Annotated in this window: 53 protein-coding genes (2 of these 53 cut by a window edge); 37 read left to right on the top strand and 16 right to left on the bottom strand. The window is 68.1% G+C overall.

The window, feature by feature from the left end; translation table 11 throughout:
* On the top strand, positions 1 to 1,103 hold the 3' portion of the coding sequence (wecB, locus tag HXX10_RS14595; RefSeq protein ID WP_296523278.1) for a non-hydrolyzing UDP-N-acetylglucosamine 2-epimerase. It extends 25 nt beyond the left edge of the window; only the last 1,103 of its 1,128 coding nucleotides appear in the window; its start codon lies off the left edge, out of view; its stop codon occupies positions 1,101 to 1,103.
* On the top strand, positions 1,100 to 2,293 hold the full coding sequence (locus HXX10_RS14590) for a glycosyltransferase (protein ID WP_296523276.1): 1,194 nt from the start codon (positions 1,100 to 1,102) through the stop codon (positions 2,291 to 2,293). Before wecB ends, HXX10_RS14590 begins: the two co-directional genes overlap by 4 nt.
* Here the strand turns inward: HXX10_RS14590 and HXX10_RS14585 are convergent.
* From HXX10_RS14585 to HXX10_RS14575, 3 genes are all read right to left on the bottom strand, one after another.
* Entirely contained in the window at positions 2,272 to 2,970 is a 699-nt protein-coding gene (locus HXX10_RS14585; RefSeq protein WP_296523274.1) for an ABC transporter ATP-binding protein, read from the bottom strand. The genes HXX10_RS14590 and HXX10_RS14585 overlap by 22 nt on opposite strands.
* Before the next feature lie 51 nt (positions 2,971 to 3,021).
* Entirely contained in the window at positions 3,022 to 3,876 is an 855-nt protein-coding gene (locus HXX10_RS14580) for an ABC transporter permease (RefSeq protein WP_296523272.1), read from the bottom strand.
* A gap of 111 nt (positions 3,877 to 3,987) precedes the next feature.
* Positions 3,988 to 5,061 (bottom strand): glycosyltransferase, encoded by a 1,074-nt coding sequence (locus HXX10_RS14575; RefSeq protein WP_296523270.1) that lies wholly within the window; start codon positions 5,059 to 5,061, stop codon positions 3,988 to 3,990.
* Between the two features lie 652 nt (positions 5,062 to 5,713).
* Between HXX10_RS14575 and HXX10_RS14570 the strand changes: the two genes are divergently transcribed.
* The 8 genes from HXX10_RS14570 (at position 5,714) to HXX10_RS14535 (ending at position 13,931) form a co-directional block, all read left to right on the top strand.
* Positions 5,714 to 6,739 carry a glycosyltransferase gene (locus HXX10_RS14570; protein ID WP_296523268.1) on the top strand — a complete coding sequence of 342 codons (1,026 nt, stop codon included), beginning with the start codon at positions 5,714 to 5,716 and terminating at the stop codon, positions 6,737 to 6,739.
* A 293-nt stretch (positions 6,740 to 7,032) separates the two neighbouring features.
* Complete coding sequence (rfbC, locus tag HXX10_RS14565; protein ID WP_296523266.1) at positions 7,033 to 7,689, top strand: dTDP-4-dehydrorhamnose 3,5-epimerase; 657 nt, start codon at positions 7,033 to 7,035, stop codon at positions 7,687 to 7,689.
* A 21-nt stretch (positions 7,690 to 7,710) separates the two neighbouring features.
* Positions 7,711 to 8,784: a dTDP-glucose 4,6-dehydratase gene (rfbB, locus tag HXX10_RS14560; RefSeq protein WP_296523264.1), complete on the top strand. Its 1,074-nt coding sequence runs from the start codon at positions 7,711 to 7,713 to the stop codon at positions 8,782 to 8,784.
* A 1-nt stretch (position 8,785) separates the two neighbouring features.
* Positions 8,786 to 9,670, top strand: a complete 885-nt coding sequence (gene rfbD, locus HXX10_RS14555; protein ID WP_296523262.1) for a dTDP-4-dehydrorhamnose reductase — start codon at positions 8,786 to 8,788, stop codon at positions 9,668 to 9,670.
* A complete protein-coding gene (rfbA, locus tag HXX10_RS14550) occupies positions 9,667 to 10,539 on the top strand; it encodes a glucose-1-phosphate thymidylyltransferase RfbA (RefSeq protein WP_296523260.1) in 873 nt (290 codons plus the stop codon). Before rfbD ends, rfbA begins: the two co-directional genes overlap by 4 nt.
* Before the next feature lie 88 nt (positions 10,540 to 10,627).
* Entirely contained in the window at positions 10,628 to 11,872 is a 1,245-nt protein-coding gene (locus HXX10_RS14545) for a hypothetical protein (RefSeq protein ID WP_296523258.1), read from the top strand.
* Between the two features lie 93 nt (positions 11,873 to 11,965).
* On the top strand, positions 11,966 to 12,949 hold the full coding sequence (gene gmd / locus HXX10_RS14540) for a GDP-mannose 4,6-dehydratase (protein ID WP_296523256.1): 984 nt from the start codon (positions 11,966 to 11,968) through the stop codon (positions 12,947 to 12,949).
* 22 nt (positions 12,950 to 12,971) lie between these two features.
* On the top strand, positions 12,972 to 13,931 hold the full coding sequence (locus HXX10_RS14535; RefSeq protein WP_296523254.1) for an NAD-dependent epimerase/dehydratase family protein: 960 nt from the start codon (positions 12,972 to 12,974) through the stop codon (positions 13,929 to 13,931).
* Between the two features lie 275 nt (positions 13,932 to 14,206).
* Here the strand turns inward: HXX10_RS14535 and HXX10_RS14530 are convergent, their stop codons facing one another.
* Positions 14,207 to 15,622, bottom strand: a complete 1,416-nt coding sequence (locus HXX10_RS14530; RefSeq protein ID WP_296523252.1) for a mannose-1-phosphate guanylyltransferase/mannose-6-phosphate isomerase — start codon at positions 15,620 to 15,622, stop codon at positions 14,207 to 14,209.
* 307 nt (positions 15,623 to 15,929) lie between these two features.
* Here HXX10_RS14530 and HXX10_RS14525 point away from each other — a divergent pair, with 307 nt between their 5' ends.
* The 3 genes from HXX10_RS14525 (at position 15,930) to HXX10_RS14515 (ending at position 17,252) form a co-directional block, all read left to right on the top strand.
* A complete protein-coding gene (locus HXX10_RS14525) occupies positions 15,930 to 16,067 on the top strand; it encodes a hypothetical protein (protein ID WP_296523251.1) in 138 nt (45 codons plus the stop codon).
* Between the two features lie 88 nt (positions 16,068 to 16,155).
* Complete coding sequence (fdxA, locus tag HXX10_RS14520) at positions 16,156 to 16,488, top strand: ferredoxin FdxA (protein WP_296523249.1); 333 nt, start codon at positions 16,156 to 16,158, stop codon at positions 16,486 to 16,488.
* Positions 16,485 to 17,252 carry a fumarylacetoacetate hydrolase family protein gene (locus tag HXX10_RS14515; protein WP_296523247.1) on the top strand — a complete coding sequence of 256 codons (768 nt, stop codon included), beginning with the start codon at positions 16,485 to 16,487 and terminating at the stop codon, positions 17,250 to 17,252. Before fdxA ends, HXX10_RS14515 begins: the two co-directional genes overlap by 4 nt.
* A 14-nt stretch (positions 17,253 to 17,266) precedes the next feature.
* On the opposite strand, the gene HXX10_RS14510 is transcribed toward HXX10_RS14515, so the two are convergent.
* From HXX10_RS14510 to HXX10_RS14490, 5 genes are all read right to left on the bottom strand, one after another.
* Positions 17,267 to 18,031 carry an enoyl-CoA hydratase/isomerase family protein gene (locus HXX10_RS14510; protein ID WP_296523245.1) on the bottom strand — a complete coding sequence of 255 codons (765 nt, stop codon included), beginning with the start codon at positions 18,029 to 18,031 and terminating at the stop codon, positions 17,267 to 17,269.
* Positions 18,032 to 18,042: 11 nt separating this feature from the next.
* Positions 18,043 to 18,921, bottom strand: a complete 879-nt coding sequence (locus tag HXX10_RS14505) for an NAD(P)-dependent oxidoreductase (RefSeq protein WP_296523243.1) — start codon at positions 18,919 to 18,921, stop codon at positions 18,043 to 18,045.
* An 87-nt stretch (positions 18,922 to 19,008) separates the two neighbouring features.
* Positions 19,009 to 20,505, bottom strand: coding sequence for a hypothetical protein (locus HXX10_RS14500; protein ID WP_296523242.1), 1,497 nt, complete (start codon positions 20,503 to 20,505; stop codon positions 19,009 to 19,011).
* 55 nt (positions 20,506 to 20,560) lie between these two features.
* Entirely contained in the window at positions 20,561 to 21,256 is a 696-nt protein-coding gene (locus HXX10_RS14495) for a TetR/AcrR family transcriptional regulator (RefSeq protein ID WP_296523240.1), read from the bottom strand.
* Entirely contained in the window at positions 21,253 to 22,866 is a 1,614-nt protein-coding gene (locus HXX10_RS14490) for an acyl CoA:acetate/3-ketoacid CoA transferase (RefSeq protein WP_296523238.1), read from the bottom strand. Before HXX10_RS14490 ends, HXX10_RS14495 begins: the two co-directional genes overlap by 4 nt.
* A gap of 408 nt (positions 22,867 to 23,274) precedes the next feature.
* On the opposite strand from HXX10_RS14490, the gene HXX10_RS14485 reads away from it, so the two are divergent.
* The 17 genes from HXX10_RS14485 (at position 23,275) to HXX10_RS14405 (ending at position 41,031) form a co-directional block, all read left to right on the top strand.
* Complete coding sequence (locus HXX10_RS14485; RefSeq protein WP_296523237.1) at positions 23,275 to 24,258, top strand: tripartite tricarboxylate transporter substrate binding protein; 984 nt, start codon at positions 23,275 to 23,277, stop codon at positions 24,256 to 24,258.
* Between the two features lie 43 nt (positions 24,259 to 24,301).
* Positions 24,302 to 24,859: a tripartite tricarboxylate transporter TctB family protein gene (locus HXX10_RS14480; RefSeq protein WP_296523235.1), complete on the top strand. Its 558-nt coding sequence runs from the start codon at positions 24,302 to 24,304 to the stop codon at positions 24,857 to 24,859.
* 31 nt (positions 24,860 to 24,890) lie between these two features.
* Complete coding sequence (locus HXX10_RS14475; RefSeq protein WP_296523233.1) at positions 24,891 to 26,429, top strand: tripartite tricarboxylate transporter permease; 1,539 nt, start codon at positions 24,891 to 24,893, stop codon at positions 26,427 to 26,429.
* 128 nt (positions 26,430 to 26,557) lie between these two features.
* On the top strand, positions 26,558 to 27,487 hold the full coding sequence (locus HXX10_RS14470) for a LysR family transcriptional regulator (protein WP_296523231.1): 930 nt from the start codon (positions 26,558 to 26,560) through the stop codon (positions 27,485 to 27,487).
* A gap of 477 nt (positions 27,488 to 27,964) precedes the next feature.
* Positions 27,965 to 28,825, top strand: a complete 861-nt coding sequence (gene purU, locus HXX10_RS14465; RefSeq protein ID WP_296523229.1) for a formyltetrahydrofolate deformylase — start codon at positions 27,965 to 27,967, stop codon at positions 28,823 to 28,825.
* Between the two features lie 97 nt (positions 28,826 to 28,922).
* A complete protein-coding gene (locus HXX10_RS14460; RefSeq protein WP_296523227.1) occupies positions 28,923 to 29,222 on the top strand; it encodes a hypothetical protein in 300 nt (99 codons plus the stop codon).
* A gap of 152 nt (positions 29,223 to 29,374) precedes the next feature.
* Positions 29,375 to 30,544 carry an acyl-CoA dehydrogenase family protein gene (locus tag HXX10_RS14455; protein WP_296523225.1) on the top strand — a complete coding sequence of 390 codons (1,170 nt, stop codon included), beginning with the start codon at positions 29,375 to 29,377 and terminating at the stop codon, positions 30,542 to 30,544.
* A 7-nt stretch (positions 30,545 to 30,551) separates the two neighbouring features.
* Complete coding sequence (locus HXX10_RS14450; RefSeq protein WP_296523223.1) at positions 30,552 to 31,889, top strand: amidase; 1,338 nt, start codon at positions 30,552 to 30,554, stop codon at positions 31,887 to 31,889.
* Positions 31,886 to 33,076, top strand: a complete 1,191-nt coding sequence (locus tag HXX10_RS14445; RefSeq protein WP_296523221.1) for a CoA transferase — start codon at positions 31,886 to 31,888, stop codon at positions 33,074 to 33,076. Before HXX10_RS14450 ends, HXX10_RS14445 begins: the two co-directional genes overlap by 4 nt.
* 243 nt (positions 33,077 to 33,319) lie before the next feature.
* Positions 33,320 to 34,315, top strand: a complete 996-nt coding sequence (locus tag HXX10_RS14440; RefSeq protein WP_296523218.1) for an ABC transporter substrate-binding protein — start codon at positions 33,320 to 33,322, stop codon at positions 34,313 to 34,315.
* A 33-nt stretch (positions 34,316 to 34,348) separates the two neighbouring features.
* Positions 34,349 to 35,239 (top strand): ABC transporter permease, encoded by an 891-nt coding sequence (locus HXX10_RS14435; protein ID WP_296523216.1) that lies wholly within the window; start codon positions 34,349 to 34,351, stop codon positions 35,237 to 35,239.
* 8 nt (positions 35,240 to 35,247) lie between these two features.
* Positions 35,248 to 36,006: an ABC transporter ATP-binding protein gene (locus HXX10_RS14430; protein ID WP_296523214.1), complete on the top strand. Its 759-nt coding sequence runs from the start codon at positions 35,248 to 35,250 to the stop codon at positions 36,004 to 36,006.
* A 33-nt stretch (positions 36,007 to 36,039) separates the two neighbouring features.
* Positions 36,040 to 36,918: a polysaccharide deacetylase family protein gene (locus HXX10_RS14425; RefSeq protein WP_296523212.1), complete on the top strand. Its 879-nt coding sequence runs from the start codon at positions 36,040 to 36,042 to the stop codon at positions 36,916 to 36,918.
* Positions 36,915 to 37,688, top strand: a complete 774-nt coding sequence (locus tag HXX10_RS14420) for a short-chain dehydrogenase/reductase (RefSeq protein ID WP_296523210.1) — start codon at positions 36,915 to 36,917, stop codon at positions 37,686 to 37,688. The genes HXX10_RS14425 and HXX10_RS14420 overlap by 4 nt, the downstream gene beginning before the upstream one ends.
* Before the next feature lie 313 nt (positions 37,689 to 38,001).
* The gene (locus HXX10_RS14415) at positions 38,002 to 38,745 is read left to right on the top strand and encodes an Asp/Glu racemase (protein ID WP_296523208.1); all 744 of its coding nucleotides are present in this window, start codon (positions 38,002 to 38,004) and stop codon (positions 38,743 to 38,745) included.
* 8 nt (positions 38,746 to 38,753) lie between these two features.
* Positions 38,754 to 39,947: an NAD(P)/FAD-dependent oxidoreductase gene (locus HXX10_RS14410; protein ID WP_296523206.1), complete on the top strand. Its 1,194-nt coding sequence runs from the start codon at positions 38,754 to 38,756 to the stop codon at positions 39,945 to 39,947.
* 112 nt (positions 39,948 to 40,059) lie between these two features.
* The gene (locus tag HXX10_RS14405) at positions 40,060 to 41,031 is read left to right on the top strand and encodes a tripartite tricarboxylate transporter substrate binding protein (RefSeq protein ID WP_296523204.1); all 972 of its coding nucleotides are present in this window, start codon (positions 40,060 to 40,062) and stop codon (positions 41,029 to 41,031) included.
* Positions 41,032 to 41,161: 130 nt separating this feature from the next.
* Here HXX10_RS14405 and HXX10_RS14400 read toward each other — a convergent pair whose 3' ends face one another.
* Positions 41,162 to 41,503, bottom strand: coding sequence for a hypothetical protein (locus HXX10_RS14400; RefSeq protein WP_296523202.1), 342 nt, complete (start codon positions 41,501 to 41,503; stop codon positions 41,162 to 41,164).
* A gap of 144 nt (positions 41,504 to 41,647) precedes the next feature.
* Between HXX10_RS14400 and HXX10_RS14395 the strand changes: the two genes are divergently transcribed.
* The 4 genes from HXX10_RS14395 to HXX10_RS14380 all read left to right on the top strand — a co-directional run bounded on the left by HXX10_RS14395 (position 41,648) and on the right by HXX10_RS14380 (position 44,371).
* A complete protein-coding gene (locus HXX10_RS14395) occupies positions 41,648 to 42,838 on the top strand; it encodes a DSD1 family PLP-dependent enzyme (protein WP_296523201.1) in 1,191 nt (396 codons plus the stop codon).
* Between the two features lie 162 nt (positions 42,839 to 43,000).
* Positions 43,001 to 43,228, top strand: a complete 228-nt coding sequence (locus HXX10_RS14390; RefSeq protein WP_296523199.1) for a hypothetical protein — start codon at positions 43,001 to 43,003, stop codon at positions 43,226 to 43,228.
* A gap of 241 nt (positions 43,229 to 43,469) precedes the next feature.
* Positions 43,470 to 43,595, top strand: coding sequence for a type B 50S ribosomal protein L36 (ykgO, locus tag HXX10_RS14385; protein WP_111421746.1), 126 nt, complete (start codon positions 43,470 to 43,472; stop codon positions 43,593 to 43,595).
* Between the two features lie 164 nt (positions 43,596 to 43,759).
* Positions 43,760 to 44,371, top strand: coding sequence for a tetratricopeptide repeat protein (locus HXX10_RS14380; RefSeq protein WP_296523196.1), 612 nt, complete (start codon positions 43,760 to 43,762; stop codon positions 44,369 to 44,371).
* A 198-nt stretch (positions 44,372 to 44,569) separates the two neighbouring features.
* On the opposite strand, the gene pyk is transcribed toward HXX10_RS14380, so the two are convergent.
* The 3 genes from pyk to HXX10_RS14365 all read right to left on the bottom strand — a co-directional run bounded on the left by pyk (position 44,570) and on the right by HXX10_RS14365 (position 47,889).
* Positions 44,570 to 46,000 carry a pyruvate kinase gene (pyk, locus tag HXX10_RS14375; protein ID WP_296523194.1) on the bottom strand — a complete coding sequence of 477 codons (1,431 nt, stop codon included), beginning with the start codon at positions 45,998 to 46,000 and terminating at the stop codon, positions 44,570 to 44,572.
* Positions 45,997 to 46,512: a DUF1036 domain-containing protein gene (locus HXX10_RS14370; RefSeq protein ID WP_296523192.1), complete on the bottom strand. Its 516-nt coding sequence runs from the start codon at positions 46,510 to 46,512 to the stop codon at positions 45,997 to 45,999. Before HXX10_RS14370 ends, pyk begins: the two co-directional genes overlap by 4 nt.
* Before the next feature lie 90 nt (positions 46,513 to 46,602).
* The gene (locus tag HXX10_RS14365) at positions 46,603 to 47,889 is read right to left on the bottom strand and encodes a glycerate kinase (RefSeq protein ID WP_296523190.1); all 1,287 of its coding nucleotides are present in this window, start codon (positions 47,887 to 47,889) and stop codon (positions 46,603 to 46,605) included.
* A 184-nt stretch (positions 47,890 to 48,073) separates the two neighbouring features.
* Between HXX10_RS14365 and HXX10_RS14360 the strand changes: the two genes are divergently transcribed.
* Positions 48,074 to 48,391, top strand: a complete 318-nt coding sequence (locus HXX10_RS14360; RefSeq protein ID WP_296523188.1) for a DUF1244 domain-containing protein — start codon at positions 48,074 to 48,076, stop codon at positions 48,389 to 48,391.
* A gap of 210 nt (positions 48,392 to 48,601) precedes the next feature.
* Positions 48,602 to 48,886, top strand: coding sequence for a DUF2312 domain-containing protein (locus tag HXX10_RS14355; protein WP_296523185.1), 285 nt, complete (start codon positions 48,602 to 48,604; stop codon positions 48,884 to 48,886).
* A 225-nt stretch (positions 48,887 to 49,111) separates the two neighbouring features.
* Here the strand turns inward: HXX10_RS14355 and HXX10_RS14350 are convergent, their stop codons facing one another.
* From HXX10_RS14350 to HXX10_RS14340, 3 genes are all read right to left on the bottom strand, one after another.
* Positions 49,112 to 50,956 carry a DUF882 domain-containing protein gene (locus HXX10_RS14350; RefSeq protein WP_296523184.1) on the bottom strand — a complete coding sequence of 615 codons (1,845 nt, stop codon included), beginning with the start codon at positions 50,954 to 50,956 and terminating at the stop codon, positions 49,112 to 49,114.
* Positions 50,957 to 51,412: 456 nt separating this feature from the next.
* Positions 51,413 to 53,446 (bottom strand): L,D-transpeptidase family protein, encoded by a 2,034-nt coding sequence (locus HXX10_RS14345; protein WP_296523182.1) that lies wholly within the window; start codon positions 53,444 to 53,446, stop codon positions 51,413 to 51,415.
* Positions 53,447 to 53,715: 269 nt separating this feature from the next.
* The gene (locus HXX10_RS14340) at positions 53,716 to 55,224 is read right to left on the bottom strand and encodes a sigma-54 dependent transcriptional regulator (RefSeq protein ID WP_296523180.1); all 1,509 of its coding nucleotides are present in this window, start codon (positions 55,222 to 55,224) and stop codon (positions 53,716 to 53,718) included.
* Positions 55,225 to 55,432: 208 nt separating this feature from the next.
* Here HXX10_RS14340 and HXX10_RS14335 point away from each other — a divergent pair, with 208 nt between their 5' ends.
* Positions 55,433 to 56,381 carry the 5' portion of a M3 family oligoendopeptidase gene (locus HXX10_RS14335; RefSeq protein ID WP_296523178.1) on the top strand. Its footprint extends 899 nt past the window's final position, so the window shows 949 of its 1,848 coding nt (coding positions 1–949); it begins with the start codon at positions 55,433 to 55,435; its stop codon lies off the right edge, out of view.

The raw sequence follows: 56,381 nt of genomic DNA, 5'->3' as shown, positions 1-56,381 counted from the left end.
TCGGCACGCGGCCCGAGTGCATCAAACTCGCTCCGGTCATCGCCGCACTCGAACGCCGTCCGGAGACCTTCCGGACGATCGTCTGCTCGTCGGGCCAGCACCGGGAAATGCTCGACCAGACTCTCGCCAGCTTCGGGTTGAAGCCGCATATCGACCTCGGCGTCATGCGGCCCGACCAGAGCCTGTCGGAGCTGACGGCGGCGCTGATCACCGCGCTGGCGCGTGCCATCGGCGAGGTCCGGCCCGACTGGATCGTCGTGCAGGGAGACACCACCACGGCGTTCGTCGCCTCCCTGGCCGGGTACTTCCAGCGCGTGCACGTCGCCCATGTCGAGGCGGGGCTGCGCTCCTTCGATCGTTTCAATCCGTTTCCGGAGGAGATCAACCGCAGGCTCGTCGGCGTCATCGCCGATCTGCATTTTGCGCCGACCGAGCGAGCCGCGGCGGCGCTGCGGGCCGAGACCATTCCGGCCGAGAGCATTCATCTGACCGGCAACACGGTCGTCGACGCCTTGGCGATGCTGTGGCGCTCGCTCGACACGCCGGCAGGCGCCGCGCGCATTCTTCCTTCCGTCCGCGCGCTGACCGACCGCACACGGCGGCTCGTGCTCGTCACCTGCCACCGGCGCGAGAGCTTCGGCGGCGATCTCGCCGCCATCTGCCGCGCCGTGCGCCGCATCGCGATCGCGCAGCCGGATTGCGACGTCGTCTACCCGGTCCACCTCAACCCCAATGTCCGCGCCCAGGCGATGCCGTTGCTCGGCGGTCTGCCGAATCTGCACCTGATCGACCCGGTTCCCTACGAGTCGCTGGTTCATCTGTTGTCGCGGGCCGAGCTCGTGCTCACCGATTCGGGCGGCATCCAGGAGGAGGCGCCGAGCTTCGGGGTGCCGGTCCTGGTGTTGCGGTGGAAGACCGAACGTCCCGAAGGCGTGGACGCCGGCTTCGCCGAGCTCGTCGGCGCCGACGAGGACCGCATTGTCGCCCGCGCCGAGGCGCTGCTCGCCGCCGATACGCGGGCCTCGCTGCGCGATCGCCCCAACCCCTACGGCGACGGCCGCGCCGGCGAGCGTATCGCCGACATCCTCGCGGCGACGCCATGACGGACGTCGGCCCCGGCCCAGTCGTGATGTTCTCCACGGCCGACTGGTATTGGCCATACTGGACCAACAAGCAGCACACGGCGGTGCATCTGGCCGGGCGCGGCTACGAAGTGCTCTACATCGAAAGCGTCGGCATCCGGCCGCCGGGGCTGAACGCCATCGACGTCCGCCGCATCGCCAAGCGGCTCTGGCACGGCCTCCGCCCCGCCCACGAGGTGCGCCGCAATGTCTGGCTGCTGTCGCCGCTGACGATCCCGTTCGGACATCGCGTCCCGGCCATCCAGGCCTTCAACGCGTGGCAGCTGCGCCGCCGGATCCGGTCTTGGCTGCGCCGGCGCGGCCGGCCGATCGTCTGGACCTATCACCCGTACATGACCGATGCCGTCGACGACCTCGCGCCGGAGTCGGTCGTCTATCATTGCGTCGACAATCTCGGCGTCATCCCGGGGGTCGACCAGGTCGCCTATGACCGCGAGGAGAAGCGCCTGCTGGCGCGGGCCGACCATGTCTTCGCCACCAGCCCAGCGCTGCGCGATCGTTGTGCGGCGACGGCGACGGCGACCACGCACTATTTCGCCAACGTGGCCGATGTCGATCATTTCGCCACGTCCCGACTCTCCGGCGAGTTGCCGGGCGATCTGGCTGCGATCCCCGAGCCCCGGTTGATGTATGTCGGCGTGATCTCCGACTTCAAGATCGACCTCGGATTGATCGACGAGATCGCGGCGCGCCGGCCCGGCTGGCACATCGTCTTCATCGGCGACGAGCGCGAAGGCCAGAAGAGCCCGGCAGTCGCCCGTCTCGCCGCTCGCGCGAACGTCCATTTCCTGGGGTGGCGGCCCTACGAGCAGTTGCCGGCCTATCTGCGCGGTGCCGCCGTCGCGCTGCTGCCGCAGGCGATCAACGACTACACGCGCGCGATGTTCCCGATGAAGTTCTTCGAGTATCTGAGCGCCGGACGGCCGGTGGTCGCCACGCCGCTGCCGGCCCTGGCCGAGTTCGGCGCGTTCCATCGGACCGCGTCGAATCAGCCCGACTTCATCGCGGCGATCGCCTCCGCGCTCGCCGAGGCCGAGTCAGGAAACGCGGCGTTGCCGCTCGATCATCCGCTGCTGCGCACCTATTCCTGGCAGGCGCGCCTCGACCAGATGCTCGCGATCGTCGACCGTCAGATCACCAGCTCCGGCTGATAACGCCGGATGACCTCTCGCGGCTCGCCCGAGGCGACGATCCTGTGGTCCTCGATCAGGTGGGCTTCGTCGCACAGGCGGACCACGTCGGAAGCCGAATGCGACACCATGACGATGGTCCCGCCATCGGCACGGAAGCGGTTGATCACGTCGTAGCACTTGGCCTGGAACGAGAAGTCTCCGACCGCCAAAACCTCGTCGACGATCAGGATCTCGGGATCGAGCTGGGACACCACGGCGAAGCCGAGCCGCGCCAGCATTCCGGACGAATAGAACCGCACGGGCGTGTCGATGTGCTCGCGAAGCTCGGCGAAGTCGACGATCGCGTCCAGGCGGCGAAGGATTTCGGCACGCCTGAATCCCAGCACGATGCCGTAGAGCTCGATGTTCTCCCGCCCGGTGAGATCGGGATGGAATCCCGCCCCGAGCTCCAGCAGCGACGACACCTTGCCATATACCGAGACCCGCCCGGTGCTGGGGACCAGCACGCCGGCGATGAGCCCCAGGAGCGTGCTCTTGCCGGCACCGTTTCGCCCGACGAAAGCGACCGTCGTGCCCCTGCGGATTTCGAAAGACAGATCCTGCAGCACGTAGGTTTCGGGGCGCTTGTACTTGGCCATCCGCGGCAGGTTGAGAATGGCGTTCTTCAGGCCACCGCCGAGGAAGCGGTGGTCCATGTATGCCTTCGAGACGTTTTCAAAGCGAACCGCGACGGTCATGTTCGGGACTCACAGGACTTCGGCGAAACGCGAGACGAGCCGACGATAGATGAATATCCCGAACGCGAGGCTCAGTGCCGCCAGCAGATAGACTCGACCGATCGACGACCACTGCAGCGTGCTGTTCAGGAACAGCGCGCGCCATGACTCGATCACCGGGGTCATCGGATTCAGATTGATGAAGATCCGGTAGCCCTCCGGAACACGGTCCACCGGGTACAGCACCGGCGACAGATAGAACAGGATGTTGAGCGCAATCTGCAGGATCCGCTCCATGTCGCGGAAGAACAGATTGATCGACGCCAGCGCGAACCCGACGCCGAGCAGGAAGAGGAACTGGCCCGGAAGAATCAGCAGAATCCCGACCAGCATGATCGGGCTGATGGAGAGATGGTGCGACCACAGGAACACGAAGATGACCGGAATCGACATCAGGAAATGAAACGCATCCTGCATGTCGAGCGCGATCGGGAGCACGAAGCGCGGAAAGACGGCCTTCTTGATGAGATTGCCGTTCGCCAGATAGACCGAGCACGACCCGATGAAGAAGTTCGTCGCCCACTGCCACACGAACAGGCCGACGATCAGGAACACGACGAAGTTCGGAATGCTGCTCTTGAAAATGATCTCGAACGCGAAATAGAAGACGAAGGCCGAGGCCAAGGGGTTGGCGAGCGACCACAGATAGCCGAACAGATTGTTCTTGTAGCGGACCTTGATCTCCTTGCGCGCCAGCGTCCAGATCAGCTCGCAGTAGTAAACGATCCGATCGAGGAGCGACGGCTGCGCCCGCATCCCGCTGGGCTGGATGCTCGGCACCGTGGTCTGCGGCAGTTGCTGGGGATTCTCGGAAATCGTCGTCATCCTCTCGTCATCCACGCACGAAACCGTCGATTGCTCGTCTTCGCCGGACCGGCAGGCTGCGGGCGCCATGGGTCGGGCACCATGCTTTCGGCACGTCCTTCTCCGCGGATATCACGCTCGGTGAATGGCCCGATGACGGCCCCGCGCAGCCTCGGCGGCCGCCTCTTCATATAGCCTTTCGACCCGTGCCACAAACGCCGACTGGTCGTATTCCTCGGCAATCCGGGCGCGCGCCCCCGCAGCGAGGCGGTCCGCGAGATCGGAATCGTCGAGAATGCGGGTCAGGGCGCGCGCGAGCCCGGCCGGATCACCCGGCGCGACAGTAAGGGCTTCCGAATCGTGGCGTGCCACCCGGGGCACCGCCGTCGGCAGGGCCGTGTTCACGATCGGCCGGCCGACCGCCATCGCCTCGAGCTGGGCGATCCCGAAGGTCTCGGCCGCGGACACCGAAGGCAGCACGAACACCTTGGCAGCGTGCAGATAGGTCTTCAGATCGTCGCGCGACACGGCCCCGACGAAGCGCACCCGGTCCGCCACCCCGAATCGTTGGGCGGCCGCGGCGAGCTCGGCGCGCAACGGCCCCTCCCCCACGATGACGAGCGTCGCGTCCACCGCGGCGAACGCTTCGACGAGGACATCGAAGCCCTTGTAGGTCACCAGCCGGCCCGATGCCACGACGAGGCGCGGATTTCTCGCCCGGATGTCGTCGGCTTGCGCCTGCTGCGGAGAATCGAGGTGCTGCCAGTACGCGATCTCCACCCCGAAGGGAATCGCGACGCATTTGGCGGCATGCGGCTTCAGGAACGGCGACGACTCCACCAGCGCCATGTCGGAGACGATGACGCGGCGCGCGCCGGCCAGAGTCCGTCGGATGAGAGGGGCAACGAACGGCAGGAGCGCCCGCTGCTTGACGATCTCGGAATGCCAATGGACGACGACGGCGGTTTCGTCGCCCAAGCCGAGCAGCGAGGCGATGTCGCTCAGCGGAAAGGGCAGATGAAGGGCGACAACGTCGAACTGCCGGGCACGGCGTGCGAGAACGAACGGAAACGACGGGGCGATCGGCATCGACAGCAACTCGCCGAGCGACGCGACCGCCTCCACGGGCGCCCCTTCGTACTTGTAACGGCGCCCGAGGCCACGCCGGCGCGCCACCAGTACTTCACTCTCGACGCGGCTGGTCATGCCGCAAACCAGCAATCGAATCGCTTCCGGAATGCCTCCAAAGCACTCCGGAAGGTACGTCTTGTAGCTGTGTAGAACCCTCATGGCGACGTCATGTGCCTCTGTCGGCATTCGCTCCGGCGGCACCCCGCCGCCCCGGACTCGATGCATCCGGGGCCTGTGAGGCCAGCGTCGACCGAACGAGGGCCGATTGTCTCCTCACGGGATGGACTCTGGCGCGGCGTGCCGAGCATCGTTGACATTCAGTCGGCTTTGAGGCGGTCCGCAGACAAACGCGGGCGCATTCTCCGCAATGAATCTGGGCGAGCCAAACACTTGAGCTTTCGGGATTGCGTGTCTCGATCGAGACGGAGCGCATGTCACTGATTCATCGTCAAACTTTACCCAGCAGTGACAACACGAGGATGACGATCAAAACGACACCGACAGTTGCCGCTGACCTTCGCATATTGGGCCCGCGAGGACCGGGGCCGCCGTCACGGTACGATGCGACCGATGATCATAGGCAACGGGTGGCGATGTCGCAACTTTCGTATTATGGGTAACCATGAACTGTCCGGGCGAGCCACGTGAGTGCTGTTCGCAGGTCGGACGGCGACCGCCGGCCACCGGCCGATATGGGCAGAACACGGCCGTTCGTATAATTTGGACCGTGGCGCGCCGCTCCGATCCTTCGTACCGCAGACATCTCGACCGGGTTTGTTCCATGCAAGTACTGTTCAACACCTATCCGTGGGCCTTCGCGACGCCGGGTGGCGGCGAAATGCAGCTCCTGAAGTATTGCGAGCACCTACCGACACATGGGATACGACCGATCCTGCACGACATCTGGAAGCCGAATTTCGACACCGCCCTCGTTCACTTCTTCTCCTGCATCGGCGGCTCGATCCATTTTTGCGGATATGTCCGTTCGCGCGGCCTGCCGCTGGTGATCTCGTCGTCGCTCTGGCTGACCGAGGAGACGACCGGGCTTTATCCGATCGACGAAATCAGGGCGCAGTTGTCGATAGCGGACCTCGTCATCACCAACTCGGAGATGGAATCGGCGGCCCTCTCGCGGGTGCTGGGGCTCCCGCGAGAGCGTTTCGCCGCGGTCATGAACGGCGTGGACCTGTGGTTCGCACAGCCGCCCGATCCGAGCGTCTTCCGGTCCCATTTCGGGATCGACGGCCCGTTCGTCCTGACGGTCGGCAATGTCGAGCCGCGCAAGAACCAGCTCGGGCTGATCAAAGCGATGGAGGGCCACGCGCTGCCGATCGTGGTGATCGGCCATGTGCGGGACAAAGGCTACGCCGACCTCGCATTCGGCCCGGCCGGCGAGCGCGTCCGCTTTCTCGGCCCGCTCGATCACGCGGACCCGCGTCTCGCCTCGGCCTACGCGGCCTGCGCCGCATTCGTACTGCCATCGACGCTGGAGACCCCGGGCCTAGCGGCCCTCGAGGCAGCGGCCGCCGGAGCGCCGCTCGTCATCACGCGCGAGGGCTCGACACGCGAGTACTTCGGCGACATGGCGCAGTACGTCGATTATGCCGACCCGACCGACATTCGCCGCGGCATCGACGCCGCGCTGGCAGCTGGGGCGCACCCGGTGCTTTCGCGCCATGTCGCCGAGAACTTCGGATGGGAGACCGTCACGGCGAGGCTTGCGTCGGTCTACAGGGACCTAGCCACCCTATGAAGCGAACCGGTCGGCGACAAGGGGCCCCGTATCTCGCATTCGGTCATCGTCGCACCGACCGGGAGCTACCCTCGGATCTGTCCTGAAGGGGACCGCGACGACGCCCGGGAGCCCTCCGGACCGTTGGAATTTTTCCGGCCGTTGGAGTACCATAGCGTCGGCCCGCCAACGCCGCCGGCGGCCGTGCCTCGCCCGATTATTTCAAAGTATTCAACGAGGGAATTGCGGGCGGCCGATCGATCGCCTAGGGTCCGGCCGGGCCGGGCGACCCGCCCGGAACGGCTCGGGGATCCATGAATACTGGTGCACATCATCCGGCGGCAGGCCCTGGGTCCGGCGATCCGTCGCGGGTCGGCCCGGACGGCCAGGGCCAGGGCGACGCCGCAAGGCTGCCCCGCCTGATCGTGCCGCGGCGCTTTCCGGACCAGCGCGGCTGGTTCAGCGAGACCTGGAACGCGCGGCGGTTGGCCGCCGACGGGCTCGCCATCGACTTCGTTCAGGACAACCAGTCGTATTCGGCGCAGCGCGGCACCATCCGAGGCCTGCATTTCCAGGCGCCGCCGCACGCCCAGGGCAAGCTGGTACGGACCCTGCGTGGCCGCATCTACGACGTCGCCGTCGACATCCGCCGCGGCTCGCCGACCTACGGGCAGTTCGTCGGCGCCGAGCTAACGGCCGAGAACGGCCACCAGCTCTGGATCCCGGTCGGCTTCGCGCACGGCTTCTGCACCCTCGATGACGACGTCGACGTCGCCTACAAGGTGACCGACTATTACGCCCCGGAGTGCGAGGGCGGCCTGCGCTTCGACGATCCGGACATCGGCATTCCCTGGCCGCTCGACGGCGCCGCCTGCGTGTCCGACAAGGACGCCGTGCTGCCCGGCCTGCGCGGCTTCGAGAGTCCGTTCGACTGTGACGGCGTGCCGCTGCGCGCACTCGCAACCGGCTGAGGACGAGGACGGGGCGGGGAGATGCTGCAAGGCAAGCGTATTCTGGTGACGGGCGGAGCCGGCTTCATCGGCTCGGCGGTCGCGCATCACCTGATGCTCGAGACCGGCGCCGACGTGCTGGTGCTCGACAAGCTCACTTATGCGGGCAACCTCGCCTCGCTGGAGGCGCTCGAGCGACACCCGCGGTACCGCTTCGCGCAGGGCTGCATCTGCGACGCGCCCCGACTTGCGGAGCTGTTCGAAATATTCGACCCCGACGCCGTGATGCATCTCGCCGCCGAAAGCCATGTCGATCGCTCGATCGACGGGCCGGCCGACTTCATCACCACCAATGTGGTCGGTACCTACACGCTGTTGCAGGCGACGCTGGCGCATTGGCGGCAACTGCCGCCGGCGCGCGCGAAGGACTTCCGGTTTCACCACGTGTCGACCGACGAGGTGTTCGGCGCGCTCGGCGAGGAGGGCCTGTTCACCGAAACGACGCCGTACGATCCGCGCTCGCCTTATTCGGCCTCGAAGGCATCGTCCGATCATCTGGTCAGCGCCTGGGGGCACACCTACGGGCTGCCGGTGGTGATCAGCAACTGCTCGAACAATTACGGGCCGCGGCAGTTCCCGGAGAAGCTGATCCCGCTCGTCATCATCAAGGGCTTGGCCGGCGAGCCGATGCCGGTCTACGGCGAGGGCCGGAACGTCCGCGATTGGCTCTATGTCGAGGACCACGCCCGCGCGCTGGCGTTGATTCTCGAACGCGGCCGCGTGGGGGAAACGTATAATATCGGGGGTGCCGCCGAGCGGCGCAACATCGACGTGGTGACGACGCTTTGCGCCGTGCTGGACGACCTTGCCCCCCAAAAGACCGGGCCACACCGCGACCTGATCACCTTCGTGCGCGACCGGCCGGGACACGACTTCCGTTACGCCATCGACTTCTCGAAGCTCGAATCCGAGCTCGGCTGGCGGCCGCGCGAGTCCTTCGAGTCCGGCATCGCTCGCACGGTCGCCTGGTATCTGGACAATCGCGGCTGGTGGGAGCCGCTCCTGCAGGCGCACGACGCGGCCGCCCGCCGCGGCCTCGCGACGGGCGGGCGCTGACATGAACATTCTGCTGTTCGGCGGCGAAGGCCAGCTCGGCCAGGAAATCCTGCTCCAGGCGGTCCCGGCTCATCGGGTTGTCGCGCCGACGCAGGCCGCGCTCGATCTCGCTGTGGCCGAGGCGATCACCGAAGCAGTTTCGAACGAGCCGTGGAGCGTGATTATCAACGCGGCCGCCTATACGGCGGTCGACCGCGCCGAGCAGGACCGCGACACGGCCTTTGCGATCAATGCGACGGCGCCGCAGACGATCGCAGAGGCGGCGGCGCGGCGCGGCATCCCGCTCCTGCACGTCTCGACCGACTATGTGTTCGACGGCCTGAAAGGCGCGCCCTACCAGCCCGACGACCCGGTGTCGCCGCTCGGGGTCTACGGCGCCAGCAAGGAGGCGGGCGAGCGCGCCGTGCGGCGGGCCAATCCGCGCCATGTCATCCTGCGCACCGCCTGGCTCTACAGTCCGTTCGGCGCCAATTTCGTCAAGACCATGCTGCGGCTCGCCACTGATCGCGACATCCTCAAGGTGGTCGACGACCAGCGCGGCTGCCCGACCGCGGCCGCCGATCTCGCCGCCGCATGCCTCGTGATCGCCGGCCGGCTCGCCGCCCCGGCGGACGCGCCATACGGGACCTACCATTTCACCAATGCGGGCGAGACCACCTGGTGCGGCTTCGCCCGCGCCATCTTCGAGACCGCCGGTCCGCGGCTCCCGAAGATCCCGCAGGTCTTTCCGATCACCACGGCCGAGTATCCGACCCCGGCCCGCCGGCCCGTCGATTCGCGGCTCGACTGCGCCGAGACGATCGCACGCTTTGGAGTCGTGCAGCCCGAATGGCGCACGGCGCTCGCCGCGACCCTCGACCGGCTGCTGCAGAGGACTGAGTCATGAAAGGCATCATCCTGGCCGGCGGCAGCGGCACCCGCCTCTATCCGGCGACGCTGGCGGTCAACAAGCAGCTCCTGCCGGTCTACGACAAGCCGATGATCTATTACCCGCTGTCGGTGCTGATGCTGGCCGGCATCCGGGAGATCCTGCTGATCTCGACGCCGGAGCATCTCGGCTTCTACAAGCATCTGCTCGGCGACGGATCCGCCTGGGGCATCCACATCGACTACATCGTGCAGGACAAGCCGATCGGGCTCGCCCACGCCTTCATCCTCGGGCACGACTTCGTCGGCGCCGACAAGGTCTGCCTGATCCTCGGCGACAACATCTTTTACGGCCACGGCCTGAGCGCCGAGCTTGCGCGGGCCGCGGAGTCCGACGCGGGCGCGACCGTGTTCGGCTACTTCGTGCGCGATCCGAGCCAATACGGCGTCGTCGTCTTCGACGAGGCCGGCAAGCCTGTCGAGCTGATCGAGAAGCCGACGACATACCGCTCACCCTGGGCCGTCACCGGCCTCTACTTCTATGACAACCGCGTGCTCGACATCGCCGCAAACCTGAAGCCCTCGCCGCGCGGAGAGCTGGAGATCACCGACGTCAATCGCCGCTATCTCGAGCTCGGTGCCCTCGACGTGGTGAAGCTCGGCCGCGGCTATGCCTGGCTCGACACCGGCACGCACGACGCGCTGCTGGAGGCATCCGAGTTTGTGCGCTCGATCCAGACCCGCCAGGGCCTGCTGGTCGGCTGCCCGGAGGAGATCGCCTATCAGCAGGGATTCATCGACGCCGACGCGATCCTGCGCCTCGCCGCCCGATTCGAGAAGACCGCCTATGGCGCCTATCTGCGCCGAGTGGTGGAGGGCGATCAGTAACGCGCACCCCGTTCGTGCCTCGTCGCGCGCCGCCGGGCGGGACGGACGCCTGCGGTCCTGCGACTTCGATGATGCGAGAGTTGACACGATGATCCGTCTGCCATGGCTTTCATCGTTTCGCGCCAAGGTGCAGACTTGGTATCCGCACTTCGGCGCCTTCATGGCCTGGCTCGCGCTGCTGATGCTGGTGTCGCCGCGCCAGATTCACAACACGACCTTCTATGTCTTCCTTCTCGTGCCCTTCGTCCTGGCGTTGACGGGTGACGACGTGCGGTCGCTCGCCTCGTCCTGGGTGATCCGCCTCACCGCGCTCTGGCTCGTCGTGCTCTGGATGTCGCCGGCCTGGACTCCTCCGATCGACTTGAGCACATGGGCCACGCTCGGGCGATTCGGCGCTTCGAACTTTCTCCTCCTGCTCCTGGCCGTGTGGCTGTTCGCCGCCGACCCGCGACGCATCGGCACCATGTTCCTCTGGCTCGGAGTCGTGGGGGCGGGGATCGGGGCCGTGTCGGTGGTGCAGTATTTCTCGGTGCCGGCCGACGGCACGCGATTCATCATCGGACATTGGAACGTCAATGTCGGCGCCGGGATCCTGGGGTTGATCACGGTCGGCCTCGTGTGCGGCCCGGCGACGAATTGGTCGATGCGCCGGCGGGCCTTCGCCAGTGTGGCGCTCGCCGTGGTTCTGTCGTTCTTCGTCGTCCTGACGGCGAGCCGCGCCCCGGTGCTGGCCGCCGTGGTGAGCATCCTGTTCGCCGCAGCCACCGGCGGATCGCGCCGGATCGTCGGTGCGACCGTGCTGCTGGCGAGCGCGCTCACGCTACTCGCCTATGCCTCGGGCGTGATCGATCTCGGCAATTGGCTGGCGCGGGCCGACGCCAAGCGGTTCGACATCTGGGAGTTCTACGGACGGCTCGCCTTGGAGCACGTGATGGTCGGCCACGGCATCGATCAGGAATTCAAGTTCGTAGTGCCGGAGCTCAGGCTCGACACCCCGCACAACATGTTTCTCGGCAATCTGCTCTACGGAGGACTCGCGAGCGTCGTCGCCTATGTCCTCCTGATGGGAACCAGCGTTTGGGTCGGGATCGACCGGGTGAGGCGGTCGGGCGACCTGCTGCCGCTCGCGCTCACGCTCTATCTGTTCTTGCACGGCCAGTTCGAGTCATCGCTGCCGTTCCACGGCGCCGACTGGCGATGGATGTACTACTGGCTGCCGCTCGCGGCTGCCGCCACTGCCGAGCTGGCCCTGCGGGCGAGCCCGCCCGCGGGAGGAACAACACGGATAGTGGTTTCGGCATGTCCCCCGAATAATAGACCTTCCAAAAAGTGAGTGGACTCGACGACTACCCTGCGTCGGGGATAAGACGTCGAACTGATGTCGAACGACAAAGTTGCTTAGAACTGTCCAGCCGCAGAGGTTCCCATGAAACGCGTCTTGATCACTGGAGTCACCGGCCAGGATGGAGCGTATCTGTCCCAATTGCTGCTCGCCAAAGGATACGAGGTTTATGGACTCGTCCGACGCAGCAGCGCCATGGACGTCATGGACGAGAAGCTGCGTTGGCTCGGCGTCGCCGACCACATTCGGATGGTGGACGGCAATCTCACGGACCTGTCATCACTCCTCCGAGTTTTGAAAGACGTCAAGCCGGACGAGGTCTACAACCTCGGTGCCCAGTCCTTCGTGAAGTCGTCTTGGAACCAGCCGCTCCTCACCGGCAGCGTGACCGGACTCGGGGCGGCGAACGTGCTCGAAGCAGTCCGCCTGGAGGCGCCGGGAGCGAGGTTCTATCAAGCCTCGTCGTCGGAGATGTTCGGTCTCATTCAAGAGCCTCGCCAGTCCGAGAAGACCCCGTTCTATCCGCGGTCGCCCTACGCGGCCGCCAAGCTCTATGCGCATTGGATGACGGTGAACTATCGCGAGAGCTTCGGCCTCCATGCGTCCAGCGGCATCCTGTTCAACCATGAATCGCCCTTGCGTGGCATCGAGTTCGTCACCCGCAAGATCACCGACGGCGTGGCGCGCATCAAGCTCGGGCTCCAGGAGAAACTGGCCCTCGGCAATCTCGACGCGAAACGCGACTGGGGGCACGCCCGCGACTACGTCAAAGCCATGTGGTTGATGCTCCAGCAGGACAAGCCCGACGACTATGTCGTCGCGACCGGTCGCACGGCGTCAGTTCGCGAGTTCTGTGACATCGCCTTTTCCCATGTCGGTCTCCGGGCGGACGACCACATCACCACCGACGCGCGCTATCTGCGTCCGGCAGAGGTCGAAGTTCTACTCGGCGACCCCACCAAGGTCCGTGACCGCCTCGGCTGGAGGTCGGAGACGAGCCTCGAAGCCCTGGTGGCTGAAATGGTGGAGGCAGACTTGAAGCGCGTCGCACGTCGCGTTGCATCTTGAGCTTCGATGAAAGGTGACGCCGGTGCGAATCCTGATCACGGGCGCGAACGGCTTCGTCGGCCCTTACGTGTGCGAGGCCATCGCGCAGATATTCGGTCGAACTGCGGTGACGATTCCGACCGCGCGTGACCGGTGCGACGACCCGCTCCTCGGTCCGCTCGCCGGGCTGGATATCACGGACCCTGTTGCGGTCGATGCAGCCATCACCGACGTCAATCCCGATGTCATCATTCATCTCGCCGGAATCGCAGCTCCGGCGGTAGCGAATTCGGATTGGAAGGAAGCCTGGCGTATCCACGTCAGCGGAACATTGAACATTGCTCACGCCGTTCTGCGGCGCGCACCAGACTGCGTACTCTTGTCCGTCGGATCGGGGCTGGTTTACGGCGACAGCGCGCGCTCGGGCGCTCCGATGGACGAAGCAACATTGCTCGCACCCATGGACGAATACGCGTCGACCAAGGCAGCGGCCGATCTCGCTCTCGGCGCCCTCGCATCCCGCGGCCTCCGCGCAATTCGGATACGCCCGTTCAACCACACTGGACCGCGGCAGTCCGACGGCTTCTTTCTCCCGAACATGGCGATGCAGATCGCCCGTATCGAGGCCGGGTTGCAGCCGCCGGTAATCAAGGTCGGCAATCTCGAGGCGGAACGAGACTTCCTTCACGTGCGAGACGTCGCCAAGGCCTATGCCTTGGCGGTACGAAACGCGGGGTCGCTGCCATCCGGGGCCATCCTGAACATTGCCTCCGGGACCGCATACAAGATGCGGACTCTACTGGACCGCCTCCTCGCGACGGCCAATGTCGGCATCCGGGTGGAGCAGGACCCGGCGCGGATGCGCCCGGCCGATTTGCCTCGGATCGTCGGCAATCCCGGCCTCGCCCATCGCCTTCTCGGCTGGACCCCACGCTACTGCATCGATGAGATCCTGGCCGAAGTTCTGGGCCACTGTCGTGGCATCGTATCGGCTCAGAGATGAGATTTCGCTGCCACTCGGCCGACCTCCGAACCACCAGACCATCACATCCGCCACTGTGCCCACTCGTGATGAGCGGCACCAAAGCACCGAACGTCCTTCGTTTCTCGAAACAATTGGTAGAGGCTGTCCGCGACCCGCAGCACCGCCAAACTGGCCCTGCAGTGTGGCCATCCGCACCAGGAAAGGCCCGCGCGGCCAGGGCTTGGAGCCGGTCCCAGCGACGCGAAACGGGTTCGCCGTAGGGCCATCCGCCGAAGACGGCGCCGCGCCGCCCCTCACTCGCGCTTGTAGACGTCGTCGAGGCGGACGATGTCGTCCTCGCCCAGATAGCTGCCGGTCTGCACCTCGATCAGCTCGAGCGGAATCTTGCCCGGATTGGCCAGCCGGTGCACGGCGCCGATCGGGATGTAGATCGACTCGTTCTCGTGCACCATCTTGTGGGTCTCGCCCGCCGTCACCTCGGCGGTGCCGCGCACCACCACCCAGTGCTCGGCGCGATGATAATGCTTCTGCAGCGAGAGCTGCGCGCCCGGCGCCACCACGATGCGCTTGACCTGATAGCGCTCGCCGTGGTCGAGCGAATCGTAGTGCCCCCACGGCCGATGACAGAGCCGGTGCTCGACGGCCTCGCTGCGCCCCTGCTTCTTCAGCTCGGCGACCATCGCCTTGACGTCCTCGGCGCGCGCGCGCGGCAGCACCAGCACGGCGTCGGGCGTCGTCACGATCACCAGATCCTTGACGCCGAGCGCCACCGTCAGGCGGTCCTCGGCATGGACGATGCAGTCCTGCGCCTCGAAGACGGCGGCCGGGCCGGACAGCACGTTGCCGGCATTGTCACGCGGCGCGACGTCGAACACCGCGTCCCACGAGCCGATGTCGGACCAGCGGAACCGGCCCTCGATCACGGCGGCCCGGTCGGTGCGCTCCATCACGGCGTAGTCGATCGACTTCTGCGGCGCCGCTCCGAACGCCTCCGCGTCGAGCCGCACGAAGCCGAGATCGAGCGTGGCACGGTCGACCGCGGTCTCGACGGCACGCGCCATCTCGGGCTCGAAGCGGGCGAGCTCGGACAGCAGCGTCTCGGCGCCGAACAGGAAGTTGCCGGAGTTCCACAGATAGCCTTCGGCGACGTAGCGGGCCGCCGTGCCGGCATCGGGCTTCTCGACGAAGGCATCGACGGCGGCGACGCCCTCGGTACCGATCGCGGCGCCGCGCCGGATGTAGCCGTAGCTGGTCTTCGGGGCGAAGGGCAGGATGCCGAACGTGACGATGCTGCCGCTCTCCGCCGCCTCGAGACCGGCCGCGCAGGTCGCCTCGAACACGTCCTGGTCGAGGATCACGTGATCGGCCGCGATCGCCAGCACGACGGCATTCGGATCCCGCTTGCGGGCGAGCGCCGCACCGGCCGCGATGGCCGGGCCGGAATCACGCCGCATCGGCTCCAGCACGACGGTGGCGTCGAGGCCGAGCTCCTCGGCCTGGGTGCGGGCGAAGAAGCGGAAGTCGTTCGCCGTCATCACGATCGGCGGCGCGAACAGCGCCGGCGAGGAGACCCGCGCCAGTGCCTGCTGATAGGTCGAGCGCGCGCCGACCAGCGGCAGGAACTGCTTGGGCATCGCGTCGCGCGACACCGGCCACAGACGGGTGCCGGACCCGCCGGCCAAAAGAAGGGGGATGATCTTGCGAGCCATGGGATGACCGTATGCAGCCGTGCGAAGGCGCACGCGCGCCGTGAACAAGATGGTCGGCGCAGCCGCAAGATGGCCTTCCGGACGCGCCGGCGATTGCTTAAGCCATTTCGGGTGCGAATCAAACCCTGGCGGCTCGTCGCCCCGGCCCGGTCTCGATGACGTTGCGACGCGACCGGCCGACTCACGGCGATCTGCCTCGTTCGCCATCGAGCTTTGCGTCGGGAGCTTCGCGACCGCCATGCCGATCCGCCGATTGACAAGACGACGCCTCGCGTATGATATCCAACCAGATAGTTAAGAGACGTCGATGCTCGTCGGCACCCTGCTCCCGCCCGCCGCCGCCCGTACTTCCGCCCGCCGCGTCCACACCGCGGTGTCGCTCGGCGACACCGTCGCGGCACACGGCAGCACCTTCATGCCAGTCACCGGCTCGACACAACGATGATGGGATTCGGCTGCGCCGCGCGAGCCGCACCGAGGCATGCTTTCGATCTCACGTCGACCCCATCCGGCATCCCTGCGAGGACAGCACCATGACCTACGCCGTCACCGACAACTGCATCCGATGCAAGTACATGGACTGCGTCGAGGTGTGCCCGGTCGATTGCTTCTACGAAGGCGAGACCATGCTGGTCATTCATCCCGACGAGTGCATCGACTGCGGCGTGTGCGAGCCGGAATGCCCGGCCGAGGCGATCAAGCCGGACACGCAGCCCGACCTGGAATCGTGGCTCGCCCTGAACGCGAAATACGCCAAGGAGTGGCCGAACATCACGGCGAAGGGGACGCAGCCGGCGGACGCCAAGGAGTGGGACGGCGTCGCCGACAAGCTTCAGACGGTCTTCAAGCCGGGGGCTGCGCGATGACGGTCGCGGCTCTCGCCAAAGAATTGCTGCAGGCGCGCACCGAGGCACGGATCGCCGGCGTCGACGGTTGGTCCGGCGTGGTCACCGATGTCGACGCCGCATATCGGGTCCAGACCGAGATCGCCGCGCAGATGGGCGGACCCGTCCGCGGCTGGAAGGTCACGGCGCTCGCCGAGCCGGACCAGAGAAAATACGGGGCTGCGCGACCGCTCGCCGGGCCGCTGCTCGCACATTTCGTCCAGGAGGGTCCGGCGACGGTCGCCCGCTCCCAGTTCGTCGCACCGATGTTCGAATGCGAGATCGCCTTCGTGCTCGGCACCGACCTGCCGCAGCGGGATGCCCCCTACCACCGGCACGAGATCGGAGCCGCCGTGAGCGCCGTCGTCGCCGGCCTGGAGATCGCCGATTGCCGGGTGGCACCGTCATCAACCGATCTGATGAAGATGGCCGATGCAATGGGGAACGGCGTCTACGTGGTCGGCACGCCGGTGCGCGACTGGCACCGCCTCGACCTGACCGACATCGCGATCAGCGTGACGATCGACGGCGACGAGGCGTATCGCGGCAACAGCGCCCGCATTCTCGGCAATCCGCTGCTCGCCGTGGTGGCGCTCGCCAACGCGCAACCGCTGCCGCTCGGCGGCTTGAAGAAGGGCCAGATCGTCACCACCGGGTCGTGCGTCACGCCGGTGCCGCTGCGCGACGGCACCTATGTCGCCGATCTCGGACCGCTCGGGACGGTGCGCCTGACCGTCGCCGGCTGAGCACCGGCCAAGACTCAGAACTTGCCGTCGCGCTTCTCCTGGAACGCCTTGATGCCCTCGAGGCGATCCTTGTCGGCCATGCAGATCACATGGATCTCGTTCTCGTAGCGGATGCCGGCCTCGAGCGGCGTCGACAGCGCGGCGCGGACGGCGGCCTTGGTGGACTGCACGGCGGTCGGGCTGAACGAGGCGATCCTGGCCGCCAGTTCCTCGACGCGGGGCACGACGGCGGCATCGTCGACCAGCTCTTCCACCAGCCCGATGCGTAGCGCCGTCTCGGCATCGACCGGATCGCCGGTGAGCAGCATGCGCATCGCCTGGCCGTAGCCGACCAGGCGCGGCAACATCTGCGAGGCGCCGCCGCCGCCGACCCAACCGCGGGTGACCTCCGGTCCGCCGATCTTGGCGCTGCGGCCGGCGATGCGGATGTCGGCTGCGATCGCCATCTCCATGCCGCCGCCCAGCACCCAGCCCTTGAGGCCGGCAATCACCGGCTTGCGGATGTCGCGCACCACGGCCGCGTACTCGACCCGGTTGCGGAACGCCCAGATGTCGGCAATGTCGGCAAGCCCGTTGAGATCACTGCCGGCCGAAAAGGCGCGATCGCCCGCCCCCGTGATGGTGGCGACCCGGATGTCGGGATTGTCGTCGATCTCCAGGCACGCGCGCCGCAGCTCGCGGCGCATGTCGTCCGTGATGGCGTTGTGCTTCTCCGGCCGCGCCAGCACGATCCGGCCGATGCCGTCGCCGATGGTCAGTTCGATCCGGCCGCTCATCATGCGTCCTCCGGTTACTGCTCGGACTTTTGCGAGCGGCGCTCGATCTCGAGCAACACGCCGGCGACGTCGAAGCCGGTACCTTGCCGGCCGATCAGCTCGGCGAAGATGTCGATCAGGGCCGGCAGCAGCGTGAGATGAACGCCGATCGTGTCGGCGAAGTCCTGGGCGGTGCGCATGTCCTTGAGCTGAAAGACGGCCGGACCGCCCGGCACGAAGTCGCGCTCGATCATGCGCTGGCCATGCATGTCGAGAATCTTCGAATCGCCGAAGCCGCCCATCAAGGCGCGGCGGACCGCCGCCGGATCGGCCCCGGCGCGCGCGGCGAAGTGCAGCGCCTCGGCGACCGCCACCATGGTGCCGCCGACGATGATCTGGTTGGCGAGCTTGGTGACATGCCCGTCGCCATTGCCGCCGACCCGGGTGACGTTCTTGCCCATCCGCTCGAACAGCGGCTTGACGCGATCGAACGCATCTTGCGGGCCGCCCACCATGATGGAGAGCGTGGCCTTCTGGGCCCCGACGTCGCCGCCCGACACCGGCGCATCGAGATAATCGCAACCGAGCGCGTTGATCCTGGGGGCGAACTCCCTGGTCCCGGTCGGTGATGTCGAGCTCATGTCGACCACGGTCTTGCCGGCGGAGAGACCGTCGGCGACGCCGTCCGGACCGAACAGCACAGTGGCGACGTCGGGCGTTTTCGGCACCATGATGATGATCACGTCGGCGTTTCGCGCGACCTCGGCGCCCGTCGCGCACGCCGTTCCGCCGGCTGCGAGCAGGTGCGGCGGAATTTTTCCGATATCACGAAGGTACAGCGTGTGGCCGCCCTCGATGAGATGGCCAGCCATGGGCCCCCCCATGCTTCCCAGGCCGATGAATCCGACTTGCATGGCTGACGACCCCTTTGCGTAGCGAGGGTTTGCGATGGCGCGGCCGCGGCTCCCGGTCAGGAGCAGGGCCGCGTCGACGGTCGATGCTCAGGTCGGCGTCTTGGCCGGGGTCTTGGTCGGCGTCTTGGCGGGCTTCTTCACCACAGCCAGATCCTTGAACTGCGGCGACTTCTTGTAATAGGGGTCGAGCGGATAGCAGCCCGAGACGATGCCGTTGCGCGGCGCCGTCGTGCAGTCGCTGAAGGTGCGGCAGACGCGCTTCTTCTGGATGCTGCGGCCGGCGAGGATGTCGAGCGGCATCTCCGGATAGGACAGCACCATCCGGCCGAGGCCGACGATGTCGACCCAGCCGAGCCGCACGACGGCCTGCGCGACGTTCGGGAAGAACTCCTGCAGGTACGAGTACCCGCTTCCCATCAGGCAGAAGTCCGGGAACGCCGCCTTGAGGTCGCGCACCACCGCGATGTGGCGCATGACGCCGATGAACGGATCCTCGGGCGGATAGTAGCCGTCCGACGGCGGATAGAGCGCCGGGCGGATGTAGTGCGGATTGTAGTAGGGACTGGCGATGCTGACATTGATCAGGCGAACGCCGAGGCCGCGCAGGATCTCGAACAGCGCCATGGGCTCGGTGAGATCGTATTCGCTCGGGTCGTCGGGATTCGTCCCAAAGCCGTAGATGTAGGGCCCGGTGTACTCCTCGGGGATGCCGGGGCCGAGCTGGCCGGGCTCGGAGAGCGCCGGATCGGGCCGGTAGGGCAGCGTGTCGATCGCGCTGAGGCGCACGCCGATGCGCAGGCCCGGCGCCTCGGCCCGGATGCCCTCGACGATCTCGCGCAGGAAACGCGTGCGGTTCTCCAGGCTGCCGCCATACAGGCCCGGCCGCGTCTTGGCGCTGAGGAACTCGTGGCCCAGGTAACCGTGGCAGTGCTTGATGTCGACGAAGTCGAAGCCGCATTGCTGCGCCCGCTTGGCGGCGACGACGTAGTCCTCGATCAGGCGCTTGATCTCGTCGTCGCTGATCGGCGGGCGATCCTTCGGATAGCCGAACTTCCGATCGAGGATCGGATGATTGTAGGCGACGATCGACTCGAACTTGCGATTGTCGTTCGGCTTGCAGAACCGACCCGAATGGGTGAGCTGGAGGCCGATGAAGAGGCCCTTGTCGTCGCCCGTCGCCTTCAGATGCTCGTCGATCAGGAGCTGGCGCAGCTCGGCGATGCCGGCCTGCGTGTGCTCCGCCATATAGAGCTGCTTCGGATTGGCGCGTCCGTCGAAGCGCACCGCGCAGGCCTCGCCGCCCCAGATCAGCTTCGCCCCGCTCTGCCCGAAGCGTTGCCACCGGCGCTTGGTGTGCTCGCTCGGCCGGCCGTCGCGCTCGCAATCCCAGCCTTCCATCGGATGCATGCCGATGCGATGGCCGATCGTCAGACCGTCGAACGCCAACGGCGCGGCGAGCGGTGAATCGGGTCCGCTCGCGACGATGTCGTCGCACGGCATGTCGAGGCCGAGCTCCGTCATGTAGGCGCGGAACCCGGCGATCCCGTCGAGTGACCCGACCTTGGGGTAGTCATTGAACTTCACGGCTCTCTCCCCCGCGTACAACCTTCGATCGACAGGGCCCGCATGGGCTCGACGGTCATCTCACTCTGATATGGTCGAGCACCATCTCGACGACGTGCGCGCGCCGACGCTTCAGCTCGCTGTCACTGACCAGATCGCGGCCGAAGGCCGTCGAGAGCGTCGCCGCGTTGGCGAAGAAGAAGTAGCTCAGCCCGGCGAGCGAGATGTAGAGCTGCAGCGGATCGATGCCGGGCTTCACCTGGCCCCGCGCCTGTCCGGCGGCGAGCACGGCCTGCAGCACCGTCACCAACGAGTTGTGCATGTCGCGCAGATGCCGCGAGCGCTTCAGATAGCGGGCGTTGTGCACGTTCTCGACGGCGAGAAGCCGGATGAGGGAGGGATGCTCGTGCAGATAATCGAACTTGAACTCGACCAGCTTGCGGATGGCGTCGAGCGGATCGAGCGCCAGCAGATCGAGCTCGCGCTCGGTCTGACGCATCGCGCCGTAGGCTCGCTCGAGCACCGCGACGTAGAGATTCTCCTTCGACCCGAAGTAGTAATAGAGCATCTGCTTGTTGGCGCCGGACTGCTCCGCGATGGCGTCGACACGCGCACCCGCGAGGCCCTTGTCGGCGAACTCGACCTCGGCTGCGGCGAGAATCGCCTGGCGGGTGCGCTCGGCGTCGCGCACCGGCTCGAGCGCCGCCTTCGACCGCGGCTTCGCGGCCGGCGCTCCACGCCTCTGCTTGGATTTGACCGCCGTGGCCTTCATGTGCCCTCTCCCGACGAGAGGCGCGCGAGACGCGCCGAGCGCGGCGCCCGCCGATTGGCCGCGATCACGCCGGCGAGCCCCATCGGCTGCGGCAGGAAGAGGCGCGCATCCATCTGCTTCAGCGCGGGCGAGATGTCGGGGCGAAACTCCATCTGGGCCAGGATGTCGCGCTCGAGATCCACCCCGGCGGCGATCTCGATCAGCTCGAGCCGTCCCGCTTCGTTGCGGCGGAACACCGCCCGCTCGGTGACGAAGAAGGTCCGCTGGCCGTTCTGGTGCGCCAGCGCCCCCGAATAGGTCACCTGCTGCACGGCGCGCACGAACTTCTTCTCGCGGCCTTCCTTCACGATTCGCGTCTCGCCGTTCGGCCAGGCGAGGTCGAGCCCGCCGCTGGTGAAGGTCGCGCTGAACACCATGGTCTGGGCGTTCTGGCTGATGTTGATGAAGCCGCCCGGGCCGATGATCCGGTCACCGAAGCGGCTGACATTGACGTTGCACTGCGCGTCGACCTCGGCGAACGACAGGAACGCGAGCTCGATGCCGCCGCCGTCGTAAAAGTCGAACTGGTACGGCTGGTCGACCATGGCGTGATAGTTGCGCGCCGCTCCCGGCTCGTTGCCGGTCGCCGGGGCGCCGCCGATCAGGCCCTGCTCGTTGGTCAGCACGACCTCGTCGAGCGCACCCTCCTCGGCTGCAATGGACGCGATACCGGTGGAGATGCCGGAGCCGAGATTGCAGATCGCGCCGGGAAAGAGCTCCAGGCTGGCGCGCCGTGCCACCACTTTGCGGATCGAGAACGGCAGCGGCGCGATATGCGACAGCGGCACCCGAAGCTCGCCCGCATAGGCCGGATCGTGCACCGTGAAGAACGTCTGGGTCTGCGCCGGATCGACCACCACCAGGTCGACCAGCATGCCGGGAATCTTCACCTGCTTGGGCGGCAGGGTTCCCCGGCTGGCGAGCCGCTTGACCTGGACGACGACGAGTCCGCCGCGCCGGCGCACCGCCTGCGCCATCGAGATCATCTCGCCGAAGACGGCCTCGTGCTCCATCGTCACGTTGCCGTCCTCGTCCGCCGTGGTGCCGCGCAGCAGCGCAACCGTCACGGGCAGCGGCTTGAAGAACAGATATTCGCGCCCGCCGAGCTCGATCAGCTCGACCAGATCCTCGGTGGCGAGCGCGCTCTGCCTGCCGCCGCCGTGGCGCGGATCGATGAAGGTCCCGAGCCCGACATGGGTGACGAGTCCGGGGCGCCCCGCGGCCATCTCGCGCGTGAGCTGAGACAGGCACCCCTGCGGCAGCGTGTAGGCCTCGATCTTGTTGTCGAGCGCCAGCCGCGCGACGGGAGGCGAATCGACCAGCGCACCGGCGACGACGCGCTTGAGCAGCCCGGGATGAGCGAGGTGGCCGATGCCGCGATCGCCGTGATCGCCGAGCCCGACCGGATGGACCGTGGTGAGATCGCGCGGCGCGCCTTCGGCGAGGAAGCGACGACCGATCGCCGCGATCAGCGTGTCGGGCACCGAATGGCCGGCACCGGAGCCTCCGATCAGCAGCGTGTCGCCGGTCTCGATCAGCTTCGCCACATCGTCCGCTCGAACGACACGCATCGTGATGCCCCTTCAGGCCTCGACTTCGTCGCTGCAGTGCAGCACGAAGATCCGCTCGCGATCTCTCGCGCCTCGATCGGAATCGCCGCGTGTGCAGCATTCGGAATCGCAGTGGGAGAAGGCCGCGATGATTGACTCGTTCCGAAAACGGCGTATATAACCAACTAGATAATTAATCAAGCGCCGCACCACCGATCGCACCCCGGACAGCAATGTCCGCGGGTCTGTGCTGCCCTGCTGAATCATGAAGTCTGCGATGCAGTCGGTGAGCAGACACTAAGTCCTCTTCCAGATGGCCGCGCCTCTGGCCCTCTGTTATGGTCCCGCACCCTCCCGCCCTCGCCTCGCCCCAGTGGCCACTTCCGGGAATGCCGCATGAAACACCTCACAGCGTCCAAACTATTTGTCATGTCCGTCCTCGCGACGGTCGTCGCCGCGCCGCTTCCGGCGCTCGCCGCCGACTGGAAGCCCAATCGCCCGATCAACCTGATCGTGCCGTGGGCTGCCGGTGGATCGACCGACCAGATCACGCGCCTCACCGCGACTCAGCTCGAGCCGCTGATCGGGCAGACGATCGTCATCGTCAATCAGCCCGGCGCCTCCGGTGCGCTGGGAACCCGCAGTGCGCTCGAAGCAGCCAAGGACGGTTATACCTGGACGGCCGGCGCCGTGCAGGATCTCGGCGTCTACGAGACGCTCGGCCTGCTCAAGACCCGCGTCACCGATTGGAACATCTTCACCAACGTCGCCAACATTCAGGTGCTGAGCGTCAGCGCGAACTCGCCCTACAAGACGGCGAAGGAGCTGCTCGACGCCATGAAGGCGAACCCGAGCAAGATCTCGGTCGGCACGGCCGGCGTCACCTCGACCGGGCACAACGCGATGGAAGCGATCGCCAAGGTCACGGGCGTGAAGTATCGCCACGTCGCCTATGACGGCGGCACGCCGGCCGTGGTGTCGACCGTCGCCGGCGAGACCGAAGTGAGCGCCCAGTCGGCGGTCGAGCAAGTCGACATGATCCGCGGCAAGCGCCTGCGTCCGCTCGCCGTCGTCGGCGACAAGCCGCTGGAGATCGAGGGCTACGGCATCATTCCGCCGCTGTCGAACGAGGTTCCCGGCTTCACGGCACCCGCCAACTATTTCGGCATCTTCGTTCCGAAGGGCGTGCCGGACGAGGTGGTCGAGACCCTCACCAAGGCCTGGAAGCAGAACATCGCCAACAACGAGGCGCTGAAGAAATACGCCGTGAGCCGCGGCGCACTGTTCTCCCCGCTGACCGGCGAGGATGCGCAGAAGGCGGTGTTCCCGGCCGTGCAGCAGAACGCATGGCTCATGTTCGAAAGCAACAAGGCAAAGGTCTCTCCGGAGACGGTAGGCATCCCGAAACCGTAAGCATCGGGACCTTTGCCAACTCACGAACGAGCGTCGTTACATCATGCAGACGTCGCAAGAAGACTCCGGCCCGGATGCCAGCGTGCATCCGGGCGGCCCGCTGGTGACGCCGCGATCCGATTTCTTCGCGTCGTTCGCCTGGATCGCCGTCGGCATCGCGATCGCCGTCGGGTCCTGGCAGATGGACCGGCTGGAGAATCAGGACGTCCAGCCCTACGCGGTTCCGGGCCTGCTGCCGTTTTTCCTCGGTCTCGCGATCGTGTTCTTCGGCGGCCTGATGCTGGTGCGCGCCTGGACGTCCGGTGCGCTCGCGCCGCACGCGCGACGCGCCGCCGGCATGTCGCCGGCCGAGCGCAAGCAGTTCCTCATCGTGCTCGGGCTGTGCCTCGCCTTCGGCATCGGGCTGGTCGGGCACGGATTGCCGTTCTGGCTCGCCGCCGCCGTGTTCGTGGCGATCACGATCTTTGTCCTGCAATACCCGCAACGGCGCGCCGCCGACGAGATCAAGCGCGGCTTGATCCTGGCGATCGTGATCGGGGTCTGTGCCGGACTCGGCGTCACACTCGTGTTCCAGGAATTCTTCCTGGTCCGCCTCCCTTGAACGACGGCGACAGCGCCAACCGGGGTTCGCCATGCTCGATGGTCTCGTCTCACTCGGCGACGCTTATCTGAATCTCCTGATGAGCCCGACGTCGCTCGCCTACGGGCTCGCCGGCGCGCTCACGGGCATCCTGGTCGGCTGCATGCCGGGATTGTCCGCCACGCTGTGCATCGCGCTGCTGACCACGCTGACCGTCAAGCTGAACGCGCACGACGCCATCCTGATTCTCGTCTGCTCCTATGTCGGGACGCTGTACGGCGGCTCGCGCTCGGCGATCCTGCTCAATATCCCGGGCACGGCGGCGAACGCCGCGTCCTGCGCCGACGGGCATGCGCTGGCGCTGCGCGGCGAGGCCGGCCGCGCCATCGGCATCGCCACTTCGGGGGCGTTCTGCGGCACCTTGTTCGGCGTCATCTGCCTCGCGGCCTTCACGCCGACGCTCGCCAATGTGGCGCTGTCGTTCGGCGCCCACGAATTCTTCTGGCTCGCTCTGTTCGGCGTCACCATGTCGGGCACGCTGGTCGGCGACGATCCGCTCAAGGGCTGGCTGATGGGCGCGCTCGGCCTGTTCGTCGCCCAGATCGGCCAGGAAGGCATCTACGCGCACGATCGCTTCACCTTCGACATCCCGGCGTTGTCCGGCGGCATCGCGCTGATCCCGGCGCTGATCGGCGCCTTCGGCTTCGCCGAGGTGCTGACCCGGCTGGCCGATCCGGTCGAGCGCAAGCTCTTGGAGATGAAGGACTCGATCCGGCCCCGCTTCGACGAGGTGGCGCGCTACTGGCGCACCGTGCTGCGCTCGGGCGCGATCGGCGTGCTGACCGGGCTGATGCCGGGCGTCGGCGAGGATTCCGGCGCGTGGATGTCCTACGCCGCCGCCAAGGCCACCACCAAGGAGCCCGAGCTGTTCGGCAAGGGCTCGATCGACGGCCTGATGGCGGCCGAGACCGGCGACATGTCGTCGATCCCCGGCCACATGATCCCGATGCTGGCGCTCGGCGTTCCCGGCTCGGCCCCGTCGGCCGTGCTGATGGCGGCGATCATCATCCACGGCATCCAGCCCGGACCGATGATGATGGTCGAGCATCCGCAGTTCGCCTACCAGATGGTGGCGATGACGACGCTGGCCACCGTCTGCATCCTGATCTTCGGTCTCTATCTGGTGCGGCCGCTGCTCTACGTGCTGCGGATCAAGCACAGCGTGCTGATGCCGATCATCTTCGTCATGTCGGTGGTCGGCTCCTACGCGACCGCGTGGCGGCTGTTCGACGTCTACTCGATGCTGGTGATCGGCATCGGCGCCTTCTTCCTGCGCCGCAAGGGCTACCAGATGGCGCCGTTCGTGCTCGGCCTGGTGCTCGGCAGCCTGCTCGACAAGAGCCTGCGCCGCGGCCTCGTCCTGTCGGACGGGGAAATCTGGCCGTTCTTCACCCGGCCGATCTCGCTCGCCTTCGCGGTGGTGACCATCTTCACCATGCTGCTCTATGTGCCGGTGTTCAACCGTATCGTGCACGCCGCCTTCGATGCGATCGTGACGCCGCTGAAGTCGCTGGTCGCCCGCCGCGGCTGAGCCGCCCCGCCTCTCCGGGTCAGCGAAAACGCCGGCGTCGCTCGCCGGCGTTTTTTCGCGCGTGCTATGATGCTGCTCGGCGCCGCCGCCGGCGCGCGACGACTCTTTTCGCGGAGCCTCCGGGCGCGATGCTGTCTCACGACCTCCAGACCCTGCGGATCTTCCTCACCGCCTGCGAGCTGCGCAGCATGAGCAAGGCGTCCGAGCGGCTGCACATTGCCCTCTCGGCGGCGAGCCGCCGGGTCGGCCTGCTGGAGCACGAGGCCGGCACCCAACTCATCGTCCGGCGTCCGCACGGCATCGAGCCGACCGCCGCCGGCGTCACCATGATGAACTACGCCCGCGACGTGCTGCGGCTCGGCGAGAAGCTGCAGGTGAGCCTGGAGGAGCACCGGCTCGGCGTGCGCGGCTATGTCCGGGTGTGCGCGTCGAGCTCCGTCCTGGTGCACCGGCTGGCGCACGATCTGTCGCGCTTCGTCACCGCCAATCCGGAGATCAAGCTCGACCTGGAGGAGCGGCCGAGCGAATCCACCATCGACGCGGTGCTGCACAAGCAGGCGGACATCGGCGTCATCGTGCGCAGCACCGACGTCGACGGCCTCACGGTCACGCCCTACGAGGGCGACCAGCTCGCCGTCGCCATGCGGGGCGATCATCCGCTCGCCGGCCAGCGGGCGGTCGCCTTCGCCGACATCCTCGACGAGGACCTGGTTGCCCTCGAAAGCGGGACCGCCGTGCATCGCCTGCTGTCGTTCCGGGCGCGCGAGCTCGGCCGCGTGATGAAGACGCGCGTGCAGGTGCGCAGCTTCGAGGTGATGTGCCTGATGATCGGCGAGGGGCTGGGAATCGGCATCCTGCCCGAGAAGGCGGTGCAGCCGCTCGCCCAGGCGATGGGGCTGCGGCTGGTGCGGCTGGCCGAGCCGTGGGCGAAACGCGAATACGCGATCTGCGTCCTCTCCTCGGAAGAGCCCGCGGCGCCGGCGCGCCGGCTCATCGACTTCCTCACCGGGGGCGGCAGCGCCCCGGCGCGAAAAAAGCCCCGTCACCCAGGCGGGTGACGGGGCCAAGTCTAGGGAGGAAACGCCCATGGAGGGCACCCCGTCCCTGCATGAACCGTGCCGACTTTCGCCTGTTGCGCCAAAAATGGCGCCGAAAACGGAACGGGCGGCCGTGGAAAAGCTCCACTGGACCGCCCGTAGCGCGTCTACGCCGCACGCTGCCGCGAAACGAGCGGAGCGCCGTCGAATGCTATAGTCCCAAACCGGTTGCGGCGGCCTTGATCAGTGTCAAGCGGACGTTACACCTTAGGAGGATGACACCGCATTTTGGAGGCCCGCCGGGGCGGCGCCCCGGCCGTTCGGATCCCGCAACCCTCGGTCGCAGCGACGGCGCTCGGCCGGCGCCACACCGACGACCCGAAGCGAGTGCGACACTGAGGGGCGGCACGGATGCACCGCCCCGACCATGCCGTTAACGGTTCGCATCCTAAAAAACCCGTCCATCTTTCCACTGTCGACAACCCGTCCCCACCGCTGATGACCACCAGAACCTACGTCCTGACCATTTCATGCGCCGACACGATCGGCATCGTCGCCGCCGTGTCCGGATATCTGTCCGGGCTCGGCATCTTCATCACCGAGTCGGCGAATTTCGGCGACCCCGAAACCGGCCGCTTTTTCCAGCGCACCGTGTTCAAGGCGACGCCGGACCAGCCGTCGCTCGCCGAATTGGAGGCTGGGTTCAAGGCGATCGCCGACCACTTCCAGATGACCTGGCGGTTCCACGACACGGCCGTGAAGCCGCGCGTCATGCTGCTGGTCTCCAAATTCGACCACTGCCTGAACGATCTGCTCTACCGCTACCGCAACGGCAGCCTGACGATCGACATTCCGGCCGTCGTGTCGAACCATCCGGATCTCGAGCGCATCGTCGCCTGGCACGGGATTCCGTATCACCATCTGCCGGTCACCAAGGACACCAAGGCCGTGCAGGAACAGCAGGTCCTCGACCTGGTCGATCGGCTGAACGTCGACCTCGTCGTCCTGGCGCGCTACATGCAGGTTCTCTCGGACGAGATGTGCCGGGCGCTGTCGTGGCGCTGCATCAACATCCATCACTCGTTCCTGCCGAGCTTCAAGGGCGCCCGGCCCTATCATCAGGCGCATACGCGCGGCGTGAAGATCATCGGCGCCACCGCCCACTACGTCACGACCGACCTCGACGAGGGGCCGATCATCGAGCAGGGGGTCGAGCGCATCGACCACACCTTCACGCCCGAGGACTTCGTCGCCATCGGGCGTGACATCGAAAGCGTGGTGCTGGCGCGCGCCGTGCAGTTCCACATCGAGCACCGGGTGATCGCGAACGGCAAGAAAACGGTGGTGTTCCGGCGGTGACGCATCCACGTCACCGCCCGTCCGGGCGCGCCGACGCCGCCCCGAACGCCCATGCGGCCCGCTCCCGTACGCCCTCCACGCTCCAGGAACACCCAGAATGACCAGCCAACCGCACGACGCGCCGGCGATCGATCCGGACGGCATCGCCGAGACCTTGTGCATCGGCAAGTTCAACGTCCTGCTCGGTCCGCTGACCACGATCACGTTCACCCATACCCGCGCCAAGGTCCGCCCGCTCTTCGACCACGGGATGGTGGACTATGAAAGCGTCGTGCGGGCCCGCATCGTCACCTCCTACGACAACATGGTCGCACTACGGGATTTGTTGAACCAACTGATCAAGAGCGCTGAATCGATGCCCGGCCAGCCGTCCGCCGCCACCGGCCCGTTGAACTGAGACGACGGCACCCGAAAGAGACCGGCGCGCGGCTTCGGGCCGTTGCGGCCCGCCGCCCGAGCGGTTTCGAATTTCGCGAAACGAGGCTCGGCCATATTCTGATTCCGAAAGATACCGCCGTCGCCTTAGCGTGATGGACCGAAGGATCCGAGATGCCGCTGACCCTGCCGTCGACCACTGACCACGAGGACATCCGCGAGGCCGTGCGGGCGCTGTGCGCCGACTTCCCGGCCGCGTACTGGAGGAAGCTCGACGAGACCGCGGCCTACCCCGAGGCCTTCGTCGAGGCGCTGACCAAGGCCGGCTGGCTCGCCGCCCTGATCCCGCAGGAGTATGGCGGCTCCGGGCTCGGCATCACCGAGGCGTCGATCATCCTGGAGGAGATCAACCGCGCCGGCGGCAATTCGGGCGCCTGCCACGGGCAGATGTACAACATGTCGACGCTCTTGCGCGCCGGCTCCGCCGAGCAGAAGAGCCGCTGGCTGCCGCGCATCGCCTCGGGCGAAACCCGCATGCAGTCGATGGCCGTCACCGAGCCGACCACCGGCTCCGACACCACCAGGCTCAAGACCGCGGCGGTGAAAAAGGGCGACCGGTACGTCGTCGACGGCCAGAAGGTGTGGACGTCGCGGCTGCAGCATTCGGACCTGATGATCCTGCTCGCCCGCACGACGCCGCTCGACCAGGTCAAGAAGCGTTCGCACGGCCTCTCGGTGTTCCTGGTCGACGTCCACGACGCGATGGCCAAGGGCATGACGGTCCGGCCGATCCGCAACATGGTCAATCACGAGACCAACGAGGTGTTCTTCGACGCGCTCGAAATCCCGGCCGAGAACCTAATCGGCACCGAGGGCGAGGGTTTTCGCTACATCCTCGAGGGCCTCAACGCCGAGCGCACTTTGATCGCCGCCGAATGCGTCGGCGACGGCCACTGGTTCGTCGACAAGGCGGTCGCCTATGGCCGCGAGCGCGTCGTCTTCGGCCGGCCGATCGGCCAGAACCAGGGCGTCCAGTTTCCGATCGCCGAGGCCCACATCCATGTCGAGGCGGCGAGCCTGATGCGCTTCACCGCGGCCGCCCTGCACGATGCAGGCCGAGCCTGCGGCGCCGAGGCCAACATGGCGAAGCTCCTGGCCGCCGCAGCGTCCTGGGAGGCCGCCAACGCCTGCCTGCAGACCTTCGGCGGCTTCGGCTTCGCGGCCGAATACGACGTCGAGCGGAAATTCCGCGAGACGAGACTCTACCAGGTGGCGCCGATCTCCTCGAACCTGATCCTCGCTTATGTGGGAGAGCACGTGCTCGGTCTCCCGCGGTCCTACTGAGGTGTCGATGGGGACCGCCCGGAGGTTCGCCGACTGGCAGTCCCGCGACGAGGCGCAGCATGGCGCGGCGCTGGCGACGGCGCGGGCGCGGCTCGCCCGCATCGGCCAAAGGCTCGGCGCCGTGGCGGCGGAGATGCCGCCGGACCCCGGGCGTGAGTCGACGCTGACAGGCCCGCTCGCCGGCCTCGTCTACGTCGCCAAGGACATGATCGCGACCGGCGTCCACGCGCCGAGCTGGGGCCGCGCCGTGCCGTGCACCGGCGTCACGGCCCGCGCCACGGTGCTCGACCCGCTCGAAGCCGCCGGCGCGACCCTGGTCGCGACGAGCGAGATGACCGAGCTCGCCTACGAGCCCTCCGGCCACAATGTCTCACGCGGCCGGGTGCTCAATCCGTGGCGCTTCGATCGCATCGCCGGCGGCTCGTCGAGCGGCTCGGCCGCGCTGGTCGCGGCGGGCTGCTGCGACGTCGCGCTGGGCTCCGACACGGGCGGCTCGGTGCGAATTCCGGCGCATTGCTGCGGCGTCACGGCGTTGAAGCCGACGCTCGGCGCCCTGCCGCTCGACGGCGTGATGCCGCTCGCCCCGAGCCTCGACACGCTCGGTCTTTTCGCCCGCAGCGCCGCCGATCTGGCACGCGTCTGGCCCGTCCTGGCCGGCACAGCATCCCCGCCCGCGCCGACCTTGCCGCGGGTCGCCGTGCTGCTCACCGACACGCTCGACGAGAGCGAGCCGGACGTCGTCCGCGCCTGCGAGGAGGCCGTCGCGACACTCGCGGCCGCCGGCCTCGGCACGCTACGCCGCGAGGGGTTCCCCGACGCCGCCGATCGCCATGCGCTGGTCGTGCTGCAGGCCGAGGCGGCGCACACCCACATGGCCCGGATCGACGACCCCGGCACCGAGCCGGTGCTGCGCCGGCGGCTGCGCAAGGGGCTTGCGATCGACGCCCGCGATCTCGCCGACTCCCTCGCCGTCCGCGCGGCGCTGCGTGAGGCGTTCCTGTCCGGCCCGCTCGCCGGCGCGGACGTCGTGCTGCTGCCCGTGATGCCGATCATGACGCCGCCGGTGGCCGAGGTCGATCCGGACAGCGCCGCCTTCGATCCGAAACACCTCTATGCGCTGAGCCGCTTCACCCGCTTCGTCAATTATCTCGGGCTGCCCGCGCTGGCGCTGCCGATCGGCTTCGACCGCAACGACATGCCGGTCGGCCTGCAGATCGTCGGCCGGCCGGGCACCGAGGCGCAGCTTTTCGGGCTCGGGCGGGCGTTCCAGGCGCGCACCGACTGGCACGGCCGCGTGCCGCACGCGATCGCCGACGACATCATCGAAACGGGATGGGCCGCATGACGTCAGACAAATCCTTGGCGCTCGCCGGGCTGCGCATCCTCGACCTCAGCCGGGTGCGGGCCGGGCCGACCTGCTGCCGGGTGTTCGCCGATTTCGGCGCCGACGTGGTCAAGATCGAGGCGCCGGCCGGCGTCGATCCGAACGAAGGCATGAGCGGCGCCCGCAACGGCCCCGACATGCAGAACCTTCACCGCAACAAGCGCACGGTGACGCTGAACCTGAAGACCCCGAAGGGCCTCGCGGTGTTCAAGCGCATGGTGGCGACCGCCGACGTGGTGGTGGAGAACTTCCGCCCGGACGTGAAGGCGCGGCTCGGCATCGGCTACGACGATCTGAAGGCCGTCAATCCGCGTATCATCCTCGCCTCGATCTCGGGCTTCGGCGAGACCGGCCCGTATCGCCACCGGCCCGGCTTCGACCAGATCGCCCAAGGGATGGGCGGGCTGATGTGGGTGACGGGCCTGCCCGAGCAGGGGCCGGTGCGGGCCGGCATCGCCATCGCGGATTCCTCCGCCGGGTTGTGCGCCGCAATCGGCATCCTGGTGGCGCTGGCCGAGCGCGAGCGCTCGGGCGTCGGCCAATGGGTGCGCTCCTCGCTGCTGCAGGCGCAGATCGCCATGATGGATTTCCAGGCCGCCAAATATCTGGTCGACGGCGAAGTGCCGCAGCAGGCCGGCAACGATCACCCCTACACGACGCCCATGGGCGTGGTGCAGACTTCGGACGGCTACATCAATATCGGTGTCGCCGGCCAGGGACAGTGGCGCGCTTTTTGCGATGCGATCGGCGAACCCGACCTCGCAATCCACCCGGACTACGATTGCCAGGAGAACCGCTTGCGTAACCGCGACGCCCTCAAGGCGCGGCTCGCCGCCGTCTTCGCGACGCGGCCGTCGCGCGACTGGCTGGCGATTCTCGAGGACGCGCATGTGGCGGCCGGGCCGATCTACAAGATGGACGAGGTGTTCGCCGATCCGCAGGTGCAGCATCTCGGCATCGCCGTCCCGGTCGAAGACCCGCAGCGCGGCACCGTGCGGCTGGTCGGCCAGCCGATCGACCTGTCACGCACGCCGGCGGCCGTGACGTCGCTTCTGCCCGCGGCCGGCGCCGACAACGACGCGATCCTGGCCGAGCTCGGCTTTGCCCGCGAAGAGATCGACACGCTGCGCAGGGAGCGGGTGATTTGATGGCGTATCGCAGAGCCGTCGTTCCGGGGCGGCGCCAGCGGGTCGGCGCTTCGCGCCGCTCGATGACAGGCTCCGCGCCGACCCCGGAACATATACGCCCTGTCCATCGTGAGTCGCCCGCACCGGGGCTAAGGATTCCCGGCTCGCTACTCCGCAGCGCCCCGGAATGACGAGGAAAGACCGATCCGCACGACATTGATCTGACGCAGCATGTCCACCCCCGTCCCGACCAGGAGGAAGCCGATGCGCCGTAATCTCCTCACCCTGATCGCCGTCGCCGCGCTGGCGGTCACGTCGCTCTTCACAGCGCCGGCCCGCGCCGCCGGGCCGCAGCCGGCGCCGCTCGCCGCGCCCGTCGAGCTGACGGTCGGCTATCAGAAGGTCGGCCATCTGGCGCCGATGATCATGATCGCCGACAAGCTGAAAAGCCTCGGCGTCGATCTCAAGCTGGTCGAGTTCGCCCGCTATGCCGACGCCCGCACGGCGCTCCTGGCCGGCTCGCTCGACGTCGCCTCGGTCGGACCGGCCGATCTCGCCATCTCGCTCGCGCAAGGGTCGACCGACGTGGTCGGCATCATGGGGGTCGGCGGCTCGCCCAAATACGTGATCGGCCGCAGCGGCGTGAAGCTCGACACTTGGACCGACCTCAAGGGCAAGAAGATCGCCATCGCGCCCGGCTCGGCCGTGTGGTTCCAGTTCGCCGCGACGCTGGTCGAGAAGGGCGTCCCCTACACCAGCTTCGAGGCCGTCAACATCCAGGGCGGCGGCGCCAATTTCGACCAGGCGCTGAAGAAGGGCGAGGTCGACGGCATCGTCACCTGGGAGCCGTTCGAATCCATCCCCGTGATGGAAGGCTACGGGTTCTTCGCCAAGAACCTCGAATACGGCTCGTCCAAGGCGGTCGGCGCCGAGCTCGGCATGATCATGGCGTCGAAGAGCGCGGCGACCAAGAAGCGCGACGCCGTCGAGCGCTTCGTCTGGGCCTATCTGGATGCCCAGGACCAACTTGCGAAATCGCCCGAGAAGTTCGCCGAGGCCTATGCGAAGCTGTCCGGCATGCAACCCGACATCGCCGCCCAGGCGTCCAAAATCATCACGCTCGGCGAAGTCATCTCGCCCGACCAGATCAAGCGCCAGGCCAAGGCCTTCGCCGATCTGGGCGTGATCCAGAAGGACGTCTCGGGTCAGGTCGATGCCGCCTGGGACGGCTCGTTCGTATCGAAGGCGCTGGGCAAGTGACCCCCCGCGCCTGCAACTGATGGTCCGCGCGCCATGACCACCTCGATCGAACGGCTGGTGGCCTCGGACGGCCCGAGCGGCACCGCGACGCCGCGGCGCCGCACCGTGGTGGTGCGTGGCCCGTTGCGGGTCGTCGGCCGGGTGCTGCTGGCCGTCGCGCTTCCCGTCGTCGTGGTCGCGACCTGGCAGCTCGCCGGCACCGGCGGGTCGCTGTTCGGCGGCGTGCTGCCGACGCCGGACCGGGTGTGGAAGGCGTGGTGGACCTGGGCGTTCGGCACGACCGGGCTCGGCCTCAATCCCTATTCGGGAACCTGGCTCGCCAATCTGCTCTACTCGGCCGAGCGGGTGGCGAAGGGCTTCGGCTGCGCCATCCTGATCGGCGTGCCGGTCGGCATCGCGATCGGCTGGAACCGCGCCGCCGCCGGCGCGCTCGACCCGACCGTACAGGTGCTGCGGCCGATCCCAATCACGGCGTGGCTGCCGTTCTCCATCGCCGTGTTCGGCATCGGGCCGGGCGGCGCCATCTTCCTGATCGCGCTCGGCGCCTTCTATCCGATCGTCGTCAACACCAGCCAGGGCGCCCGCGACGTCGAGCGCATTCTGATCCGCGCCGCGCTGATGATGGGGGCCGGGCCGTTCACCATCCTGCGCCGCGTCGTCCTGCCGGCGGCGCTACCGTCGATCTTCACCGGGCTGCGCGTCGGGCTGGGCATCGGCTGGACGGCCGTGATCGTCGCCGAGATGGTCGCGGTCAAGTCCGGCCTCGGCTACGTGCTGTGGGACGCCTATTACGTCGGCCGCATGGACGTGGTCATCGCCGATATGATCACGATCGGCCTGCTCGGCTATCTGAGCGACCGGCTCGTGCTCGCGATCGAGCGCTGGGCCCTGGCCTGGCGCCGCCTGCAGTCCCACCAGGCCTGAGGATACTCATGGGCACCGTGCTGTTCCAGAACGTCAGCAAGACCTTTCCGGGCGTGCGCAGCGTGCGGGCGCTTGACGATGTCAGCCTCTCCATCGGCGAGGGCGACTTCGTCGCGCTGCTCGGCCCGTCGGGCTGCGGGAAGTCGACGCTGCTCAACCTGCTCGCCGGCTTCGACCGCATCAGCGACGGGCATCTGCTGTTCGACGGCCGCCCGGTGACGCGGCCGGGGCCGGACCGCGGCGTCGTCTTCCAGGAGGCGGCGCTGTTTCCCTGGCTCGACGTGTGGAACAACGTGATCTTCGGCCCAAAAGTGCAGGGCGTGCCGCGCGACGTCTACGAGCCGCGCGCCCGCGAACTCCTGCATCTCGTCGGGCTCGACGCCTTCGCCGAGGCGTTGCCGGTGCAGCTCTCCGGCGGCATGCGCCAGCGCGTCGGCATCGCGCGGGTGCTCGCCATGAGCCCGCGCGCGCTGTTGATGGACGAGCCGTTCGGCGCGCTGGACGCGCAGACGCGCCTGTCGATGCAGCAGCTCCTGCTCGACGTGTGGCAGTCGCTCGGCACCACGGTGCTGTTCGTCACCCACGACATCGACGAGGCGATCCTCCTGTCCGATCGCATCTGCGTCATGTCGGCGCGCCCCGGCCGCATCGTGCGCACCTTGCCGATCGCACTGCCGCGCCCGCGCTCGATCGCCAGCCTCACGTCTCCCGAGTTCGTCGCCTACAAGGCCGACATCCTGTCCGAGATGAACGTGGTGCATCACTAGCCACGCCTTTCCTCGATCGAGGCTTTCGAACCCATGGCGAATCCGAGAATTCCCTACCGGCTCTCCTCGACGCGGCCGCCGCTGCCGCCGCTCGACGGCAAACGCATCCTGGTGCACCTCGTCGTCAACGTGGAGAACTGGCGGTTCGACCAGCCGATGCCGCGCACCATCATCACGCCGCCGCACGGCCGCGAGACGGTGCCGGACGTGCCGAACTTCTCCTGGGCCGACTACGGCATGCGGGCCGGTCTGCCGCGCATCCTCGACGCAGTCGCCGCGCGAAACCTGCCGGCCTCGACCAGCGTCAATGCCGGCGTCATCGACGCCTACCGGCCCGCCGCGGAGGCGATGCGCGACGCCGGCTGGGAGTTCATCGGCCACGGCATGCACCAGCGGGCGACCAATCACGTCGAGGGCGGCGAGGAGACGCTGGTGCGCGCGAGCCTCGGCGCGCTCGCAGCCTTCACGGGCACGCGGCCGCGCGGCTGGCTGTCGCCCGGGCTGCGCGAGACCGCCGACACGCCCGACATCCTCAAGAGCGCCGGCCTCGACTATGTCTGCGACTGGGTGGTCGACGACCGCCCGTCCTGGATGACGACCATAGGCGGTCCGCTGATCGCCATGCCGTACAATCTCGAGATCAACGACTCGATCATCTACGCGGTCGAGCGCCACGCGACGGGCGAGATGGCGCGGCGCCTCGAGTTCACGCTGCGCCGCTTCGAGCACGAATGCCGCGACAGCGCCATCGTGCTGGCGATCGGCCTGCATCCGCATCTGATCTCGGTGCCGCACCGCATCCACGAGCTCGACCACATGCTCGATCTCTTGACCGCCTCGCCCGAGGTCGGCTTCTTCACCGGCAGCCGGCTCGCCGATTGGTTTGCAACGGCCGCGCCAAGCGAGGCATGACCATGGATCTCGGGCTCACCGGACAATCGGTGCTGGTCACCGGCGCGTCGCGCGGCATCGGCCGTGCCGTCGCCGAAAGCTTTTTGGCGGAGGGCGCCCGCGTCGTCATCACGGGGCGCGACGCTGCGGCACTCGACGAGACGGCGCAGGCGCTCGCCGCGCTCGGCCCGGTCGAGACCTTCGCTGGCGACCTCGCCCAGACGGACGAGCGCGAGCGACTGTTCGCGGCGCATCCGTCGATCGACGTGCTGGTCAACAATGCCGGTGCCATTCCGGGCGGCGATCTGTTCGGCGTCGCCCTGCAGCAGTGGATCGACTCCTGGCAGCTCAAGGTGTTCGGCTATGTCCACCTGATGCAGCTCTATCTCGCCGCCATGAAGGAGCGCCACGCCGGCGCCATCGTCAACATCATCGGCATGGCCGGCCAGGCGCCGCGCTTCGAATATGTCTGCGGCTCGGCCGGCAACGCCGCGCTGATCGCGCTGACCCGTGCGGTCGGCGCGAAAAGCGTCGACTGGAACGTGCGTGTCGTCGGCATCAACCCGTCGTCGACCCGCACCGGGCGGATCGAGACCCTGTCGCGCAAGAAGGCCCGCGACCGCTTCGGCGACGAAGACCGCTGGACCGAGGCGCTCGGCCCCCTGCCCTTCGGCCGCCTCGCCGAGCCGGCCGAGATCGGTGCGCTGACCGTGATGCTCGCCTCGCCGCGAGCGTCCTATCTCAGCGGCACCGTCGTCGACGTCGACGGCGGGCAAATGTTTCGGGTGTGATCGGTTCTTACCCTCTCCCGAGGGGAGAGGGTCGGGCGCGCACGCGAGTGCGCGACCGGGGTGAGGGGCGTCTGCGCTGATGATTGGCCTCGGCACCCCCTCACCCGCGGTCCACGCTTTCGCGCGGACCGCGACCTCTCCCCGGGGGGAGAGGTGAAGAGTGCATCACCCTCCGCCCAATCATTCATCAGATCGCGCCGTATGCCTTCGCAAAGGGCGAAATCAGCATGATTGAGATTGTCATTCCCGCCGTCGTCGCGCCGTTCGTACCATGCGGGTGTCGGTTCGAACGGACTCTGAAGGGGCGTGCGGCGTGGATGCACTTGGTTACCGCAAGACAATCGGCATCGTCGTTCCCTCGACCAACACCATCGTCGGCCCCGAATGCGAGGCGCTGCGGCCGCGCGGCGTCACCAATCACGTCGGCCGGCTGACGCTCGAGAACAAGCCGATCCAGGCGAGCGACGCCGGCTTTCTCGCGCATGTGCAAGCGATGCGCGACGGCATCGGCCCGGCCATCGACCAGGTGATGACCTGCGGTCCTGATCACGTCATCATGGCGGTGGCGATCGAGGCGTTCACGGGCGGCGTCGCGGCGGCGGCGGCGCTGCAGGACGAGCTGTCCAAGCGCGCCGGCGTCGGCGTGTCGATGGGCTCGACCGCGGCGACCGCTGCGCTCGACGCGTTCGGGGCAAAGCGCCTCGCCGTGCTCACGCCGCACCAGCCGAAAGGCGACGAGACGGTCGCGGCCTATCTGAAAGAGGCCGGCTTCGACGTTGTGCGGATCGTCGGCCTGCGCTGCCCGTCGCCGCGCGCAATCGCCGAGGTACAGCCTTCGACGCTGCGAAAGGTGCTGCGCGAGATCGACGGCGACGACATCGACGCAATCCTGCAGGTCGGCACAAATCTTGCGAACGGTGCTGTCGCCGCCGAAGCCGAGCGGTGGTTGGAAAAGCCGGTACTGGCCATGAACACGGTGACGTACTGGGACGCCTTGCGCCGCAGCGGCATCGACGACCGCCTCTACGGCTTCGGCCGCGTGCTCGAAGAATTCTAGGGGCAGCAATGACCGAGGAGCGGGTCGTCGTCGTCGGAGCGGGGCCGACCGGGTTGACGGCGGCGCTGTTCCTGGCGCGCGCCGGCGCGCCCGTCACGGTGCTGGAGGCCCGCTCCGAGCCGTATGAGGATCCGCGCGCCGCCACCTTTCATCCGCCGACGCTGGAGATGTATGCCGAGACCGGCATCACGGCGCGGCTGCACGAGCTCGGCATCCTCTGCCCGCAGTGGCAGTTCCGCGGCCGCGACGAGGGGCTGATCGCCGAGTTCGATCTCGGCCTCCTGTCCGATCTCACGCCCTACCCGTATCGCCTGCAATGCGAGCAGCACAAGCTGGTGTCGATCCTGGCCGATGCCCTGAAGGCCTATCCGCACGTCACGGTGCGGTACGGCGCGCCGGTGGACACCGTGACGCAGGACGAGCGCGGCGCCGTCGTGATCGGCGAGGACGGCACCGCCGTCCCGGCCAGCTACGTGATCGGTGCCGACGGCGGCCGCAGCGTCGTGCGAAAATCCCAGGACATCGACTTTGCGGGCTTCACGTATCAGGAGCGGTTTCTCGTCGTCACCACGACGTTCGATTTCGCCGCGCGCGGCTTCGCCTACTCGTCCTACGTCTCCGATCCGCGCGAATGGTGCGCGCTGTTCAAGGTGCCGGGCGCCGGCCCGCCGGGCTTTTGGCGCGTGGTGTTCCCGACCCCGTCCGAGATCCCGGCCGACGATCTGCTCGACCACGCGGGTGCCGAGGCGCGGGTGCGCGGGTTCCTGATGACGGACGAGCCGATCCACATCGTCCACACCAATCTCTACACGGTGCACCAGCGCGTCGCGGCGAGCTACCGACGCGGCCGCGTGCTGCTCGCCGGCGACGCCGCCCATGTCAACAATCCGCTCGGCGGCATGGGCATGAATTTCGGCATCCACGACGCCGTCAGCCTCGCCGAAAAGCTTTCGCGGGTCCTCGGTGGGGAGCAGGACGCCCTCCTCGACCTCTACGACCGCCAGCGCCGGCACGTGGCGAATGCGTTCCTGCAGGCGATGACCATCCAGAACAAGCGCGTGCTGGAGGAGAAGGATCCGCAGGTGCGCGGCGAGCGCCTGCGCGAGCTGCGCGACACCGCGGCCGATCCCGACAAGGCACGCCCCTTTCTCATGCGAACGGCGATGATCGAAGGGCTGCGCGCCGCAGCCGGCATCGACTGAACGCCGTCGCGACCGCAGGGACGAGATACCCCCAGGAGGACTCTTCAGGACATCGCAAAAGACGGGGTCCGGGACCCGCCGCGCGCGAGCAAAAGTCGGAGCAAGGCGAGACATGACGACACGACGTGCGCTGCTCAAATCCCTGGCCGCGGGGGCCATGCTGACCGGCCTGCCGAGGCTGGCGCGGGCGAACGACTGGCCGCAGCGGCCGGTGCGGATCCTGGTGCCGTTCGCGGCCGGCGGCAACACCGACGGCATCGCCCGGCTGCTCGCCCAGCATCTGAGCGACAAATGCGGCCAGCAGTTCGTGGTCGAGAACCGCACCGGCGCCGGCGGCACCATCGCGGCCGAGACGGCGGCGCACTCGCCGCCGGACGGCTACACCCTGATGGTCACGGCCGTCGCCCAGATGGCGGTGTTCCCGGCGCTCAAGAAGACCAACTACGATCCCGTCGCCGACTTCGCGCCGATCAGCAACATCGCCAGCAATCCGTTCTGCCTCGTCGCCAACCCGGACTTTCCGGCCAAGACGCTCGGCGAGCTCGTCGCCTATGCGCGCGAGCAGCCCAGCAAGGTCGTCTACGCCTCGGGCGGCGTCGGCAGCATCAGCCATCTCACCATGGTGATGTTCTTGAAGCGCGCCGGCATCGAGATGCTGCACACGCCCTATCGGGGCGGCGCGCCGGCCATCGCCGACGTCATCGCCGGCCACGTGCCGCTCTATTTCGGCAATCTCTCCGAGGCACTGCCGCATGCCGGCGGCGCCCTGCGCCCGCTCGCCGTGTCGGGCGAGACGCGGGCCAGGAAGCTGCCGGACGTGCCGACCGTCGCGGAGTCCGGCTGGCCGGGCTTCAAGACCGAGACCTGGAACGGCCTGATCGCGCCGGCCGGCACGCCGCGCACGATCGTCGACGTCCTGGCGACCGAGGTGCGGGCCGCCCTGAAGGAACCGAAAACGCTCGACCAGCTCGACAGCTTCGGCGTCGACCCGATCGGCTCGACCCCGGAGGAGTTCAAGGCGACGATTGCGTCCGATCTCGCGCTGTGGCGCGAGGCCGTCAAGGACGCCAACGTGTCGCTGTAGGGTCATCGTCATTGCCGGGCTTGACCCGCCAATCCATCGATCTTCGTAAGAAGACCTTTTTTAGAGCGATGGATGCGCGGGTCGAACATCGAGCCCGCGCCTGACGCGTGGAAGTCTGTGACGACCGGTCTCAGTCGATCTTCTGCTGCTTGCCGAAGTCGAGGATGTCTTTCGGAAGGGTTTTCAAGTCCTTGTACATCTCCAGGCAGGTCAGAATCTCGACATAGGAGGCCAGCTCGGTGCCGCCCTCGGAGAAGCAGACTTTCCGCTGATCCGCCGGATACAGAGACCAGTTGGCGACCAGCTTGGCGCGGGCGTCAGCCTCGGACTTCATGCAACTGTCGAGCGCCGCCTTGGTGTCGGAGCCGCCGCGGCAGCTCTTGTTGACGTCGAGGGTCGGGACCCCGTCGGCGGCCGACGCGAGACCCGGCACGGCGAGGGTGAGCACAGCAATCAGAACCGGCAGGCGCATCGGACATCTCCTCGACAGGGCCCTGGATCATGTGCCCTGTGTAGCGAACCGGGCTTACGGATCCCTTAGGACACCGGACCACGGCCAGAATAGCACGCCCGGCGGCGCCCGGCTGCTTGCCGGAGCGATCTTGTCGTGGCTCTGATGCAGCCCCCGACACAGATGGGCACCCCGATGACCGACCACGACCAGTCCCTCTCCGCTCCGTTCGGCACGCCCGGATCGCGCGCCCTGATCGACACGCCGGCCCTGGTGCTCGACCTCGATGCCTTCGAGCACAACATCGCCCGCATGGCCGAGATCTGCCGCACCGCCGGGGTTGGACTGCGTCCGCACGCCAAGACCCACAAAAGCAGCATCATCGCCAGAAAGCAGATCGCGGCGGGGGCGATCGGAATCGGCTGCGCCACCCTCGACGAGGCCGAGGTGATGGTGGCGGCCGGCCTGCCGGGCGTGCTGATCACCTCGCCGCTGGTGACGCAAGGCAAGATCGCCCGGCTGATGCGGCTCGTCGCCGGCACCGGCGACGTCATGGTGGTCGCCGACAACCCCGAGAACGTTGCCGCGCTCGACCAGGCCGCGGCCGCTGCCGGGACGACGCTCGGCGTGCTGGTCGATCTCGATCTCGGCCAGCACCGCACCGGCGTCGCGACCGTTGCCGACGGCGTACGGCTGGCCCGCGACATCGCCGACCGCCGTCACCTGCGCTTTGCCGGCGTGCAGGCCTATGGGGGCCACCTCCAGCACATCCCCGACCATGCCGGCCGACTCGCAGCCACGCGGGCGGCCGACGCGCTGGTGGCCGAGCTGGTGGCCGCACTGACCGAGGAGGGGCTGGCACCTGGAATCGTCACCGGCGCCGGCACCGGCACGCACCGGATCAATGCCGGCGGCGGGCCGTTCACCGAGCTGCAGGCCGGCTCCTACACGGTGATGGACGCGGAGTACGGCGACGTCGAATACGCCCCCGGCGAGGCCTGGCCGTTCCGGCAGGCCCTGTTCGTCGCCGTGACCGTGGTCAGCACCAACGCGCCCGGCCGGGTGACGACCGACGGCGGCACCAAGGCCTTCGCCCTCAACGGGCCGCCGCCCCGCATCGCCGCCGGGCCGCTGGCCGGGGCGGCCTATGCGTTCAGCGGCGACGAGCACGGCTGCATCACCCTGCCGGACGGCGTCGCGGCGCCGACGCTCGGCACCGTGCTGGACTGCGTCGTGCCACACTGTGACCCGACCATCGCGCATTACGACGCGATTCATTGCGTGCGCGGCGACCGGCTGGTCGATGTCTGGCCCGTCGATGCACGCGGCCGGCGGGCGGCGGCCCCGCGCGGCTGAACCGGGCCGCGGGACAACCCGCGGCCCCGCCCCTCACGCTGCCAGGTTGTGGGGCGTACGCAACATCAACCGTTTACTGCTCGAACAGGTAAGACTTTACGGAGCTTCGCTCTTGGTGTGGAACAAACGTCGCGGGCCGGGGGGTCGGCAGGGACGTGATCGATGTTTTTCGGCACCAACGCGCAATCGACGACAACCACCCGAAAAGCCACCTACGCCCGGGGCGTGGTGGAGTGCAGCAAGTGCCGGAGGACGACGCCGGTCTATCGGGTCGAGGCGGTGTCGGACGAGTTCTCGGTCCGCTGCAGCCAATGCGGGCACCGCGGCTTCTATCGCAAGAACGAGATGGGCATCCAGCAGCTCCCGGAGCGGCGCTCGAAGAAGCGGTGACCGTCTGCCCGACATCCGCGGCGGGCGCCCGAGACCGACCGCGGCAATGGCGGCTCACGGCTTGACCGGGCGAGCAGGCCTCCCTATGTTTCGGCCGCATTCGCGTATCGGCGGCCCCGGGCCGATCCGGTCCGCTCAAACATCGAGCCGATCCCAGCCTTGCCGGACAAAATCCGGCCGTGGCGGGGATTGTTTTTGCATCCACCCGTGGTCTCGACCCACGGCGTGCCGAGGACGAGCCATGAAGATCCGCAACTCGCTCAAGTCCCTGCGCGGGCGCCACCGGGACAATCGCCTGGTCCGCCGCAAGGGCCGCGTCTACGTCATCAACAAGACCCAGCGCCGCTTCAAGGCCCGGCAGGGCTGAGGCTCCGCCGCGACGCCGCGGAGACGTCGCCGCGCGGCCTCGCGCTCGCGCGGCTGTGACCCGGGTCCGGGCCGCCAGCCTTGTCGGCGGTGCGCCGATCGCCCTACACTGGCGCCATGCGCTGGAAACGATCGGGTTCGGACGTTCTTGCAACGACACGCCGCTTGGCCGCCGCGACCCTGGTCGCCGGCGGTTTTTTGGCATGCGCGGCCCTGTCGGCGTCGCCCGCGGCCGCCCAGGATACTGACTGGGTTGAGCCGCCGGCCAGCGTGCCGAAGGCCCCGCGCGGCGATCCGACCCGCAATCTCGACATGCTGTTCGGCGCCCTCAAGGCGGCGCCCGACGACACCACGGCCAAGGCGGTCGAGGATCGCATATGGGCCGTCTGGCTCGCCTCCGGCAGCGACACCGTCAACCTGCTGATGGCCCGCACCAAGGCGGCGATCGACAAGGACGACCGCGTCCTGGCGATCCGGCTGCTCGACGCCATCGTCGAGATCCGCCCGCAATACGTCGAGGGCTGGAACCGGCGCGCCACCGTGTTCTTCCTGCAGAAGGACTATGCGAGCGCGCTCGCCGACCTGCGTCAGGTGCTGCGGCGCGAGCCGCGCCATTTCGGCGCGCTGGTCGGGCTCGGCACCATCATGCAGGAGATCGGCGACGAGACGAACGCGCTCGCCGCCTACCGCCGGGCGCTGGAGGTCAACCCGCGCCTGAAGGGCATGGCCGACAAGGTCCGCACCCTCGCCGACAAGGTCGACGGAAGGCCGATCTGATCGGCGTTGTTTCGGCAACGATGTTGATCGGATCACTCCGTCATGGCCGGGCGGGCCCAAAGGGCCGAGACCCGGTCATCCATCGCCTGGAGCAAGACTCGTCTCTCGAATTGATGGATGCTCGGGTCTTCGCTCGCGCATGACGACCGCGGAGGAAGCGACCGCTACAGCTACCCGGACGAATGCCGAGCAGAGACGCTACTCCGCCGCCTTCGGCCCCACATAGGCGATGCGCACCATGTTGGTGGCGCCGGGCATGCCGAGCGGCATGCCGGCCACGATGATGATGCGCTCGCCGGCGCGGGCGAAGCCTTCCGAGAAGGCGGTGCGGCAGGCGCGCTCGACCATGTCGTCCTGGTCGCGCGCATCCTCGGCGACGACGGCGTGGACGCCCCACACCAGCGCCAGCTTGCGGCCGGTGGCGAGGTTCGGCGAGATCGAGACCACCGGCACGGACGGACGCTCGCGCGCCACCCGGAACGCGGTCGCGCCCGACGAGGTCCACGACACCACGGCCGAGAGGTCGAGCGTCTCGGCGATCTGTCGGGCCGCCGCCGCAATGGCGTCGGCACCGGTACGCTCCGGCGGCGCCCGCAGGCCCTGGGTGACGGTCGGGAAGGTGGGGTCGCGCTCCACCTCCTCGGCGATCCGGTTCATCGTCGCGACCGCCTCGACCGGGTACTGGCCCGAGGCCGATTCGGCCGACAGCATCACGGCATCGGCGCCCTCGAAGATCGCGGTGGCGACGTCCGACACCTCGGCACGGGTCGGCACCGGGCTCGAGATCATCGATTCGAGCATCTGGGTCGCGACCACCACGGGCTTGCCGGTGCGACGGGCCTCGCGGGTGATCTGCTTCTGCAGGCCCGGCACCTTCTCGAGCGGCATCTCGACGCCGAGATCGCCGCGCGCCACCATCAGGGCATCGGCCGCGTCGATGATGTCGTGCAGCGCCTTGATGGCCTGCGGCTTCTCGATCTTGGCGAGCAGGCCGACGCGGCCCCGGGTGATTTTTCGGGCGGCGGCCAGATCCTCGGCCCGCTGGATGAACGACATCGCGATCCAGTCCACCCCGGCGTGGAGGGCGGCCTCGAGGTCGCGGTGATCCTTCTCGGTCAGGGCCGGGAAGGCGATCATGGTGTCGGGCAGGTTGAGGCCCTTGCGGGCCGTCAGCCGGCCGCCGACCTCGACCCGGGTCAACGCCCGGCCGTTCCACGTCTCCAGCACGGTGAGGCGGATCTTGCCGTCGTCGAGCAGCAGCGAGTGGCCGGGCTCGAGCGAGCCGAGCACCTCGGGATGCGGCACAAAAACCCGCTCGGCCGTGCCGGGCGTCGGGTCCGAATCGAGCACGAAGGTGGCGCCGCGATCGAGCATCACGGCGTCCTCGGCGAAGGTGCCGATACGCAGCTTCGGCCCCTGCAGGTCGGCGAGAATGCCGACCGGCCGGCCGAGCTCCTCCTCCACGGCCCGGATCATGCGCACCATCTCGTGCATGCGGTCCGGGGTCGTGTGGCTCATGTTGATTCGGAACACGTCGGCGCCGGCCTGGAACAGGCGCGTGACGGCCGCCTGGTCGGAGCTCGCGGGGCCGAGGGTGGCGACGATCTTGACGCGCCGCTGTCGTCTCATCGGGGGGGGCTTCCGGGAAATTGCGGGGGATTTGACGGGCGACCCTGGCCGGGCGGCACCGCCATGAAGGGCGCGGAGGGAGCGGGATTGGGGCCGCCGGGCCGCTGCGAGGTCTGCTCGTTCGAATCGGTCAGTTGTACCGTCCAGGTCTGTTGTTCACCGGTGTCCACCTCGAAGAAGCCGGTCCGGTCATAGCCGCGCGCGAGGCAGTCTTCGGTGCCCCGGATGGTGAATTCCTTGTCGCGCGTGCACATGAAGGCCTGGCCGGACCATTCTCCCCCGCGGTCGTAATCTACCGCGTAGATATAATAGTATCGTGCAACAAGCGTGCCGCGGAGCAGGGTTTCACAGGTGCGGGCGGGCAGATTCCACCAACCCTCGGTTGCCCAGCCGTCACCGTCCTTGTAGCCGACGGCGATTCCCACCCGGCCGGCCGTGTTGTTGCACAGCCGGAAGTCGGCGGATGCGGGACGGCTCGACCACAGGACGAGCACGGCGACCGCGGCGGCCATGCCGGCCGCCCGGGTCCATCGCCGCGCGTCACGTGAGGTGGTGTCCGTGCGTGTCGCCATTCCGGATCAGCGTCGTCCCCGCCGGGCCGATCACCGGTCGACCAGAATGGCCCGGAAATCGTTGATGTTGGTGCAGGTCGGTCCCGGGCGCAACAGATCGCCGAGACGCTCGAAGAAGCCGGTCGAGTCGTTGTCGGCAAGAAACACGGCGGGATCGAGGCCGAGCGCGCGGGCCCGGGCCAGCGTCGTCTCGTCGACGAAGGCGCCGGCCGGGTCGTCCGCCTTGCCGCCGCCGCCGTCGATGCCGTCGGTGTCGGCCGCCAGCGCCGCGACACCCGGCAGGCCGTCGAGCGCCGCCGCGAGCGCCAGCACGTATTCCTGGTTGGGACCGCCGCGGCCTTTTCCACGCAACGTCACGGTCAATTCGCCCCCCGACAGAATCACGATCCGGCGGCCCTGGGCGACGAACTCCTTGGCGACGGCGGCGTGCTGGGCCGCGACCGTGCGGGCCTCGCCCTCCAGCCGGTCGCCGAGCAGCAGGCAGTCGAGACCGGAGGCGCGGACCTTGGCCTCCACCGCCTCGAAGGCGTCCTGCGGCCGCGCCACGATGCGGTAGTCGAGATCCGCGAAGGCCGGATCGCCCGGCTTCGGCGTCTCGTTGGCGGGATTGTCCAGCGCGCGCTTCACCTCGTCGGGAATATCGAGGGCGTAGCGGGCGATGATCGCCTTGGCGTCGGCGAGCGTCGAGGGGTCCGGCACGGTCGGGCCCGAGCCGATGACGCTCGGGTCGTCGCCGGGCACGTCGGAGATCGCCAGGGTGACGATCCTGGCCGGATGCGCCCGCGCCGCGAGCCGCCCGCCCTTGAGCCGGGACAGATGCTTCCGCACCGTGTTGATCTCGCCGATATTGGCGCCGCAACGCAGCAGCGAGCGCGTCACCGCCTGCTTGGCGGCGAGCGACACGCCTTCGGCCGGGGCGATCCAGTTGGCCGAGGCGCCGCCCGACACCAGCACCAGCACCAGGTCGTCGGGACCGGCCGCATCGGCGAGCGCGAGGCTCTTCTCGGCACCGGCGAGCCCGGCCGCGTCAGGCACCGGATGCCCGGCCTCGACCACGGGGATCACCCGGCTCGGCTTGCCGTGGCCGTGGCGCGTGACGGCGATGCCGGTCAGGCGCTCGGGCGGCAGGCGCAGCTTGTCGAGATAATACGCTTCGACCGCCTGCACGGTGGCGCCGGCGGCCTTGCCGGCGGCCAGCACGACGAGGCGCCCGTTCGGGGGCGGCGGCGGCAGCTCGGGCGGCAGGCAGACCGCCGGATGGGCGGCCGCAACGGCCGCTTCGTAGAGCTTGGTCAGCAGATCGCGGGTCGGGCTCATTGCAACCTCGGATTTTTCGCGGTCCGCGACACTGTCGCAGGACCGAACGCCTTATAATCGCTGACGCGGAGAATTCATCCCGGACAACTACGCGGAAGCCGGCGCGACCGGCATGCGACCCGCGCGCGGCTGGCGCCCCGGTGGCCCGATCTCTATCGTGCGGACGACCTGGAGGACCCCCGAAATGACCCTCGACGACAAGACCCTCGACGACAAGACCCGCACCGAGCTGGAGGCCGCCGTGTTCCGGCGGCTGGTCGAGCACCTGCGCGGCCGCACCGACGTACAGAACATCGACCTGATGAACCTCGCCGGCTTCTGCCGGAACTGTCTGTCCAACTGGCTGAAGGACGCGGCCGACGCCCGCGGCGTGCCGCTGTCCAAGGACGAGAGCCGCGAGGCCGTCTACGGCATGCCGTACGAGGAGTGGAAGGCGAAGCACCAGCGCGAGGCATCGGCCGCGCAGAAGGACGCCTTCGCCAAGTCGCACGTGCACGGCTGAGGACGGGCCGCCCTCGTGCAACCCGGACCACTCCCTCCGGTTGGCTCCGGTCGGTCGAGACCGCGACGACTCTTCGACGGCAGCGACTTTATTTCGCTTTGCCGTGTGGATGATGTGGATCGCGGCGCCGTTGCCCTGACGGCGCCTTGACGGCCCGGCAGAATCCCTCCGTATCAGCCATAGGATTCCGTTTCCTCTCGAGGACCGCTCATGCCCGCCACCGCTGCCGCCACCGATCCCCACGCCGACAAGAATCGCGCGACGCGGTTCGCCCAGGACCAGCTCAAGGCCTTCGTCGAGCGCATCGAGAAGCTCGAGGAGGAAAAGAAAGCCATCGCCGACGACATCAAGGACGTGTTCGCCGAGGCCAAGGGCAACGGCTACGACACCAAGGCGCTGCGCGCCGTCATCCGCCTGCGCAAGCAGGACAAGGACGAGCGCGCCGAGCACGAGGCAATCCTGGAAACCTACAAGGCCGCCCTCGGCATCATGTGAGCGCAGACCGTCACGACAGACGAGAACGCCCGGTTCGCGCCGGGCGTTCTCGTTTTCGACAGGCGGCATAGAGAAGCGACGTAAAGACGGGCAGAAGCCACAACCTCCGCTCCTTCCCGCGCAAGCGGGAATCCAGGGTTCTTGCGCTGGGTCCCCGCTTTCACGGGGACGAGCGGGCCTTGATGTCGGCTTGGGCTTGGGCTCGGCGCGGGCGAGCCCGCCGCCTCAGTGCAGCGAGGCGGTGCGGCGGAACGTGACGGTGGCGAGAAAGACCACGGCGCCGCCGCTGAATCGCTCGGTGCCGAGGCCCGGATAGGGCTCGTTGGCAAACGACATCACCACCGAGCCGATCGGCTTGCCCATCAGGCCGGACAGCTCCGAAAAATCGGGATCGCCGTAGGACGTCACGGTCAGCGAGGTGTGCAGGTTCGGCGCCATCATGACGGCGCGCAGCCACGGGTCGTCGAAGCGCATGCCCGGGACCACCGGGACGACGGCCGCGGTCGGCGCGGGCACCGTTGCTGCGACGGTTTCGGCACCACGGCCGCCGGGCAGGCGGGCCGCGGTCTTCTTGACCATGGCGAGCGGGGTGCCGTCCGCAGTCGGCGTCGGTGCAGGAGCGGCAGCCGGCGTCTCGGCCGTGAGGCGGGCGCGGTCGACCAGCGAGCCCATGGCGGGCGCGCGCGCCGGCGAGGCCGGGTTGCCGCGGCGGTCCGGCTCGGCCGCATAGGCGAGCGCCAGCTCGAGCGGGACACGGTCGGCGGCGTCGCGGTTGCGCGGCCACAGCGAGCCGGTCTGGCTCACGGTGCGCTCCCGGGTCGGGATGATCACGTCGCCGCCGGCCGAGGCGGTGCGATAGGGCTGCTCGGAGGCCGCGGCAGGCTCGCTCGCCGAGCCCATCTCGGCGCGCGGACGCGGCGGCTCCTCGCCCAGGATGGCGACCGAGGTGCTGGCGGCCGTCGGAGTGAGCGTCACCGGGGTGCTCGATGCCGAGGCGAGCGCGAACATCTCGGGTTCCGGCGCGGCCGGCGGAGCCGGCGGCTTGACGGCGGCGGCGCGGATCGCGCCCGGCTTCGCCGGCTCTTGCTTGGCGGGCTCTTGCTTGGCGGTGTCGAGCTTGGCCGGCTCGACCTTGGCGGTCTCCGGCTTCGCCGTCTCGACGCGGGCGGTCTGGAGGCGCGTGGCACGCGGGCCGTCCGCCGGCTTGGGCGAGGCGGCCGGCAGGGCCGCGGTCGCGCGGGTCGCGTCCTCGTCCTCTTCCGGATCCTTGCCGCCGCCGAACAGCGCGGCGAGCAGGTTGCGGCCTGGCCTGGCCGGCGCCGCCGTGTCGACGCCGGCGGCACGCGCCGCCTCGAGCGAGGCGAGCGACGGCGCGCTGCCGTGCTTCTGCAGGTCGGCCAGCGCGAGCTGATAGCCAGGCAGCGGCTTGCCGTTCGACGGAACGTGAACGGTACGGCCGTTCGGGAAGACACGCGCGAGCTGGTCGTAGGTCATGCGTGGCCAGTGGCGCACGCCGGCGACGTCCACATGGATGAACTGCGAGCCCGGATAGTAGCCGACGCCGCCGCGCTGCAGCCGCATCGCCGCCTCGCGCTGCCGGTCGAGCGAAACGTTGCGGACCTTGAGGTCGATCGCCTTGCCGAGCATGTGCTGGCTGTGCTGGGCGACGCCGCCCGAGCGGGCACGCAGCATTGAATTCGTCGCCGGGGCGCGATAGCCGCAGATGATCTCGACGCCGTCCTTGCCGTCGACGGCCCGATAGAGCTCCCACACGGCATCGATCACCTGGGGGTCCATCCTGACCGCCTCGTTGCGGCGCCAGTCGCGCAGCTCCCAGTTGATCTTCTTGAGCGCCTCGTCGTCGTAGCGGCCATCACGCTTGTACGTGATGGTGAGGGCTTCGCCGGTGTGCTGATGGTGGAACGTGATGGTGCGGGTGTCGCCGTTGGCCGCCGCGGTCTGCAGACCGTCGCAGCCGAAGCAGAGCACCAGGGCGGCGAGGCCGACTCGGCGACCGGCACGCAGAACCGCGCCGGTCGCCGAATCGTGGCTGACGTTGCTCAGTGCCACGTTCGATCTCTCATTCAGACATAGCTCCAACGTCCCCGCGAACAGTGTCCGCGGAGCGTGTCGCCGGATCGCACCCCCGTGCACAATCCGTCGACGGGGCTCATTCGTCCTTATGGGATCGGTAACCGCAGCGTCGCTGCCACCCTCTCCCCCATCACGAGTTATTCACTAAACCGTGAGTATGGCGAAAACAAGCCGCCTGTCGCCGCTGCGACACGCCGCCAGAAGATTTTGATCCGACTAGTATTTTACCGGAGGACCGAGCGCATTTCGAGGCTGCCTCGGAGGTGCCGGAATTCGGGAGTCGAAGTGAACGAGTCACACTCCATACATGGCGCAATACTTGCTTAATTGGCCGCGCTGCACCGCGCCGGCCAAAACGACAGCGGCCGGGACGACGCCCGGCCACCATCGACGCTCATCGCAACACCGCGGGCGAAACGTCCCGGGAAAAGCTCAGCGGAACAGGTTGAACAGCGGGAAGCCGCTGGAGCGCGGCTGCTCCTGCGGCAGGCGCACGGCCTGGCGCCGCACCGCGCCCGCCGACGAGGCCTCGCGCCGCGGCTCGACCGGCGTCTCGGCATATTTCCGCTCGTCGCTCTTCAGCGCCGCGATGGTGCGGCTGTCGCGGCCGTAGATGTCCTCGCGGATGACCAGCTTGCCGGTCTCGTCGACCGAGGCGGTCTGGTAGGTCAGGTGCACCGGGATCGGGTTGGGGAACCTGATGTCCCGCTCGCCCGAGCCGTACATGGCGCGGATGCGCTCCGCCGTGTAGCGCTCGTGCGGCAGCGTCAGCCCGAGCAGCACCTCGGCGTATTTGTCCGGATCCTTCACCCGCATGCAGCCGTGGCTGTAGGCCCGCTTGTCGTGGGCGAACAGGTGCTTGTCCGGCGTGTCGTGCTGGTAGACCAGGAACTTGTTGGGGAAGTTGAAGCGGATGCGGCCGAGCGCATTGCCGGCGCCGGGCGGCTGCGAGATGTGCACCGATCCGTCGGGATTGCGCGACACGTTGAGCCCCATGCGCGACAGCACGGTCGGATCCTGCTGCAGGGCCGGCAGATACTCGCCATAGACGATCGACGGCGGCACGTTCCAGGTCGGGTTGACGGTGATGTACTTCATCGTCTCCGACAGCAGCGGCGTCGCGTGGTTGCCCGGCTTGCCGACGACGACCCGGGTCGTCCACACGGTCGCGCCGTTGTTGTAGACCCGCAGCATGTATTCCGGGATGTTGACGACCACGTGCGACTTGCCGAGGTCGTGCGCGACCCAGCGCCAGCGCTCGAGATTGGCCGCGATGATGTCGGCGGTGCGCTCGTTGCGCGGGCCGTTCATGGCGTCGATGGTGGCGGTGTCGAACGTGCCGGTCTGCTTCAGGCCCTTCTGCTTCTGGAGCGCCTTGACGGCGTCGCCGAGCGGCTTGTCGTAGGTGGTGCCGGTGCCGGCGACGCCGAGCTTTTCGCGCAGATCGGGGACCCGTTCGTCCTCCATGCCGACCTTGAGGGCCGGGCCGTAGCCGATCCGCTTGGCGGCGCCCTCACCGGACAGGCCGCGCACCTCGGCGAGCTTCGCCTTCAGGGCCTTGTAGGCCGGATGCTGCGGCATGTAGCTGTCGAGCGCGGCGCGCGCGTCGCTCGCCGAGGCGAGCTTGCCGAGCACCTCGGCGGCCTCGGGGGCCGTCTGGTAGTAGACGATGTCGCCGGAGACCCGCGACCAGTGCACACGGCCGACCGCGGCGTGGCGCGCATAGGCGAGCAGCGTGGCATCGAGCTTGAGCTCGAAGTCGGCGATCTCGTCCGGGCTCGCATCGGCCTTGAGCTGCGGCACCGCATAATCGTCGGGATCGAGACCGTCGTCGGCCACGGCGCGGAGCTGTGCCGTCACGGCGCGACCGCGCTCGTTGACGGCGCCGTTGTCGGTCCACACCGGCGCATAGCTGCGTCCGCCATAGAAGGTCTCGAGCGAGGTCCGCACCTTGGCGTCGAAGCGCCGGTCGGTCTTGCGGCCGATGAGATCGGCGAGCTTCTCGCCGACCTGCTGGTCGACCGTGACCACCTTGGCGAGCGGGACGACCGGGATCGAGCCGGTCGCGGCCGGCTCACCCGCCGGAGCGGCGGCGGCCTTGGGCGGCGCGGTGTCGGCCGGCGTCACCACGGTGGTGGCGGCCGGGGTCGGCGGCACGGCCGCGGTCTCGGCCGGTGTGGCCGCAGGCTCGGGCGAACGGTCGGGGTTCGATTCGGTGACGGCGGTCGGCGGCGCCGCAGGCGCGCTCGGGGCCGCGTCGGCCTTGGTCTCGGACTTCGTCTCGGCAGCGGCCGGGGCGATGTCGGTCGGGGTCACCACCAGGGGCGCCGGCTCGGTCGCGGGCACGGCGGTATCGAGCGACGATGTATCGGGTGCAGGTTGCGACGGGACCGATTGGGCCTGGGCGGTGCCGATGGCGAGAACGAGCGCAAGGGCCGTTCCGGCGAGCAGACGATCGAAGCGCATAGGCGATGTCCTCCCAGGGCAAACGTCAGCACCACGTCAGTCGAGCCGTCGATGCGAACCGTTCATCCTCGCAACCACGACCGTCGGACCAAAAAACTCGGACCCGGAACCGGCAACCAAGTCTCGCATCGGCCCGAAAGCACCGATGCAGCCGCGGCGGGCGCCGTTCCGACAACGCTCGACCGCAGCATCAGGCCCTCAACCTAGCGCAGCCGCCGCCGCGCAAGCTCTTCTTTTCGCGTCTATTGCGGCTCTTTTCGGAACGCCTGTCACCGGACGGCCACGTCGGGCTCGAGCGCCTCGTCGGCGTCGGCCAGCCCGAGGCCTTCCAACTTGCGATACAAAGTCGACCGACCGATCTTCAATTTCCGTGCGACCTCAGACATTTGTCCGCCGTAATGGACGATCGCGAAGCGGATCGCCGCGGCCTCGATAGCGTCCAGCGACCGCACCTCGCCATCGTCGTCGAGGAGCGCCAGCAGGCCGGCGGAGGACTGAACCGTATCGTCGAGCGATACGGGCGCGGCCTCGACCGGCAAGGTCTGCGGCAGATTCGTGGCAAACTCGCCTGTGTCGACGAGAGGAGGCGCCGCGACAGCCGCTCCGGCGATCTGCGGGAACTCGCCGGGTCCGAGCTCGTCGCCGTCGGCCAGCACCACGGCGCGGAACACCGCGTTCTCGAGCTGGCGGACATTGCCGGGCCAGGAGAAGCGCGACAGCAGTGCCACCGCCTCGGCCGAGACCCGCCGCACCCGCCGCCCTTCCTCGGCCGCGAAGCGCAGCAGAAAGTGGCGGACCAGGTCCGGAATGTCCTCAGGGCGCTCGCGCAGCGGCGGGATGGTGATCGGGAAGACGTGCAGCCGGTAGAACAGATCCTCGCGGAAGCGCCCGGCGGCGACGTCGGCGATGAGATCCCGGTTGGTGGCCGAGATCAGCCGCACGTCGACCTTGACGGGCCTGCGGCCGCCGACCGGCTCGACCTCGCCCTCCTGCACGGCGCGCAAGAGCTTGACCTGGGCGGAGGCGGGCAGTTCGCCGACCTCGTCGAGAAACAGCGTGCCGCCCGACGCCTCGACGAATTTCCCGACATGGCGGTCCGAAGCGCCCGTGAACGCTCCCTTCTCGTGGCCGAACAGGATCGACTCGACCAGCGTCTCGGGCATGGCGCCGCAGTTCACGGCCACGAAGGGCCTCGCCCGCCGCTCGCCGGAGCCGTGGACGGCGCGGGCGACCAGCTCCTTGCCGACCCCCGATTCGCCGCCGACCAGCACGGGAATCGTCGAGCCGGCCGCTTTCTCGGCGGCGCGCAGCACGGCGCGCATCCTCGGGCTGCGGGTGACGATGTCCTTGAACGTCAGGGTGCCGGTGCGGCTGCGCTTGATGCGCGACAGCTCGCCTTCCAGCGCCCGGGCGGCGAGCGCGTTGCGCAGCGACACCAAGAGCCGCTCGGGCCCCACGGGCTTGACCACGAAATCGACCGCGCCGGCCCGCATGGCCGAGACCACGGTGTCGATGCCGCCATGGGCGGTCTGGACGATCACCGGGACCGACTGGCCGGCCTCGCGCAGCGCGGCGAGCACGCCGAGCCCATCGAGGTCGGGCATCACCAGGTCGAGCACCACGGCGTCGACGGCCGGCGCGTTCGGGTCGCTCAGCAGCGCCATGGCGGCGTCGCCGCCCGACGCCGTCACGGCCTCGAAGCCGAGCTTGCCGACCATCGCCTCGAGCAGCCGCCGCTGCACCGGGTCGTCGTCGACGATGAGAACGCGCTCCGCCATGGTGGCGACCGGCCTTGCGTGGGTTGTCTCGATTTGGGTCATTGTCGGGGAACGGGCTTAACGTCGGCCTAACCGGCCGCATCGGCCCGACCGGATACTCCTGGAGGATGGGCGCCGCCCGGCACCGCCATTGCTTTGCCACCTCGACACCGGATACGACCGGTACGCTTCACAGGCATTCGCTTCACAGGTCCGGATCACCGCCGCCATGTCACCGTCGCCTGCCCGCTCGGCCGTCACCGCCACCAGTTCCGGCAAGGACCCTGCCGCCGCCCTCGGGGCGCTGCCGGAATGGAACCTCGCCGACCTCTATCCCGGCATCGATTCGCCCGAGGTGAAGCACGACCTCGACCGCGCCCGCGCGGCCTGCGTCGCCTTCGAGGAGACGTTCAAGGGCAAGCTCGCCGCTTTGGCGCAGCAGCCCGACGCGGGGCGCGCGCTCACCGCCGCGATCCACGAGCTGGAGGCACTCGACGACCTGCTCGGCCGGCTGATCTCCTATGCGAGCCTCGTCCATGCCGGCGACACCACGGATCCGGTGCGAGCGAAATTTTACGGTGACGTGCAGGACCAGATCACGGCGGCGTCGTCGCATCTGTTGTTCTTCGCGCTCGAGCTCAACCGCATCGACGACGCGCTGCTCGAAGCCGCGATGGCCGATCCGGCGCTCGGCCACTACCGGCCGTTCATCGAGGACGTGCGCAAGGAGAAGCCGTATCAGCTCGAGGACCGGGTCGAGCAGCTCTTCCACGAGAAGTCGGTGACGGGCTATGCGGCCTGGAACCGGCTGTTCGACGAGACCATCGCCGGGCTGCGCTTCAAGGTGCAGGGGAAGCTGCTGCCGCTCGAGCCGACCCTGACGCTCTTGCAGAACCCGAGCGAGACGGTGCGCCGCAAGGCCGCCGAGGCGCTGGCCGAGACGTTCAAGCAGAACCTGCGCACCTTCACGCTGGTCACCAACACGCTCGCCAAGGACAAGGAAATCTCCGACCGCTGGCGCGGCTTCGCCGACATCGCGGATTCGCGCCATCTCGCCAACCGGGTGGAACGCGAGGTGGTGGAGGCGCTGGTGACGGCGGTGCGCGACGCCTATCCGCGGCTGTCGCACCGCTACTACGCCCTGAAGGCGCGCTGGTTCGGCAAGGAAAAGCTCGCTC

The organism is Rhodoplanes sp. (assembly GCF_013377085.1).
Classification (GTDB): Bacteria; Pseudomonadota; Alphaproteobacteria; order Rhizobiales; family Xanthobacteraceae; genus Rhodoplanes.
Note: the sequence above shows the minus strand (reverse complement) of the source record. Positions and strands in the feature narration are given on the sequence as shown.

Excerpts from the sequence above, each read along its gene's own strand:
- HXX10_RS14590 (WP_296523276.1), top strand. The coding sequence starts at position 1,100 with ATGACGGACGTCGGCCCCGGCCCAGTCGTGATGTTCTCCACGGCCGAC.
- HXX10_RS14585 (WP_296523274.1), bottom strand. The coding sequence starts at position 2,970 with ATGGACCACCGCTTCCTCGGCGGTGGCCTGAAGAACGCCATTCTCAAC.
- HXX10_RS14580 (WP_296523272.1), bottom strand. The coding sequence starts at position 3,876 with ATGACGACGATTTCCGAGAATCCCCAGCAACTGCCGCAGACCACGGTG.
- HXX10_RS14575 (WP_296523270.1), bottom strand. The coding sequence starts at position 5,061 with ATGACCAGCCGCGTCGAGAGTGAAGTACTGGTGGCGCGCCGGCGTGGC.
- rfbC (WP_296523266.1), top strand. The coding sequence starts at position 7,033 with ATGAATACTGGTGCACATCATCCGGCGGCAGGCCCTGGGTCCGGCGAT.
- rfbB (WP_296523264.1), top strand. The coding sequence starts at position 7,711 with ATGCTGCAAGGCAAGCGTATTCTGGTGACGGGCGGAGCCGGCTTCATC.
- rfbD (WP_296523262.1), top strand. The coding sequence starts at position 8,786 with ATGAACATTCTGCTGTTCGGCGGCGAAGGCCAGCTCGGCCAGGAAATC.
- rfbA (WP_296523260.1), top strand. The coding sequence starts at position 9,667 with ATGAAAGGCATCATCCTGGCCGGCGGCAGCGGCACCCGCCTCTATCCG.
- HXX10_RS14545 (WP_296523258.1), top strand. The coding sequence starts at position 10,628 with ATGATCCGTCTGCCATGGCTTTCATCGTTTCGCGCCAAGGTGCAGACT.
- gmd (WP_296523256.1), top strand. The coding sequence starts at position 11,966 with ATGAAACGCGTCTTGATCACTGGAGTCACCGGCCAGGATGGAGCGTAT.
- HXX10_RS14530 (WP_296523252.1), bottom strand. The coding sequence starts at position 15,622 with ATGGCTCGCAAGATCATCCCCCTTCTTTTGGCCGGCGGGTCCGGCACC.
- HXX10_RS14525 (WP_296523251.1), top strand. The coding sequence starts at position 15,930 with ATGCTCGTCGGCACCCTGCTCCCGCCCGCCGCCGCCCGTACTTCCGCC.
- fdxA (WP_296523249.1), top strand. The coding sequence starts at position 16,156 with ATGACCTACGCCGTCACCGACAACTGCATCCGATGCAAGTACATGGAC.
- HXX10_RS14515 (WP_296523247.1), top strand. The coding sequence starts at position 16,485 with ATGACGGTCGCGGCTCTCGCCAAAGAATTGCTGCAGGCGCGCACCGAG.
- HXX10_RS14510 (WP_296523245.1), bottom strand. The coding sequence starts at position 18,031 with ATGATGAGCGGCCGGATCGAACTGACCATCGGCGACGGCATCGGCCGG.
- HXX10_RS14505 (WP_296523243.1), bottom strand. The coding sequence starts at position 18,921 with ATGCAAGTCGGATTCATCGGCCTGGGAAGCATGGGGGGGCCCATGGCT.
- HXX10_RS14495 (WP_296523240.1), bottom strand. The coding sequence starts at position 21,256 with ATGAAGGCCACGGCGGTCAAATCCAAGCAGAGGCGTGGAGCGCCGGCC.
- HXX10_RS14490 (WP_296523238.1), bottom strand. The coding sequence starts at position 22,866 with ATGCGTGTCGTTCGAGCGGACGATGTGGCGAAGCTGATCGAGACCGGC.
- HXX10_RS14485 (WP_296523237.1), top strand. The coding sequence starts at position 23,275 with ATGTCCGTCCTCGCGACGGTCGTCGCCGCGCCGCTTCCGGCGCTCGCC.
- HXX10_RS14480 (WP_296523235.1), top strand. The coding sequence starts at position 24,302 with ATGCAGACGTCGCAAGAAGACTCCGGCCCGGATGCCAGCGTGCATCCG.
- HXX10_RS14475 (WP_296523233.1), top strand. The coding sequence starts at position 24,891 with ATGCTCGATGGTCTCGTCTCACTCGGCGACGCTTATCTGAATCTCCTG.
- HXX10_RS14470 (WP_296523231.1), top strand. The coding sequence starts at position 26,558 with ATGCTGTCTCACGACCTCCAGACCCTGCGGATCTTCCTCACCGCCTGC.
- purU (WP_296523229.1), top strand. The coding sequence starts at position 27,965 with ATGACCACCAGAACCTACGTCCTGACCATTTCATGCGCCGACACGATC.
- HXX10_RS14460 (WP_296523227.1), top strand. The coding sequence starts at position 28,923 with ATGACCAGCCAACCGCACGACGCGCCGGCGATCGATCCGGACGGCATC.
- HXX10_RS14455 (WP_296523225.1), top strand. The coding sequence starts at position 29,375 with ATGCCGCTGACCCTGCCGTCGACCACTGACCACGAGGACATCCGCGAG.
- HXX10_RS14450 (WP_296523223.1), top strand. The coding sequence starts at position 30,552 with ATGGGGACCGCCCGGAGGTTCGCCGACTGGCAGTCCCGCGACGAGGCG.
- HXX10_RS14445 (WP_296523221.1), top strand. The coding sequence starts at position 31,886 with ATGACGTCAGACAAATCCTTGGCGCTCGCCGGGCTGCGCATCCTCGAC.
- HXX10_RS14440 (WP_296523218.1), top strand. The coding sequence starts at position 33,320 with ATGCGCCGTAATCTCCTCACCCTGATCGCCGTCGCCGCGCTGGCGGTC.
- HXX10_RS14435 (WP_296523216.1), top strand. The coding sequence starts at position 34,349 with ATGACCACCTCGATCGAACGGCTGGTGGCCTCGGACGGCCCGAGCGGC.
- HXX10_RS14430 (WP_296523214.1), top strand. The coding sequence starts at position 35,248 with ATGGGCACCGTGCTGTTCCAGAACGTCAGCAAGACCTTTCCGGGCGTG.
- HXX10_RS14425 (WP_296523212.1), top strand. The coding sequence starts at position 36,040 with ATGGCGAATCCGAGAATTCCCTACCGGCTCTCCTCGACGCGGCCGCCG.
- HXX10_RS14420 (WP_296523210.1), top strand. The coding sequence starts at position 36,915 with ATGACCATGGATCTCGGGCTCACCGGACAATCGGTGCTGGTCACCGGC.
- HXX10_RS14410 (WP_296523206.1), top strand. The coding sequence starts at position 38,754 with ATGACCGAGGAGCGGGTCGTCGTCGTCGGAGCGGGGCCGACCGGGTTG.
- HXX10_RS14405 (WP_296523204.1), top strand. The coding sequence starts at position 40,060 with ATGACGACACGACGTGCGCTGCTCAAATCCCTGGCCGCGGGGGCCATG.
- HXX10_RS14400 (WP_296523202.1), bottom strand. The coding sequence starts at position 41,503 with ATGCGCCTGCCGGTTCTGATTGCTGTGCTCACCCTCGCCGTGCCGGGT.
- HXX10_RS14395 (WP_296523201.1), top strand. The coding sequence starts at position 41,648 with ATGCAGCCCCCGACACAGATGGGCACCCCGATGACCGACCACGACCAG.
- HXX10_RS14390 (WP_296523199.1), top strand. The coding sequence starts at position 43,001 with ATGTTTTTCGGCACCAACGCGCAATCGACGACAACCACCCGAAAAGCC.
- ykgO (WP_111421746.1), top strand. The coding sequence starts at position 43,470 with ATGAAGATCCGCAACTCGCTCAAGTCCCTGCGCGGGCGCCACCGGGAC.
- pyk (WP_296523194.1), bottom strand. The coding sequence starts at position 46,000 with ATGAGACGACAGCGGCGCGTCAAGATCGTCGCCACCCTCGGCCCCGCG.
- HXX10_RS14370 (WP_296523192.1), bottom strand. The coding sequence starts at position 46,512 with ATGGCCGCCGCGGTCGCCGTGCTCGTCCTGTGGTCGAGCCGTCCCGCA.
- HXX10_RS14365 (WP_296523190.1), bottom strand. The coding sequence starts at position 47,889 with ATGAGCCCGACCCGCGATCTGCTGACCAAGCTCTACGAAGCGGCCGTT.
- HXX10_RS14360 (WP_296523188.1), top strand. The coding sequence starts at position 48,074 with ATGACCCTCGACGACAAGACCCTCGACGACAAGACCCGCACCGAGCTG.
- HXX10_RS14355 (WP_296523185.1), top strand. The coding sequence starts at position 48,602 with ATGCCCGCCACCGCTGCCGCCACCGATCCCCACGCCGACAAGAATCGC.
- HXX10_RS14345 (WP_296523182.1), bottom strand. The coding sequence starts at position 53,446 with ATGCGCTTCGATCGTCTGCTCGCCGGAACGGCCCTTGCGCTCGTTCTC.
- HXX10_RS14340 (WP_296523180.1), bottom strand. The coding sequence starts at position 55,224 with ATGGCGGAGCGCGTTCTCATCGTCGACGACGACCCGGTGCAGCGGCGG.